Consider the following 56,854-nt stretch of genomic DNA (forward strand, 5'->3'; position numbering starts at 1 on the left):
GGCAAAGTCTGCGACTCTAAGCAGAAGGGGCAACCATCGTGAAACGACTTATCATTGGAATTTCTGGCGCCAGCGGTGCCGTTTACGGCGTGCGGCTGCTCCAGATATTGCGCGATGTCGCGGATGTTGAAACCCATCTGATCATGAGCCAGGCTGCGCGGCAGACTTTGGCGCTGGAGACCGACTACTCGCTGCGTGAAGTTCAGGGGCTGGCTGACGTCGTCCACGATGCCCGCGACATCGCCGCCAGCATCTCTTCCGGCTCGTTTAAAACGGCCGGGATGGTGATACTACCCTGCTCGATGAAAACGCTTTCAGGCATTGTTCATAGCTACACCGATGGTCTGCTGACCCGGGCGGCGGACGTGGTGCTGAAAGAGCGTCGTCCGCTGGTGCTCTGCGTGCGCGAAACGCCGTTCCACCTCGGACACCTGCGTCTGCTGGTCCAGGCGGCGGAAATGGGCGCGGTAATCATGCCCCCGGTTCCGGCCTTCTATCACCGCCCGCAAACCCTGGATGACGTGATCAATCAGACGGTCAATCGCGTTATCGATCAGTTCGATATCACGCTGCCGCAGGACCTGTTTGCCCGCTGGCAGGGGGCCTGATCGCGCGCTAAAATAGTGCGCTTTATGATTCTTTGCGCCCAGATGGTGCAATTTTGTCGCCCCGATCAAATCCTCAACATTTAATTTGTTTTTTTGCGTTTCGACGCTGCGGTTTCTCCGTTAATACTGGTATCTTCCCTTTCAAGACAATCCTGCAACTTTATATTAACAAATTTAACGCTGTTTCCAGCACGCACTGAGAAAATGGCACAAAAACTGCAGGATACGTCGGCACTACACATAACTAAACAACGCACCGCATAACAACATCACGACACTTAAGGGTATTGTATGAAGAAGACGATCCTGGCCCTCTCTTTAATTATGGGAATTAGCAGTGCTTCCAGCGTCTTTGCAGCTCTGCCGCAAAGCATCCGCATCGGTACCGATGCCACCTACGCGCCATTCTCCTCTAAGGATGCCAAAGGTGATTTCGTCGGCTTTGACATCGATTTGGGTAACGAACTCTGTTCGCGTATCAAGGTAAAATGTACCTGGGTAGGGAGTGATTTTGATTCACTGATACCGTCGCTGAAGGCGAAGAAAATTGACGCCATCATCTCTTCATTATCGATTACCGAAAAACGTCAGCAGGAAATTGCCTTCTCTGACAAGCTTTATGCCGCAGACTCCCGTCTGATTGCGCCGAAAGGCTCCTCCATCCAGCCGACCCTGGAGTCGCTGAAGGGCAAACACGTCGGCGTGCTGCAGGGCTCTACTCAGGAGTCTTACGGTAACGAACGCTGGCGCAGTAAAGGCGTTGACGTGGTGGCCTATCAGAACCAGGACCTGATCTACTCTGACCTCGCCGCCGGCCGCCTTGACGCCGCGCTGCAGGATGAAGTGGCCGCCAGCGAAGGGTTCCTCAAACAGCCTGCCGGCAAAGATTTCGCCTTCGCCGGTCCCTCAGTCAAAGACAAACAGTTCTTCGGTGATGGCACCGGTATTGGCCTGCGCAAGGCGGATGGCGAGCTGAAAGCTGCCTTCGACAAAGCGTTGGGTGAAATGCGTAAAGACGGCACCTACGACAAGATGGCGAAGAAGTACTTCGACTTTAACGTTTACGGTGACTAAGCATGCCTGCCGCGGGCCCGGTATACCGGGCCCTTTAGCGTAGCGATAGCTATCAATGCCCCTTATTGGTGCATTCGTCGTATCGGCGTCTCATTTTGGTGCAAAAAATGCATAGTTAAGCGTTTATGATGCGAAAAAATTTGCTCCCCGGCGCAGAATGTTTTGCCATATCGGGGAGAAAAGTGGCACGATAACTGGCTTAAGTACTTCTAATAAACCCATTAGAATGACAGTTTGTTGAGGATAGTTATGAAAAAACTGGCGTTGTCTCTTTCTTTAGCGCTGGCCCTTTCCAGCGTTTCCACGGTATTCGCAGCAATTCCGCAAAAGGTTCGTATCGGTACAGATCCCACTTATGCCCCATTTGAATCGAAAAATGCGCAGGGTGAGTTGATTGGTTTTGACATCGATCTGGCCAAAGAGCTGTGTAAGCGCATCAATACGCAATGTACCTTCGTTGAAAACCCGCTGGACGCGCTGATCCCCTCTTTAAAAGCGAAGAAAATCGATGCGATTATGTCTTCGCTTTCTATTACTGAAAAACGCCAGCAGGAAATTGCCTTCACCGACAAACTTTATGCCGCCGATTCCCGCCTGGTGGTGAAAAAGGGCAGCGATATCACGCCGGATCTGACTCGTCTGAAGGGCAAGCGTATCGGCGTGCTGCAGGGCACAACCCAGGAAACTTACGGCAACGAGCACTGGGCGCCAAAAGGGATTGAGATTGTCTCCTATCAGGGCCAGGACAATATCTATTCCGACCTGACCGCTGGCCGCATTGACGCAGCGTTCCAGGATGAAGTGGCCGCCAGCGAAGGCTTCCTCAAGCAGCCGGTAGGTAAAGACTATCAGTTCGGCGGCCCGTCCATTAAGGACGAGAAGCTGTTTGGCGTCGGTACCGGCATGGGCCTGCGTAAAGACGACAACGAGCTGCGTGAAGCGCTGAACAAAGCCTTCGCTGAAATGCGCAAAGATGGCACCTACGACAAGCTGGCGAAAAAATATTTCGATTTTAACGTGTACGGCGACTAACCATCACGCGTACGCCACCGCGCGTCTCTTTGCGCGCGGTGGTCGATGATAGACAGGGCAGACAGCATGCTGTACGGGTTTTCACAGGTAATATTGCAGGGCGCTCTTGTCACGCTGGAGCTGGCCCTTAGTTCGGTTGTGCTGGCGGTCCTGATTGGTCTGGCCGGCGCCGGCGCGAAGCTATCGAGCAATCGACCGCTGGCGCTGGTATTTGAAGGCTACACCACCTTAATTCGCGGCGTGCCGGATCTGGTGCTGATGCTGCTGATTTTCTACGGGCTGCAGATCGCGCTGAACACGCTCACCGATGCGCTGGGAATGTCGCAGTTTGATATCGACCCGATGATTGCGGGCATCATCACGCTGGGCTTTATCTACGGCGCGTACTTTACGGAAACCTTCCGTGGCGCTTTCCTCGCGGTACCGAAAGGACATATCGAAGCGGCGACCGCCTTTGGTTTCAGCGGCGGGCAGACGTTCCGGCGCATTCTGTTCCCGGCGATGATGCGCTATGCGCTGCCGGGGATCGGCAACAACTGGCAGGTTATCCTGAAAGCCACGGCGCTGGTTTCGCTGCTGGGGCTGGAGGATGTGGTGAAAGCGACGCAGCTGGCGGGGAAAAGCACCTGGCAGCCGTTCTATTTTGCCATCGTCTGTGGCCTGATTTATCTCGTATTTACAACGATTTCCAATGGTGTGCTGCTGCTGCTTGAACGCCGTTATACCGTGGGCGTGAAGAGGGCTGACCTGTGATTGAGATTATTCAGGAGTACTGGAAATCCCTGCTATGGACCGACGGCTACCGTTTTACCGGCGTCGCCATCACGCTGTGGCTATTAATCTCCTCGGTGGTGATGGGCGGCGTGCTGGCGATTTTTCTCGCCATCGGACGCGTCTCCAGCAATAAGTACATTCAGTTTCCGATCTGGCTTTTTACCTATATTTTCCGCGGCACGCCGCTCTACGTGCAGCTGCTGGTGTTTTACTCCGGTATGTATACGCTGGAAATTGTCAAAGGTACCGAGCTGCTGAACGCCTTCTTCCGCAGCGGCCTGAACTGCACGGTGCTGGCGCTGACGTTGAATACCTGTGCCTATACGACGGAGATTTTTGCCGGGGCAATTCGTTCGGTTCCCGCCGGTGAAATTGAGGCGGCGCGGGCGTATGGTTTTTCATCGGCCAAACTGTATCGCTGCATTATTCTCCCCTCCGCGCTGCGCATCGCGCTGCCGGCGTACAGTAATGAAGTGATTCTGATGCTGCACTCCACCGCGCTGGCCTTTACCGCCACGGTGCCGGATCTGCTGAAAATTGCCCGTGATATTAACTCGGCGACCTATCAGCCGTTTACCGCCTTCGGCATTGCCGCGGTGCTGTACTTAATTATCTCGTATGTGCTGATTAGCCTGTTCCGCAAGGCGGAAAAGCGCTGGTTGCAGCATATAAAACCTTCTTCGACGCACTGAGAACGCCATGTCCGACAATAAATTAAACGTTATCGATCTTCATAAACGTTACGGCGAGCATGAGGTACTGAAAGGTGTCTCGATGCGGGCAGAAGCCGGGGACGTTATCAGCATCATCGGCTCATCGGGTTCCGGTAAAAGTACCTTTTTGCGCTGTATTAACTTCCTTGAGAAACCGAGCGAAGGCACGATTGTGGTGAGCGGGCAGAATATTGGCCTGGTGCGCGACAAGGATGGTCAGCTTAAGGTTGCAGATAAAAACCAGCTGCGCCTGCTGCGCACCCGTCTGACGATGGTATTCCAGCATTTCAACCTGTGGAGCCATATGACGGTGCTGGAAAACGTCATGGAAGCGCCCATTCAGGTACTGGGGCTGAGCAAGCAGGAAGCGCGAGTGCGGGCAGAGAAGTACCTGGCGAAAGTCGGCATTGACGAGCGTCAGCAGATCAAATATCCGGTGCATCTCTCCGGCGGTCAGCAGCAGCGCGTTTCCATTGCGCGCGCGCTGGCGATGGAGCCTGAAGTCCTTCTGTTCGACGAACCGACCTCCGCGCTCGACCCTGAGCTGGTGGGAGAAGTGCTGCGCATTATGCAGCAGCTGGCGGAAGAGGGGAAAACGATGGTGGTGGTGACGCACGAAATGGGCTTTGCCCGCCACGTTTCTTCGCACGTTATTTTCCTCCATCAGGGCAAAATTGAAGAGGAAGGCCATCCTGATGAGCTTTTCGGTAATCCGAAAAGCCCGCGTCTGCAGCAGTTCCTCAAGGGTTCGTTGAAGTAAATTTCGCGCTCTCCCCGGCGGGGTTAACCCTGCCGGGACAGGATCAGCGCTCCAGGCGATAGATCCAGTCATCGTAGTCAACGCCGTCCAGATGCCAGGCCTTTTCGAGGATCTGGATCCGCCGGAAACCCTGCTTTTCCAGCAGCCGCGAAGAACCTGAATTATCCCCGATGACCCACGCATTAATCGCGTTAACGCCGAGCCGGGCAAATCCATAGCGGCAAACCGCCTCCAGCGCTTCGCTGGCATAGCCATTCCCCTGAGCCTCAGGCAACAGGGCGTAGCCGACGTCGGCTTCGTGCGGATTTTTACTGCTGATGCGCAGGCCGATGTCGCCAAGAGCCTCGCCGCGGCTATCGCGTAGCACGAATACTCCGGATGCCTCACGCCGCGCATCGAAGACGTTTCGCAGCGCTTTCTCGTCAAGGATCGGCCCCATAAAGCGCATCACCTGAGGGTTACTGCGCAGGCGCAGGAAAAAGGGCCAGTCGGATTCGGTGAACGGGGAGAGCAGCAGGCGCGAGGTGGTTAGCGTAATCATAAGCGGGCCATGACGGAGGATCGTCCGTTAACCTTAACACCAGAAAGTCCCGGATAACACGATCCTGTCCCGATCGTTGCGACGGTTACCCGGCGGCCGGTGAGGCTGGCTGCAGCTTGTCGAGCCCGCGAAAATAGTGCATCACGGTTTCGCTCTGCTGAGAGGCCCGCAGCTGCAGGGCCAGATTCAGGCTGTCGAGGACTTCCGCGTGTACCACCAGCGGTGAGTCTGCTGCAATTCTTGCTTCCGCGACCAGCCAGCTGACAATAGTTTTCCAGCGCCACAGCGGCGAGTTGCCTTTTACGCGCTGTACGGGGCCGGGGAATTTGCCGGAGCCGCGCGCCCCGTCTTTCAGCAGGGCAACGGCCTGTCGTGAAAGACCGGTGAGTTCGGCGATATCGCTTAGGCCCACCAGCGTGGCATCAACGGACTCGACCCGGGCGTTCAGATTCGATGCGGATTCGATGTTATCGATGGCAGACAGAATCGCCCGTTCGAGGGATTCGCTTTCGCGATCGAACTCCAGATACACCGCCGTTCCGTAAAAACAAACCAGCGCGTCGGCACAGCCGGCGCGATACAGCGCGTCCTCGAGATCTGGCGTGTGGGCGCTAACGCCTGAAAGCGTCAGGGTAAAGTTATAGAGGGTCATAGTTTGCGCTCCTTATGATTAAACCAGGCCGTCGACGTTGAACGACAGCGGTCGACCATCCTGATAATTTGCCTCGCGTGGTTCTCGGGAACGGCAGGAGTAGACCAGATGCTCATCATGTGTTCGCGATGATTGGCCGTACCGCACCTGAGCCGTCCGAAGCAGTGCGCGCTTTTCCCGCCAGCAATAAAAATCCACCCCCGGGCGCGAGCATAGTCGATGGCTGCCCTAATGTGCTTATCCGGATGTTCCTTCATCAATGTGTCCTCAGATATTGAGCGTTATGTTGACGGTTGTCAACAGTGTTGTGTCGAAAAAACAAACACCGGGACGTTATGACAGAGAGCGGGAAAGAACGCTGGAACGAGCTTCACGGCAATAAGTGAACGGCGGTGGGAGATTGGATTACTGCGAGATAGCTTCCACGGGCGGCAGGCGAGCAGGAGAGCCCGGGAGAGCATTAATAAATCTCCCGGGATTAAATTGGGTTAGCCAAGGACGTCTTTTAGCGCTTCTTCTAAATCGTACCAGCGAAAGCCAAAGCCCGCGGCTTCCAGGCGTTTTGGCAACGCGCGCTGGCCGCCGAGCACCAGTACCGATGATTCACCCATAAGCAGGCGTATCGCCGCCGCCGGGACGCGAAAAATAGCCGGGCGATTTAGCGCCTGGCCAAGCGCGTGGGCGAACTGTTCGTTGCGTACCGGATAAGGCGAAACCATGTTGAAGGGGCCGCGCAGGTCGTTATCCAACAGCCACAGAATAGCGTTAACCATATCGTCGATATGGATCCACGCCAGATACTGCCTGCCGCTGCCGATAGGGCCACCAAGGCCGAGCTTAAAGGCAGGGGTCATTTTGGCAAGGATGCCGCCTCTGGATGCCAGCACAACGCCGGTTCGCAGCAGGCAGACGCGGGTGCGGTCGCTTTGCGCTTCGCAGGCCAGCTGTTCCCAGCGGGCGCAGAGTTTGTGGGTGAACTCATTGTGCGGCGGCTCTTCTTCGGTGACAACAACCTCCCCCAGGTCGCCATAATAACCTGCCGCAGAGCCGCTAATCAGCACTGCAGGCGGGGTGTCGCTGGCGTTGATGAGCGCGACCAGCTTTTGCGTGATGTCCCAGCGGCTGTGGCACAGGCGCTGCTTTTGCTCCGCCGTCCAGCGTTTGTCGGCGATAGGCTCGCCCGCCAGATTGATAACGGCGTCAATGTCGTTGAGGTGCTGGTGATTGTCAAAGCCGCGCCACAGCGTGACGCGGGGATCGAGCCGGGCGCGGGCTTTTTCCGGGCTGCGCGTGGATACCGTTACGTTATGCCCCAGCTCAAGCAGCCGGGGGATGAGATGTCGACCAATCAGGCCGGTACCGCCGGTAAGCAGAATCTTCATAGCGCCTCCCTAAGAAGCCTACCGCCGCCAGCTCATGGTCATTGATACCGAGTCGGCGTAGCGTAGTGCATAAAGTTTATCGATCTCAACTTCAGCATAAGTGACCCAGTGATGTTCGCATGCGATATCGAGCACATCCTGAGTTAATTTTTCCAGTAAGGAGAAGCGGTTATTCTCTATATGGCTGATGATACGCTTGGTGATGGTGCGGTAATTCAGCGCATCGTTGATATCTTCGCTGTTGCGTGATTGATCCGCTGGGTAGTGAATGGCGACATTGACCACCACATCCTGACGGTTAGCAATCTCTTCCTCTTTAATACCAATAAAAGTACGCAAGCGTAGGTTCTTTATACGAATAATGGCGTCTGGCTGAGACATTGCAGGCTTCCTCCGTGTTGTAATTTCCGCAATCATACATGAAAGCAGGTCGTGCGAGCAGGGGGTTAAGATTGCTGAATTTTCAGCAACGCCTCGGCGGTTGCAGGGCGCTGGCGAATACGCTCAAACCAGTTATGTACCGCCGGGAAGTTTGCCAGATCGATACGCTGGCGCTGATGCGCGTTAATCCACGGCCAGCAGGCGATATCGGCAATGCTGTAGCGCTCGCCGCCGAGCCACGGGCTGACCTCCAGACGCCGGTTGAGCACGCTATATAGCCGCTGCGTTTCCACCTGATAACGCTCAATGGCATAGGGAACCGTCTGCGGCGCTGAATGGTTAAAGTGCTGATTTTGCCCCAGCATCGGCCCCAATCCGCCCACCTGCCAGAACAGCCACTGCAACGTAACGTGGCGCTCGCGCAGCTCTCCGCTCAGCAGCTTTGCCGATTTCTCGGCGAGATAGAGCAGAATGGCCCCGGATTCGAACAGGCTTAGCGGCGCTCCGCCGTCAACGGGAACGTGGTCGACTATCGCCGGGATTTTATTGTTGGGTGAGAGGATGAGAAACTGCGGGCGGAACTGTTCGCCCTTATTGATATCGACCCGAATCAGCCGATAGGCCAGCTCAGCCTCTTCGAGGAACAGAACGATTTTTTGGCCGTTTGGGGTGGGTGCGTAGTAAAGATCGATCATGATGTCTCCCGCCGTCGTGGGTCGCCAGTTTTCGAGTATAGGTGACCTGGCGTATTACGGGAGCGCAGGGGGCGGAAATTCAGCGCGCCGCGGTGGCCGGAGCCCTCATTTCGCGCACCAGAGCGATAAACGCCTGCAGCCCCGGTGGGATATGGCGGCGGCCCGGGTAGTAGAGAGAGAGGCCGCCAAAAGATGGGCACCAGTCGTCCATCACGCTGATAAGCCTGCCGCCGGCAAGATCGTCCTGGATGAACCAGTCAGAAATAAACGCCAGCCCGATCCCCGCCAGCGCCGCGCGGTGAATGGCCTGCATCTCGCTAAGAATAATGCGCGGCGGGACGTTAAGCGCCATTTTTTGCCCATCCCGCTCGAGCTCCCAGCGATAAATTCCGCCGTGAGACATACGCATGCCAATCCCCTGATGATGCATAAGATCGTCCGGACCGAATGGAACGCCATGCCGGGCAAAATAGTCCGGGGTGCCGACGATCAGCATCCGCGCGTTGGGCGTCAGGGCGACGGCAATCATGTCCTGCGGCAGCGACTCCGCCAGGCGGATCCCCGCGTCGTAGCCTTCGGCAACGATATCCACCAGCCGGGATTCGGTGGTGATATCCAGGCGCATGGATGGATAGCGCTTGAGGAAGGTCTCGAAAATATCAAACAGCAGGGCAACGCTTTCGCGCGGCGCGTTGATCCGCAGCGTCCCGCTCGGCATTTCAGGCCGGGTGGCGACCTCCTCCGAGGCGCGCTGGATTTCGGCTACGGCGGGCGCTATCCGCTCAACGTAACGCTGTCCGGCTTCGGTCAACGCGACGCTGCGGGTCGTACGATTGAACAGGCGCACGTTCAGGCGGGCCTCCAGTCCGGCCACGGCGTTGCTGACGGCGGTCGCCGACATACCCAGCTCCCGGGCCGCTGCCCGAAAGCTTTGCCGGTGCGCGACGGCGAGGAGGACTTCGAGTTCGGTAATACCGCTACGCTGCATAATTATCCCGATTTTCGTAACAGACTGTGTTGATTATACCTGCTTATCGCGGCAATACGACGACCCTATACTGCCGGGTATCCAACAAGGTGGGGAGAGCGTTATGCAGAACATCAACCAAATTTATATCAACGGCCAGTTTGTCACGCCGCACGGTAGCGAAGAGTTTGCGCTGTTTAATCCGACGACCGAAGCGACGATTGGCCGGGTCCGCCTGGCTGATGAACGGGACGCAGAGCAGGCGATTGCTGCGGCAAAAGCGGCATTTCCGGCGTGGTCGCGGACGACGAAAGAGGAGCGTTTGGCGGTGCTGGAACGCATGTATCTTGCCGTTCAGGCGCGGGAGGCCGACCTGCTGGAAGCGATTGTCACGGAATACGGCGCACCGGCTTCCCGCTCGCAATGGATGGCGACGTGGCCGGCGCAAACCATCAGGCAGGCGATGGTCACGCTGGAGCACTTTGAGTTCGTCGAGCAGGCCGGGCGTGCCCGGGTGGTGATGACGCCGCTCGGCGTCGCGGGATTGATTACGCCGTGGAACAGCGATGCCGGTTTTATTTGCAGCAAGCTGGCGACGGCGATGGCTGCGGGCTGTACGGCAGTGATTAAGCCGAGCGAGATGAGCGCCTGGCAGACGCAAATTATTAGCGAAGCGCTGCACGCGGCCGGGATCCCGGCGGGGGTATTTAATATCGTCACCGGGCGCGGTGAGATCGTGGGGGATGTGATTAACCATCACCCCGATATCGCAAAAATTTCGTTTACCGGCTCAACCGCCGTCGGCAAACATATCATAGAAAGCGGGGCGCAAACGCTCAAGCGCGTGACGCTGGAGCTTGGGGGCAAGTCGCCCACCGTGATTCTTGATGATGCGGATATCGAGCAGGCGGTTCCGCTGGCGCTGGCGGCCGGGTTTATGAACAGCGGGCAGGCGTGCGTTGCCGGCACGCGTATTTTGGTCCCCGCCCGGCGCCAGGCCGAGTTTGAGCAGGCCATCGTGCAGGCCGTGGAAGCCGACTATACGTCTGGCGACCCGCGCGATCCGCGGACCGTGATTGGCCCGATGGTCAGCCATAAGCAGTGGCAGCGGGTGCAGGATTATATCCGCCTTGGCCAGCAGGAGGGCGCCCGGGTGCTGACGGGAGGCGTTGGCCGGCCGCAGGGCATGGAAAAAGGCTGGTGCGTTAAACCGACCGTGTTCAGCGATGCGCATAATCAGATGCGTATCGCGCGGGAAGAGATTTTTGGCCCGGTGCTGGTCATTATCCCTTATCAGGACGAGGCTGAAGCGATTGCGATCGCTAACGACACCGCGTACGGGCTGAGCGCGCTGGTACTATGCGGCGATCGCCTGCGCGGGACGGAGGTGGCGCTGGCGATTGAGTCCGGGCGCGTGCTGGTTAATACCCTCGAACATGAGCCGCAGGCGCCGTTTGGCGGGTTCAAGCAATCCGGGGTGGGGCGTGAAATGGGGAGATGGGGAATGCAGGCCTATCTGGAGCCGAAAACGCTGCTCGTTGGCTAGTGCAAAATCCTCATGGTGCGGTAAGTGACATCCCTCAGAAGACAGGATATGTTGCTTTATCGCCCCATTATTAATTGAGGATGCCATGAGCCAGCCGGTCATTACCCTGTGGTCCGATTCCGATTTTTTCTCTCCGTACGTGATGTCAGTCTACGTTTCCCTGCAGGAGAAGAGCCTGCCTTTTACGCTTAAAACCGTCAATCTGGACAGCGGCGAACACCTGCAGGCGGGCTGGAAGGGATACTCCTGCACCCGGCGCGTGCCGCTGCTGGAAGTTGACGATTTTGCCCTCAGCGAATCGTCCGCGATTAGCGAATATCTCGACGAGCGCTTTGCGCCGCCGGAGTGGGAGCGGCTCTATCCCCACGATCTGCAAAAGAGGGCCCGCGCCCGCCAGGTTCAGGCCTGGCTGCGCAGCGATCTGCTGCCCATTCGCGAAGAGCGCTCTACCGACGTTATCTTCGCCGGACAAAAGAAACCGTCCCTTAGCGCGGCGGGGCGCAGGAGCGCGGAAAAACTATTCGAGACCGCTTCCGAACTGCTGGCCCACGGCGGCACCAATCTGTTCGGCGAATGGTCAATTGCCGATACTGACCTCGCACTGATGCTCAACCGGCTGGTGCTTAACGGCGATGAGGTGCCGGAGCGGCTGGCAGATTACGCCGCCTTCCAGTGGCAGCGGGCGTCCGTTCAGCGCTATGCCGCACTGTCGGCCAAACGAGCCGGCTGATTCGCGTTCGCGGTTCCGCTATCATGGGGCATCGTAATGCGTGGAGATGAAAAAATGCGGCTGATGTTTGCATCGGATATTCATGGCTCTTTGCCCGCCGCCGAGCGCGTGCTGGAACGGTTCGCGCAGAGCGGGGCGCAGTGGTTGATTATTCTGGGTGACGTGCTCAACCACGGGCCGCGTAACGCTCTCCCTGAGGGCTACGCGCCGGCTGAAGTTGCCGGGAAGCTCAATGGCGCTGCGGCGCGCATTATTGCCGTACGCGGCAACTGCGACAGCGAGGTCGATCAGATGCTGCTGGACTTTCCCATCACCGCGCCCTGGCAGCAGGTTCTGACTGAACGGTGTCGGCTGTTTCTGACTCACGGGCATCTGTACAGCCCCGAAAAATTGCCGTCGCTCTGCGCTGGCGATGTCCTGGTTTATGGTCATACTCATATTCCGGTAGCCGAGAAGCGCGGCGATATTTTTCTCTTTAACCCCGGTTCCGTGAGCATCCCCAAAGGGGGATTTCCCGCCAGCTATGGCCTCCTTGACGGGGATCGGCTGCAGGTTTTAGCACTCGATGATCATCAGGTTATTGCAGAGGTGGCAATTAACCCGTAATTTACCCCCAACCGTAAAGACGCGCCGCAAGAGCGCTTTAAAAAGTAAGGTTTCCTGATGGCGGAACAGAACGATTTGGCAAGCACAGAATGGGTAGATATCGTTAATGAAAACAATGAGGTGATAGCGCAATCGAGCCGCGAGCAAATGCGCGCGCAGTGCCTGCGCCATCGTGCAACCTACATTGTCGTTCATGATGGGATGGGCAAAATTCTGGTGCAGCGTCGTACCGAGATAAAAGATTTTCAGCCGGGCATGCTGGATGCCACCGCCGGTGGCGTGGTGCAGGCCGACGAGCAGCTGCTGGATTCAGCGCGTCGCGAGGCCGAAGAGGAGCTGGGCATTGCTGGCGTCCCCTTTGCCGACCACGGCCAGTTCTACTACGAAGATAAGCACTGCCGCGTCTGGGGAAGCCTGTTTAGCTGCGTGTCGCACGGTCCCTTTGCTTTGCAGGAAGAAGAGGTCAGCGAAGTGTGCTGGCTGACGCCGGAAGAGATCACCGCCCGCTGCGATGAGTTCACCCCGGATTCGTTAAAAGCGCTGGCGCTGTGGATGACCCGCAATGCCAACAACGAGTCGGCAAAACCAGAAAAGCAGGAAAAGCAGGAAGAGGCCGAGTAGCCGCCTAGCAGCTATCCCGCAGGCATAAACTGGAGACGATGGGTTTTCTGCCGCTCCAGTTTCCTTCATTAAGGCGCTCCAGAAGGGCGCGTCCAGCTTCAATACCAATCTTGTGATGCGGTACCGCCATCGTGGTTAGCGGCGGCTGGCAGACCCGGCTGACATCGCTATCGCCGAAGCCGACGACTGCCAAATCGTCGGGGACTTTAATGCGTCGACGCTGGCACTCATACAGCGCGCCGCACGCCAGCTCGTCAGAAACGCAGACCAGCGCATCCAGCTCCGGCCACGCCAGCAGAAATTCCGGTAGCTGCGAAGCGCCGGTGGAAAAACTGGGAGGAAGCGCGGCGTTAATTACCCGATTCGGCGACATATGGTGGCGCAGCATCGCTTTGTACCACCCCTGCAGATGCTGCTGAAAAATCCACTGCTCCTGGTTGGCGCACAGCAGGCCGATATTCTGATAGCCGCGATGGATGAGCATTTCGGTGAGCTCGAACATGGCGGCAACGTTATCAATGCCGATATTCATGTCAATCGGGTCGGCGCGCATGGCGCCCATCTCCATCACTGGAATCGACGCGTTATTCAGCCAGTGGCGTACGGTGTCGCTATGTTCAACGCTGAGCAGAATGGCGGCCGCAATGTTCGACGCCAGCAGCGTTTCCAGCAGCTTCTCTTCCTGTTCAAGGCGATGCTGCGACTCCGCCAGCATAATCTGATAACCCGCCGGCTGCAGCACCTGCTGTAGCCCGGCAAACATCGCGGAGCAGCCCGCTTCGGCAAGATTTGGCACCACCATGGCTATCGTTCTTGAGGAGGCGGAAGCCAGCGCGCTGGCGGCCAGATTGGGCATATATCCCAGCTCCTGCACCGCGGCTTCTATTTTTTCACGAAGCTTGTCGGAAACCTGCTCCGGCGTGCGCAGCGCACGCGAGACGGTCATCGTGCCCACGCCAGCAAGCTGGGCAACATCGGCGATCGTCACCTTACCGGTACTACGCCGTTTTCGGGTTAGAGACATACACATTCCTGCTGAACAGACGCTTTTCATTAGCATCCATCACTTTACGTTTCAGGGAGTATACGCCTTAAATCCACATTTTTGCTGCGTTTTCATATGATGATTGCGAATTGATAGCGCTATCACAATTTTGAATGTTATCTGTTGGTAGCGCTATCTTTGTGATCGCCGTCGCAGCTAACTGCTGTGCGCTTGAATAAAGTTTGCCCATCTTTTGCTAAAAGACGGGGGAGATAAAATGCTCAGTAAATGGATCTTTGATGCCACTATCACGCTCCGGCAGAGCGTAGAAGAGTGGCCTCAGGCTCTTGAGGTTTGTGCCAGGCCGCTGCTCGAGGCTGGCGTTATTGCGCCCGAGTACGTGACCGCGATTGTGGAACAACATGCGAAGCTGGGGCCCTACTATGTGCTGGCGCCGGGGCTGGCAATGCCGCATGCGCGGCCGGAAGAGGGGGCCAGAGGCCTCGGCCTTTCGCTGCTGAAGCTGGAGCAGGGCGTGTCGTTTGGTTCAGAAGAGTTCGACCCGGTCGATATTATTATTATGCTGGCGGCGCCCGACAAGCACAGTCATATCGAGATGATTTCCGCGCTGGCTGAATTATTTTCCAGTGACGAAGATATGGAACAATTACATCAGGCGAAAACCCTGGAGGAAATTAAAACGATAATCGCGCGATTCTGATCTTATTCATAACCTGATTTATAACCCATTACGCCCGGCGTGATGCGGACCAACTGTACCCAAAAAAGGTGATAACAATGAAAATTATGGCGATTTGCGGTTCTGGCCTGGGCAGTAGTTTTATGGTTGAAATGAATATTAAAAAAGTGCTTAAAAAGCTCGAAATTGAAGCGGAAGTTGAACACTCCGATCTCTCATCGGCAACGCCGGGAGCGGCAGATTTATTCGTGATGGCTAAAGATATCGCCGCCAGCGCCAGCGTGCCGGAAAGCCAGCTGGTGGTGATTACCAACATCATCGACATCAATGAACTCGAAGCGCAGCTGCGCGCGTGGTTCGCCAAACAATAACTATTTGTAGCGAGGCGGATATGTTTATCCTTGAAACGCTGAATTTTGTTGTTGATATTCTGAAAGTGCCCTCGGTGCTGGTGGGGTTAATTGCGCTGATCGGCCTGGTGGCACAAAAAAAATCATTTTCTGACGTCGTCAAAGGAACGATTAAAACCATTCTTGGCTTTATTGTTTTAGGCGGTGGGGCGACGGTATTAGTTGGCTCGTTGAATCCGCTGGGAGGCATGTTTGAACACGCCTTTAATATTCAGGGAATTATTCCAAATAATGAGGCGATTGTTTCTATTGCCCTCGAAAAATACGGCGCGTCAACCGCGCTGATTATGGCCTTTGGGATGGTTGCGAATATCATCGTCGCCCGCTTTACGCGGCTGAAGTATATCTTCCTGACCGGGCATCATACCTTCTATATGGCCTGTATGATCGGCGTGATCCTCACCGTGGCTGGCTTCGAAGGCGTCGGGCTGGTGTTTACCGGCTCGCTGATCTTAGGCCTGGTGATGGCGTTCTTCCCGGCGCTGGCGCAGCGCTATATGAAGCGAATTACCGGAACCGATGATATCGCCTTCGGCCACTTCGGTACCCTGGGCTACGTGCTTTCGGGCTGGATTGGCAGCGTCTGTGGGAAAGGCTCCCGCTCCACCGAAGAGATGAATCTGCCGAAGAACCTCAGCTTCCTGCGCGACAGCTCCATCTCTATCTCCCTGACGATGATGATTATATACCTGATCATGGCCGTAAGCGCCGGGCGCGAGTATGTAGAAAGCACCTTCAGCGGCGGCCAGAACTATCTGGTCTACGCCATCATCATGGCGATTACCTTCGCCGCCGGGGTGTTCATCATCCTGCAAGGGGTGCGCTGATCCTCGCGGAAATCGTGCCGGCATTTACCGGATTCTCAGAAAAGCTGGTGCCGAACGCGCGTCCTGCGCTGGACTGCCCGGTGGTCTACCCGTATGCGCCCAATGCGGTGCTGATCGGCTTCCTGTTCAGCTTCCTCGGTGGTCTGGTGGGGCTGTTCCTGCTCGGACAAATGAGTCTGGTGCTGATTCTACCGGGCGTCGTGCCGCACTTTTTCACCGGCGCGACGGCGGGAGTCTTCGGCAACGCCACCGGCGGTCGTCGGGGCGCAATGATTGGCGCGTTTGCCAACGGCCTGCTGATCACCTTCCTGCCGGTGCTGCTGCTGCCGGTTCTGGGGGCGATCGGTTTTGCCAATACCACCTTCTCTGACGCCGACTTCGGCGCAATCGGCATCGTGCTCGGCAACCTGGCGCGCTACCTGTCGCCGTTTGCGATTACGGGTCTTGTTGTGGCGCTGTTCGCTCTGCTGGTTGCGTACAACGTCTTTGCGAAGAAGAAACCTGCGGGCAATGGCGCGCAGGAGAATACCGGAGCGAAATCATGAATGTGCAAGAAGTGACCCAACTGGCGCGCGACATTCGCGTCGCCACGCTTAAATCGCTGACCAATCTGGGTTTTGGCCACTATGGCGGCAGCATGTCGGTCGTCGAAACGCTGGCGGTGCTGTACGGCGCGGTGATGAAAATCGACCCCGCCGACCCGGACTGGCCGGAGCGCGACTACTTTGTGCTGTCAAAAGGGCATGCCGGTCCGGCGCTCTACAGCACCTTAGCCATCAAGGGCTATTTCCCGATGGAAGAGCTCAGCACGCTGAACCATAACGGCACCCGTCTGCCGAGCCACCCGGACCGTCTGAAAACGCGGGGAGTCGATGCGACCACCGGTTCGCTGGGGCAGGGGATTTCCATCGCCGGCGGCATGGCGCTCTCACATAAGCTGGCCGGGCGCCCGAATCGGGTATTCTGCATTGTCGGCGACGGCGAGCTCAACGAGGGGCAGTGCTGGGAGGCGTTTCAGTTTATTGCCCACCATCGCCTGAATAACCTGACGGTGTTTGTTGACTGGAACAAACTGCAGCTCGACGGCGCGCTCGACGAAATTATCCGCGCCTTTAACCTGGAGGAGAAGTTCCGCGCCTTTGGTTTTGACGCCATCACCGTGAAGGGGGACGACATTGTCGGGCTGCTGGAGGCGGTACAGCCCGTGCCGGCCGCCGATGCCCGTCCGCGGGTGGTGATCCTCGACAGCATTAAAGGGCAGGGCGTGCCGTATCTCGAGCAGCTCAGCAACTCCCATCACCTGCGCCTGACGGATGAGATGACTGTGGCGCTGAATGAGACGATTCGTCAACTGGAGGCCGCACATGATTAACGTCGCACCCGCAGGACAAAAAGACGCCGTGGAAATGCGCAAAGTGTACGCCGGCTTTGTCGCCCGGCAGATTGAGGCCGGGAGCGACATTATCGCCCTCGAGGCCGATCTGATGAGTTCGATGGCAATGGACGGCGTGGCGCGGGATTATCCGCAGCACGTGATCAACTGCGGCATCATGGAGGCCAACGTTATCGGGACCGCCGCCGGCCTGTCGCTGACCGGACGCCAGCCGTTTGTTCATACCTTTACCGCGTTTGCCAGCCGCCGCTGCTTCGACCAGCTGTTTATGGCGCTGGATTATCAGCGTAACAACGTCAAGGTGATTGCCTCCGACGCCGGCGTTACCGCCTGCCATAACGGCGGCACCCATATGTCGTTTGAAGATATGGGGATTGTTCGCGGCCTGGCGCACTCGGTGGTGCTGGAGGTCACCGATGCGGTGATGTTCGACGATATCCTGCGCCAGCTGATGAAGCTTCACGGTTTCTACTGGGTGCGTACCATCCGCAAGCAGGCGCCGAGCGTCTACGCCCCGGGCTCAACGTTTACCATCGGCAAGGGCAACGTGCTGCGGGAAGGCGAAGATATTACCCTGATCGCCAACGGCATTATGGTGGCCGAGGCGCTGGAGGCGGCGCGACAGCTCGAACAGGAAGGCGTCAGCGCGGCGGTGATTGACATGTTTACCCTCAAGCCTATCGACCGCATGCTGGTGAAAAATTATGCCGAGAAAACCGGGCGTATCGTGACCTGCGAAAACCACAGTATTCACAACGGGCTGGGCTCAGCCGTCGCCGAGGTGCTGGTGGAAACCTGTCCGGTGCCGATGCGCCGCGTGGGGGTGAAGGAGCGCTATGGTCAGGTCGGTACCCAGGATTTCCTGCAGAAGGAGTATGGCCTGACGGCCCATGATATTGTGTCGGCGGCGAGAGAGCTGCTGTAAATAAAAAAGGCGACCACAGGGTCGCCTTTGTTGTTACCGACCGGCGCAGGCGCCGGCGGAGAGTATTACTGCTGCTGCTGAGACGACTGAATCGCGGTCAGCGCGATGGTGTAGACGATATCGTCTACCAGCGCGCCGCGGGACAGGTCGTTCACCGGCTTACGCATACCCTGCAGCATCGGCCCGATGGAGATCAGGTCAGCAGAACGCTGTACGGCTTTGTAAGTGGTGTTACCGGTGTTCAGATCCGGGAAGATGAACACGGTCGCGCGGCCGGCAACCGGAGAGTTCGGTGCCTTGGATTTTGCCACGTCAGCCATAACGGCGGCATCGTACTGCAGCGGGCCGTCGATCATCAGGTCAGGACGTTTTTCCTGCGCCAGACGCGTTGCTTCACGCACTTTTTCGACGTCGCTACCGGCGCCGGAGGTGCCGGTGGAGTAGGAGAGCATCGCCACGCGCGGTTCAATGCCAAAGGCAATTGCGGAGTCCGCGGACTGAATTGCGATCTCTGCCAGCTGTTCTGCGGTTGGGTCCGGGTTAATCGCGCAGTCGCCGTACACGTAAACCTGTTCAGGCAGCAGCATGAAGAACACGGAGGAGACCAGAGAGCTGCCCGGCGCCGTTTTGATCAGCTGCAGCGGCGGACGGATGGTGTTGGCGGTGGTGTGTACCGCGCCGGACACCAGGCCGTCGACTTCGTCCTGTTCCAGCATCAGGGTGCCGAGAACGACGTTGTCTTCCAGCTGCTCGCGAGCAACCGCTTCGGTCATACCTTTGCTCTTACGCAGTTCGACCAGGCGAGCCACGTAGCTTTCGCGAACCACTTCCGGATCGACGATTTCGATACCCGAACCCAGCTCTACGCCCTGAGCGGCGGCAACGCGGTTGATCTCATCCGGGTTACCCAGCAGCACGCAGGTTGCGATACCGCGTTCTGCACAGATTGCCGCAGCTTTAACGGTACGCGGCTCGTCGCCTTCCGGCAGAACGACGCGTTTGCCCGCTTTGCGCGCCAGCTCGGTGAGCTGGTAGCGGAAGGCCGGCGGAGAGAGGCGACGGCTGCGCTCGGAGGTCGCAGTCAGGGACTCGATCCAGTCGGCGTTGATGTAGCTTGCCACGTATTCCTGAACTTTCTCGATGCGCTCGTGATCGTCAACCGGAACTTCCAGGTTGAAGCTCTGCAGGCTCAGAGAGGTCTGCCAGGTGTTGGTGTTCACCATGAATACCGGCAGGCCGGTGGCAAACGCGCGTTCGCACAGCTTGCTCACGCGGGCGTCCATTTCGTAGGCGCCGGTCAGCAGCAGCGCGCCGATTTCTACGCCGTTCATCGCCGCCAGGCAGGCTGCAACCAGGACGTCAGGACGATCGGCGGAGGTCACCAGCAGGGAACCTGCGCGGAAGTGTTCCAGCATGTGCGGAATGCTGCGCGCACAGAAGGTAACGGATTTCACGCGGCGGGTGTTAATATCGCCTTCATTGATGATGGTGGCATTCAGGTGGTGCGCCATATCGATTGCGCGGGTGGCAATCAGATCGAAGCTCCACGGCACCGCGCCGAGGATCGGCAGCGCGCTGCCGTTCTGCAGCTGAGCCGGATCGATCTTGACCACTTTCGCTTTCGATGAGTCATCGAAAATTTCAGACAGGTCAGGACGGGTACGTCCCTGCTCGTCAACCGGCGCGTTCAGCTTGTTGACGATAACACCGGTAATGTTGGTGTTCTTCGTGCCGCCGAAGCTGTTGCGGGTCAGTTCGATACGCTCGTTCAGCTGTTCCTGGGTATCGGTGCCCTGGGACATCACGAAGACGATTTCAGCGTTCAGGGTTTTGGCGATTTCGAAGTTCAGCGACTGGGCAAACTGGTGTTTACGCGTCGGGACCAGGCCTTCTACCAGCACGACTTCAGCATCCTGAGTGCTTGTGTGGTAGTTAGCGATGATCTCTTCCATCAGCACGTCTTTCTGGTTGCTGGACAGCAGCGACTCGACGTGGCTCATCTTCAGCGGCTCTGCGGCCGGAAGGTTGGAATTCGCGCGCACGATGGCGGTCGTCTGGTCAGGCGCATCGCCGCCAGCACGCGGTTGCGCGATAGGTTTAAAGACGCTCAGACGAACGCCCTTACGTTCCATAGCACGGATAACGCCGAGGCTGACGCTGGTCAGGCCTACGCTGGTTCCGGTAGGGATTAGCATGATTATACGGGACACGATATATCCTCTTTCGTTACCGCCAGTATCAGGCGGGATACAAAAACAGCACCCCCAGCTTCCCGTCATACTTCAAGCTGCATACTTGTTGGCTTTTGCCCTTGCGGGCCGCCGCGACGACGGATTTGTCGCTCACCCCGGTCACGTACTTCTCTTACGCTCCCGGGGATTTGCTGCGTCGCCGCTTTCCTGCAACTCGAATTATTGAGGGTTATCGCTGGCGGTGTGCAATCAGGCGGTCAGACGGTTGGCGTCTTGCGCGATAACCAGCTCTTCGTTGGTCGGGATGACCAGTGCAGGGCGGGTACCTTCTTTGTTGATGAAGCCGGACTTGCCGAAACGAGCTGCCAGGTTGCGTTCATGGTCAACATCGAAGCCCAGTACGCCCAGTTTGCCCAGAGACAGTTCACGCACCATCGCCGCGTTTTCACCGATGCCGCCGGTGAAGATAACCGCGTCCAGACGACCGTCCATCAGCGCGGTGTAGGAGCCGATGTATTTTGCCAGGCGGTGGCAGTAAACGTCCATCGCGCGCTTAGCGTCTGCTTTATCCGCGTAGTTGTCTTCAACATAACGACAGTCGCTGGTGACTTCAGTCAGGCCGAGCAGGCCGGACTCTTTGGTCAGCATTTTGTTGATAGCATCAACGCTCATGCCCAGGGAGTCGTGCAGATGGAAGATGATTGCCGGGTCGATATCGCCTGAGCGGGTACCCATGACCAGGCCTTCCAGCGGAGTCAGACCCATAGAGGTATCAACGCACTGGCCGTTACGGATAGCGGAAACAGAACCACCGTTGCCCAGATGGCAGGTGATGATGTTCAGCTCTTCAACCGGTTTGTTCAGGACTTTTGCTGCTTCCTGAGTCACGTAGAAGTGGCTGGTGCCGTGGGCGCCATAGCGACGGACGCCGTGCTCTTTGTAGAGGCTGTACGGCAGGGCGTAGAGGTAAGACTCTTCCGGCATGGTCTGATGGAACGCGGTGTCGAACACGGCAACGTTCTTGTTTTTCAGGTGCGGGAAGGATTTCAGCGCTTCAGCAATACCGATCAGATGCGCCGGGTTGTGCAGCGGTGCGAAAGAGGCGGAATCTTTGATGCCCTGAATGACGGAATCGTCAATGACCACGGAACTGGTGTATTTCTCACCACCGTGAACGATACGATGGCCAATTGCGGTCAGCTGAGCAGACAGTTCTGGTTTTTGTGCCAGAATAGTGTTAACGATAAAGTTAAGCGCTTCACTGTGAGCGGCGCCAGCGCCTAAATCTGCTTCTTGTTTGCTGCCATCCATTTTCCATTTGATACGCGCTTCAGGAAGATGGAAACATTCGGCTAAACCGGACAGATATTCGTCACCGTTGAGAGCATCAATGATAGCAAATTTCAGTGAGGAACTACCGCAGTTCAGAACCAGTACTAGCTTACTCGACATGGAAGTACCTTTTATGATACGTGGCTAAAAAAACGTCATTGTGTCACAAAGCGTAGCGCAGGATGACATCGACATTTATGATTAACATCATGCCTTGTTCTGTTTCCGGGCACGATGAGATAAGTACATTTGATTTTATGCCATTTTGGATAATTTTCAGACAATGGCAGAATATGCGATAATTTGACTAACCTGGTAAAAGGGTCTATCGCCCTTTCAGGTGGGCACAGGATACCTGATTGCCGCACCCATTGCCAAAATGTTTTGAACGTTGTCATGCACAGTTGGTGTTTTGCACGAATATTTTAAGATTTATATGTAAAGTTGAGGTACAGCCATGTCGACACCCGAGAATCGTCCCGTTAGCTTTTTCAGCTTGTTTCGCCGCGGGCAGCATTACACAAAGACCTGGCCTTTAGATAAACGCCTCGCCCCGGTGTTTATTGAAAACCGCATTATTCGCGCCACCCGCTACGCGATTCGTATCATGCCGCCGGTCGCTGTTTTTACGCTGTGCTGGCAAATTGCCCTCGGCGGCCAGCTGGGTCCCGCGGTCGCCACGGCGCTGTTTGCGTTGAGTCTGCCTATGCAGGGACTGTGGTGGCTGGGTAAACGGTCGGTGACGCCGCTGCCGCCGTCAGTATTGAACTGGTTTTATGAAGTTCGCGGCAAGCTGCAGGAGGCGGGACAGGCGCTGGCGCCGGTTGACGGTAAGCCGGATTACCAGGCTTTAGCTGACACGCTTAAGCGCGCCTTCAAACAACTGGATAAAACTTTCCTTGATGATTTGTAATTCCCTAAGGAAAACGCATATAAAAGAAGGCGCATAATTAATGCGCCTTCTTTTTTCACGCCGTAAAGTGCCACAGGAGTCAAAAAATGGAAATGACCAATGCGCAGCGCCTGATTTTGTCAAATCAGTACAAGATGATGACGATGCTCGACCCGGACAACGCGGAGCGCTATCGCCGTCTGCAGACCATCATTGAGCGTGGCTACGGGCTGCAGATGCGTGAACTGGACCGCGAATTCGGCGAGCTGACCGAGGAAACCTGCCGTACCGTCATCGATATCATGGAAATGTATCATGCGATGCACGTCTCCTGGACTAACCTCAAGGACGGCAGCGAAATCGACGAGCGTCGGGTGACCTTCCTGGGGTTCGACGTGGCCACCGAAGCGCGGCTTCTCGGCTATGTGCGCTTTATCGTCAACGTTGAGGGGCGCTACAGCCACTTTGACGCCGGCACTCACGGCTTCAATTCGCAAACGCCGATGTGGGAAAAATATCAGCGTATGCTGGCCGCCTGGCACTCATGCCCGCGCCAGTACCATTTGAGCAGCAACGAAATTAATCAAATTATCAACGCCTGATGGAGGTTTCCGTGCAGTGTAAAGGTTTCCTGTTCGATCTTGACGGGACGTTAGTCGATTCTTTGCCGGTGGTGGAACGCTCGTGGTGTAAGTGGGCGGATCGTTTCGGCATCCCGCATGATGAAGTGCTGAACTTTATCCACGGCAAGCAGGCGATAACCTCTTTACGCCATTTTTTACCCGGGCGTAGCGAAGAGGAGATTCAGGCGGAATTCCGCTACCTCGAAGCGGTAGAGGCGCAGGATACCGACGGCATTACGGCGCTGCCGGGGGCGGTTGCGCTGCTGACTCAGCTGGATAGCGCAGGCATCCCGTGGGCTATCGTCACCTCCGGTTCGGTGCCCGTCGCCCATGCGCGCCATCGCGCTGGGGGCCTGCCCGACGCTAAAATTTTCGTCACGGCGGAGCGGGTGAAGCACGGCAAGCCGGCGCCCGATGCCTATCTGCTCGGGGCCGAGCTGCTGGGGCTGGCGCCGCAGGCGTGTGCGGTGGTTGAGGACGCGCCGGCGGGATTACTGTCCGGCCTGAGCGCCGGATGCCGTACGATTGCCGTTAACGTGCCTGCCGACGCGCCGCGTCTCGATGAAGCAGACTTTGTGCTGACCAGCCTCGAAGAGCTGGAGATTGTTCGGCAGCCAGACGGCAACGTTAGCGTTACGCTTAAAGCATAATCTCATGATTTAGCCCCGCGCTGGCGGGGCTTTTTTGTGCCACAATTTCGACTCCATCTTCAGACAAGGATAAGTTGTGAACGGTGAACTGATTTGGGTGCTGTCTCTTCTTGCCGTTGCGGTCGTGCTTTTTGCCACCGGAAAAGTGCGCATGGATGCTATCGCGCTGCTGGTGATCGTCGCCTTCGTTCTCAGCGATACGCTGACTCTCAGCGAAGCGTTTTCCGGTTTTAGCGATCCGAACGTTATTCTTATCGCCGCGCTGTTTATCATCGGTGACGGCCTCGTGCGCACCGGCGTCGCAAGCAAAGTCGGCAGCTGGCTGGTGAAGGTAGCGGGCAGCAGCGAAACAAAAATGCTGATCTACCTGATGCTGACCGTCGCCGGGCTGGGCGCGTTTATGAGCTCCACCGGGGTGGTGGCTATCTTTATTCCGGTGGTGCTGAGCGTTTCTGCACGCATGAATACCTCCCCGTCGCGCCTGATGATGCCGCTGAGTTTTGCCGGGCTTATCAGCGGGATGATGACCCTGGTGGCAACGCCGCCTAACCTCGTCGTCAACAGCGAGCTGATACGCGAAGGGCTGCAGGGCTTTAGCTTCTTTAGCGTGACGCCCATTGGCCTGGTGGTTTTGCTGCTGGGCGTTTTCTACATGCTGGCGGTTCGCTTTATGCTGAAAGGCGACGAGGGCGAGCTGTCGCGCGACGGGCGTAAGAGAAGCACCTTTCGCGATTTAATCAAAGAGTACCATCTAACCGGCAGGGCGCGTCGCCTGGCGATCCGCCCCGGTTCGCCGATGATTGGCCTGCGCCTCGACGATCTTAAGCTGCGCGAACGCTACTGCGCTAACGTTATCGGCGTGGAGCGCTGGCGTCGTTTTCGGCGGGTGATTGTGAACGTTAACGGGGTATCCGAGTTCCGCGCCCGCGACGTTCTGCTGATTGATATGTCGGCTTCGGACGTCGATTTGCGCCAGTTCTGCGGGGAGCAAATGCTTGAGCCGATGGTGCTGCGCGGGGAGTATTTCTCCGACCAGGCGCTGGATGTCGGTATGGCGGAGGTGACGCTGATCCCCGACTCGGAGCTTATCGGCAAAACGGTACGTGAAATCGCCTTCCGCACCCGCTTTGGTCTCAATATTGTCGGCCTGAAGCGGGACGGTAAAGCCCTCGATGGCGCGGTGGTCGATGAGTCCCTGCAGCTTGGGGATATCATGCTGGTGGTCGGCAACTGGCGGCAGATAGCCCTGCTGGCGAAGCGCGGGCGTGATTTTGTGGTGCTAAATATGCCTATCGAGGTGAACGATGCCTCACCGGCCCACAGCCAGGCGCCGCACGCTATTTTCTGCCTGGTACTGATGGTGGCCCTGATGCTCACCGATGAAATTCCCAACCCCATTGCCGCTATTATCTCCTGTCTGTTGATGGGGAAATTTCGCTGCATCAACGCCGAGAGCGCCTATAAGGCGATTCACTGGCCGAGCATTATTCTGATCGTCGGGATGATGCCTTTTGCGCTGGCGCTGCAAAAAACCGGCGGTGTGGATTTAGTGGTTCAGGGGCTGATGGACGTTGCCGGCAGCAAAGGACCCTATTTAATGCTGGGCTGCCTGTTTGTGATGTGCGCGGCCATTGGCCTGTTTATTTCAAATACCGCAACGGCGGTGCTGATGGCGCCGATTGCGCTGGCGGCGGCGAACTCAATGGGCGTGTCGCCTTACCCCTTTGCGATGGTGGTGGCGATGGCGGCTTCGGCGGCGTTTATGACCCCGGTATCTTCACCGGTTAACACCCTGGTACTGGGGCCCGGTAAATACTCGTTCAGCGATTTTGTGAAGATCGGCGTGCCTTTTACCGTGCTGGTGATGGTGGTTTGCGTGCTGCTGATCCCGGTCCTGTTCCCGTTCTGAGCCCCGTTTTTTCCTCATGGCCCGGCCGCAGGCCGGGCTAGCGTCGATTTTACAGCGGGGAGTCCTGGCTGATTTCATCCAGAGAGAGATGAAAGCTCGGGACAAACACCTGCATAAAATAATCCATTTCATCGCTGCGGCGGGATTCCAGCGTTTTCTCGAGCCGGCCTTTGGCCAGTAAAAATTCGTTATTTCCGGCCGACAGCTCTTCGAGGCATTTCAGATAGGCGCAGAGCGCATCGGCCTGCTTGACGATTGATTTTTCCTCTTCGCTGTAGCTGTGTTCATCAATCAGCGGCGCAAAAATATCGCGCAGCTCGTCGGGGACCATATCGATAAGCTTCTGCTGAGCAATTTTCTCAATGGCCTTATATTCCTGGGCGATCTGCGAGTTGAAATATTTTACCGGTGTCGGCAGATCGCCGGTTAAAACTTCCGAAGCATCATGGTACATCGCCAGCAGCGCGATCCGCTCGGCGTTAACGTTGCCCGCAAACTTACGATTCTTAATTGCCGCCAGCGCATGGGCGACCATGGCGACCTGCAGACTATGCTCGGACACGTTTTCGGTGCGCACGTTGCGCATCAGCGGCCAGCGGTTAATCAGCTTCAGGCGGGAGAGGTGGGCAAAGAAATGACTCTGACTCATAAGGACCCTTAATCAGTGACGACATCGGGTTCCATTGTGCGCAGGGATTGCCGCCGGATGCAAATACCGGCGGCGGGTTCGACTTATCAGAGCTGGTGATAGCCGGAGAGGAAGCGGCCGAAACGTGAAATGGCCATTTCCAGATCGTCTTCGCGAGGCAGGGTCACGATACGCACGTGATCTGGCCACGGCCAGTTAAAGGCGGTACCCTGTACCAGCAGCACTTTCTCCTGCAGCAGGAAGTCGAGCACCATCTTCTGATCGTCGTGAATGTTAAAGCGCTTAGCGTCAATTTTCGGGAACATATAGAGCGCGCCTTTCGGCTTCACGCAGGAGACGCCCGGGATCTCGTTAATCAGCTCCCAGGCGCGGTTACGCTGCTCGTACAGGCGCCCGCCGGGAACAATAAACTCGCTGATGCTTTGATAACCGCCAAGGGCCGTTTGGATGGCATGCTGCGCCGGAACGTTGGCACACAGGCGCATGGAGGCCAGCATTTCCAGGCCTTCGATATAGCCCTTAGCGTGTTTTTTCGGTCCGTTCAACACCATCCAGCCCTGGCGGAAGCCGGCGACGCGGTAGGTTTTTGACAGGCCGTTAAAGGTAATCGTCAGCAGGTCGGGAGCCAGCGCGGCGATCGAGTGGTGCTGGGCTTCGTCGTACAGGATCTTGTCGTAGATTTCATCAGCAAAGATGATCAGATTATGCTGGCGAGCAATTTCGACGATCTCCAGCAGCAGCTCTTTTGAATAGACCGCGCCGGTCGGGTTGTTCGGGTTAATAATCACGATCCCGCGGGTGCGTGGGGTGATTTTTGCGCGAATATCGTCGAGATCCGGGAACCAGTCGGCGGACTCATCGCAAAGATAGTGCACTGCTTTACCGCTGGAGAGCGATACCGCCGCCGTCCACAGGGGATAATCCGGCGCCGGGACCAGCATTTCGTCACCGCTGTTCAGCAGCGCCTGCATGGCCTGGACAATCAGTTCCGATACGCCGTTGCCGATATAAATATCTTCAACCGTCACGTCGCGCATGCCGCGGGCCTGATAGTGCTGCATGATAGCTTTGCGCGCCGAGTAGAGGCCTTTAGAGTCGCAGTAGCCCTGGGCGGTCGGTAAATTACGAATGACGTCAACGAGGATTTCATCCGGGGCATCGAAGCCAAACGGCGCCGGGTTGCCGATGTTCAGCTTGAGGACTTTATTGCCTTCTTCTTCAAGACGCTTCGCTTCTTTGAGAACCGGGCCGCGGATGTCGTAACAGACGTTGTCTAACTTGCTGGATTTTTCGATAGGGGACATGAATCTTTGCCTTTTTAGCTGTTATCGCCACTCCCTGCCGTGGAAGTCAGCTCGGAACAATGTACTCTTCATCCCCGCTGTTTTGAAGGGTTAGCAGGAGAAGATTTTGCTAATTTTCTTTTTTTAGGGTAATCGATTTATCTGTTGATTGGCTTTGGTGTTTATAGAATATGCCTTTAAGTCGTATTTTATTGGTCAGATCTTGTGGTTTTATCGCCATATGATGAGCGTTTATCTGGTTTGAGGTGACGGGGAGGTCCTGCGCTGATACTTTTTTGCTCACAAAAAAGCACTATGCTTTTAACTGACGGGGGACGACTGTAGCGGTAATGTTAAATATACTTAATAAAAACATCTAAGAGATTAATGAGTCTTATTTTTTGGCAATGAATAATCCTGGTTTTGTTAATTTAATTAAAGTCCTGAAAAAATGTTTAAAATTATCTTTAATAATACTGATTTGCCCTTATAAATAAGGCGGTTTTCGGTTAGGATGTCGTTGTTAATATCAAATAAACCTCGTAAATAATGCGGTTTTTCTTATTAATATATTGTTATTGCAGGCTTTTTGTTTGTCGTTCAGCAAGCTTTTGCGCAGGCAGACTGCGTATTGACGTGCAGGGCTGCGCTGTAGATGGCTTTTTTGAATCAGGTCACATAAAGCGGCTCGCCGTAATTAGAAAAGGCTTAGGCGTACGAACAAAATATGACTCAGAGGTTCCGCACAATTGACGCGGACGAGCACTTTCAAATGCAATAACGTTCTTCCAGCTGTCGCCCGTTTCCTTTTTGCGGATGACACGAGGCTCAAGGAATAGCCGGAAACCTGGAGCACAGCATCAACAAGGCAGGTCAGCGATAGCTACCTGTGAGTGAAGCAACATGATAAATGCAAATCGTCCAATACTAAATCTCGACCTCGATCTGCTGAGAACGTTTGTTGCCGTTGCCGATTTGAGTACGTTTGCTGCCGCCGCTACGGCGGTGCGCCGTACTCAGTCTGCGGTGAGCCAGCAGATGCAGCGGCTGGAGCAGCTGGTCGGAAAAGAGCTCTTTGCCCGCCACGGGCGCAATAAGCTATTAACTGAGCAGGGCATTCAGCTGCTCGGCTATGCGCGTAAAATTCTGCGCTTTAACGACGAAGCCTGCATGTCGTTGATGTTTAGCAGCCTGCAGGGGACGTTGACTATCGGCGCCACCGACGAAACGGCGGATACCATTTTACCGTTTTTGCTTAATCGGATCGGCAGCTTCTACCCGAGGCTGACCCTCGAAATTAAGGTTCTCAATCATGCCGAGGCGGTGGAGAGGCTGGCAAACGGCGCGATAGATCTCGCGTTGACCACCCATCAGTCTGACAGCTTTGAAATGCTGACGCTGCGCACGTCGCCAACCCTGTGGTACTGCGCGGCGGACTACGTGCTGCCTCACGAGGCGTCGGTACCGCTGATCCTGCTTGAGGGGCCCGGGCCCTTCCGGGATGATATTACCTCGGCGCTCAATAGCGCGCAGACGCCGTGGCATTTGGCCCATTCGGCATCCTCACTGGCGGGCGTTAAAGCGGCGGTGAAAGCCGGGCTTGGCGTAACGGCGCGGCCGGTTGAAATGATGAGTCCCGAGCTGCGGGTGGTTGGCAAGAGCGACGGCCTGCCGGGGTTACCGGATACTCGCTACGTTTTGAGCTGCGATCCGCAGAGCGTGAGCGAACTGGCGCAGGCCATCTTTCAGTCGCTGAGCCAGGACCATAATCCCTGGTCGTCGGACCCGCTCTTTACCCCCGAAGGGGGAGGCCATACCCTCATCTCCTGAGGGGGATTTAAGCTACATTGGTCACAAAAAGCTGGTAACAAAATGTAAATGCAAAAAGGAGCCGCTGAGGTGAGAATTAGACCCTGCGGCTCTTTTTTTTCTTATTTTACAGTGATTTTTAATATATTGTTGTTTTATTGTTATGTATATCAGTCGGTTAGCGACAATCCGACCGACACTTCTCTACTTTTCCCTGCACTTTCAATAGTTCATGCTAATGTTAAAAAACCGGCCAGTTTGTTGCTGTTTTTTTGGTTTAATTAACAAAAGCGTGTCACAGATCAAGAAAATACCCCTCCTTAGGGGGAGGAATCGAGGCTAAATCCTGTCAAAATAGACGGGTAATTATGATTTACAATGGAAACGGACACGATTCAACAACACTAAATCCAATTGGTATGCAAGGTTATTTCGCATAAAAGGGCATTTAATGTTAATGAAAAAAACCTAATGTAAATTAATGTTGTTAAAACTTTTGTTGAAGTTGACAAAAGGTTAAAGAAAGGGGTAAAAAGCCAGCGCATATGGCCTTCTACGATAAGTAGGGACGCTTTTTTGCAAGGTTATTTTTTTATTCCTCCCCGTGAAACGCTGTGGCGTTCATCTGCCAGTAAGAGCAGAGGGTTTAGCGCTACACTTTTTTGGTTAAGCAATGCGTATGTCAACATCCACTGAAGTCATCGCTCATCATTGGGCATTCGCTATATTTCTCATCATTGCCATCGGCCTGTGCTGCCTGATGCTTGTCGGGGGCTGGTACCTCGGCGGTCGCGCGCGCGCGCGAAGCAAAAACACGCCGTTTGAATCGGGGATCGACTCCGTTGGTTCGGCTCGCTTACGTCTTTCTGCGAAGTTTTATCTGGTTGCCATGTTCTTCGTTATCTTCGACGTGGAAGCCCTGTATCTCTACGCATGGTCGACCTCTATCCGTGAAAGCGGTTGGGTTGGCTTTGTGGAAGCCGCAATTTTCATTTTAGTGCTACTGGCTGGTCTGGTTTATCTCGTACGTATCGGTGCACTGGACTGGACGCCTGCGCGTTCCCGTCGCACGCTGGTTAACTCAGAAACAGACAGTCCCACTAACCGTCATATGCAGTAAAAGCGAGGCAATAAGATGGATTATACGCTCACCCGCATAGATCCTAACGGTGAGAACGACCGTTACCCCCTGCAAAAACAGGAGATCGTAACTGACCCCCTGGAGCAAGAAGTCAACAAAAGCGTGTATATGGGGAAACTCGAACACGCGCTGCATGACATGGTGAACTGGGGCCGTAAGAACTCAATCTGGCCCTATAACTTCGGCCTTTCTTGCTGCTACGTAGAAATGGTGACGTCATTCACCGCGGTGCATGACGTCGCGCGTTTTGGCGCGGAAGTTCTGCGTGCCTCTCCTCGTCAGGCTGACCTGATGGTGGTCGCGGGCACCTGCTTCACCAAGATGGCACCGGTTATTCAGCGTCTTTACGATCAGATGCTGGAGCCGAAATGGGTTATCTCCATGGGGGCGTGTGCCAACTCCGGCGGTATGTACGATATTTATTCTGTCGTGCAGGGCGTAGATAAATTTATTCCGGTTGATGTTTACATCCCGGGCTGTCCGCCGCGTCCGGAAGCTTATATGCAGGCGCTGATGCTGCTGCAGGAATCTATTGGTAAAGAGCGCCGTCCTCTCTCGTGGGTGGTTGGCGATCAGGGCGTTTATCGCGCCAACATGCAGTCGGAACGTGAGCGTAAACGCGGCGAACGCATTGCAGTGACCAATCTGCGGACTCCGGACGAGATTTAATTTGCGCCTGCGGGCGGCGGCAAAATACTTCGCAAATCAATCTACAACAGCGCGAAGCGTCGCCCGGCAGTCACCACGGACCTTTTGCAATGGTGAACAATATGACCGATTTAAACGCGCATGACGCCGCACCAGCCTGGCAAACCCGCGATCACCTTGATGACCCGGTGATCGGCGAACTGCGCAATCGTTTTGGCCCGGATGCCTTTACCGTTCAGCCAACCCGTACCGGCGTACCGGTAGTTTGGGTGAAGCGCGAGCAGCTGCTTGAGGTGGCCGATTTCCTGAAGAGATTGCCAAAACCTTACATCATGCTGTTCGATCTGCACGGCATGGACGAACGTCTGCGCACCCACCGTGACGGGCTACCCGCCGCGGATTTTTCCGTTTTCTATCACCTGATTTCTATTGAACGCAATCGCGATATCATGCTCAAGGTAGCATTATCCGAAAACGATCTGCGCGTTCCGACATTGACCAAACTGTTCCCTAACGCCAACTGGTATGAGCGTGAAACGTGGGAAATGTTTGGCATTGATATCGAAGGCCACCCGCACCTGACGCGCATCATGATGCCGCCGACCTGGGAAGGCCACCCGCTGCGTAAAGACTATCCGGCACGCGCCACCGAATTCGACCCGTTTGAGCTGACGAAAGCGAAACAGGATCTGGAAATGGAAGCGCTGACCTTCAAGCCGGAAGAGTGGGGCATGAAGCGCGGGACCGAAAATGAGGACTTTATGTTCCTTAACCTCGGCCCGAACCACCCCTCCGCGCACGGTGCTTTCCGTATCGTTCTGCAGCTGGATGGCGAAGAGATCGTCGACTGCGTTCCGGATATCGGCTACCACCACCGCGGTGCTGAAAAAATGGGCGAGCGCCAGTCGTGGCACAGCTACATTCCTTACACCGACCGTATCGAATATCTCGGCGGCTGCGTCAATGAGATGCCGTACGTGCTGGCGGTAGAAAAGCTGGCGGGTATTACCGTGCCGGATCGCGTCAACGTGATTCGCGTGATGCTCTCCGAGCTGTTCCGCATCAACAGCCACCTGCTGTACATCTCCACCTTTATTCAGGACGTTGGCGCCATGACGCCGGTGTTCTTTGCCTTTACCGATCGCCAGAAAATCTACGATCTGGTAGAAGCCATCACCGGTTTCCGTATGCACCCTGCGTGGTTCCGCATCGGCGGCGTCGCGCATGACCTGCCGCGCGGCTGGGATCGCCTGCTGCGTGAATTCCTTGAGTGGATGCCAAAGCGTCTGGATTCCTACGAAAAGGCCGCGCTGCGTAACAGCATTCTGATTGGCCGTTCGAAAGGGGTGGCCGCTTACAATGCGAAAGAAGCGCTGGAGTGGGGCACCACCGGTGCTGGCCTGCGCGCGACCGGCATTGGCTTCGACGTGCGTAAATGGCGTCCGTATTCAGGCTATGAAAACTTCGACTTTGAAATCCCGACCGGCGGCGGCATCTCCGACTGCTACACCCGCGTGATGTTAAAAGTCGAAGAGCTGCGCCAGAGCCTGCGCATCCTTCAGCAGTGTCTCGATAATATGCCGGAAGGGCCGTTCAAGGCGGATCATCCGCTGACCACGCCGCCGCCGAAAGAGCGCACGCTGCAGCATATCGAAACCCTGATCACCCACTTCCTGCAGGTTTCCTGGGGCCCGGTTATGCCGGCCAACGAATCCTTCCAGATGGTTGAAGCGACGAAGGGTATTAACAGTTACTACCTGACCAGCGACGGCAGCACCATGAGCTATCGCACCCGCATCCGCACGCCGAGCTATGCGCACCTGCAGCAGATTCCGGCGGCGATTCGCGGCAGCCTGGTATCCGATCTTATCGTATATCTGGGTAGTATCGATTTTGTTATGTCAGACGTGGACCGCTAATTATGCACGAGAATCAACAACCACAAACCGAGGCTTTTGAGCTGAGTGCGGCAGAGCGTGAGGCAATTGAGCACGAGAAGCACCACTACGAAGACCCGCGTGCGGCGTCCATCGAAGCGCTGAAGATCGTTCAGAAACAGCGTGGCTGGGTGCCGGATGGCGCGATCTATGCGATCGCCGACGTACTGGAGATCCCGGCAAGCGATGTCGAAGGCGTTGCGACCTTCTACAGCCAGATCTTCCGTCAGCCGGTTGGCCGTCACGTCATTCGCTACTGCGACAGCGTGGTGTGTCACATCACCGGCTATCAGGGGATTCAGGCAGCACTTGAGCAAAAGCTGAATATCAAGCCGGGTCAGACAACGTTTGATGGCCGTTTTACCCTGTTACCGACCTGCTGTCTGGGTAACTGTGATAAAGGCCCAAGCATGATGATTGATGAAGACACCCACAGTCATCTGACGCCGGAAGGAATTCCTGATTTGCTGGAGCGGTATAAATGAAAAACGTTATCCGAACTCCCGAAACGCATCCGCTAACCTGGCGCCTGCGCGATGACAAACAGCCGGTATGGCTGGATGAGTATCAGAGCAAAAACGGCTACGAGGGCGCCCGTAAGGCGCTGCTGGGCCTGGCGCCGGATGAGATCGTCAACCAGGTAAAAGACGCCGGCCTGAAAGGGCGCGGCGGCGCGGGCTTCTCCACCGGTCTGAAGTGGAGCCTGATGCCGAAAGACGAATCCATGAACATCCGTTACCTGCTGTGTAATGCCGATGAGATGGAGCCGGGCACCTATAAAGACCGCCTGCTGATGGAGCAGCTGCCGCACCTGCTGGTGGAAGGCATGCTGATCTCCGCGTTTGCGCTGAAAGCGTACCGCGGCTACATCTTCCTGCGCGGCGAATATATTGAAGCGGCGGTCCATTTGCGCCGCGCCATTGCCGAAGCGACCGAAGCCGGCCTGCTGGGCAAAAACATTCTCGGCACCGGTTTCGATTTCGAACTGTTCGTGCACACCGGGGCAGGGCGTTACATCTGCGGCGAAGAGACCGCGCTGATTAACTCCCTCGAAGGTCGTCGCGCCAACCCGCGCTCCAAGCCGCCGTTCCCGGCGAGCTCCGGCGTGTGGGGTAAGCCGACCTGCGTCAACAACGTCGAAACCCTGTGTAACGTCCCGGCCATTCTGGCCAACGGCGTCGAATGGTACCAGAACATCTCTAAGAGCAAAGATGCGGGTACCAAGCTGATGGGCTTCTCCGGTCGGGTGAAGAACCCGGGCCTGTGGGAGCTGCCGTTCGGTACCACCGCGCGTGAAATCCTCGAAGACTATGCCGGCGGTATGCGTGATGGCCTGAAGTTTAAAGCCTGGCAGCCGGGTGGCGCAGGGACTGACTTCCTGACCGAAGCGCATCTCGACCTGCCGATGGAGTTCGAAAGTATTGGCAAGGCGGGCAGCCGTCTGGGTACCGCGCTGGCGATGGCCGTCGACCACGAGATCGGCATGGTTTCGCTGGTGCGTAACCTTGAAGAGTTCTTCGCCCGCGAGTCCTGCGGCTGGTGTACGCCCTGTCGCGATGGCCTGCCGTGGAGCGTGAAGATCCTGCGCGCCATTGAGCGCGGCGAAGGCCAGCCGGGTGATATCGAGACACTTGAGCAACTGTGTCGATTCCTTGGGCCGGGTAAAACCTTTTGCGCGCATGCGCCAGGCGCGGTCGAACCGCTGCAAAGCGCCATTAAATATTTCCGCGACGAATTCGAAGCAGGCATTAAGCAGCAGTTCAGTAATACCCATGCAATCAGCGGGATTCAGCCGAACCTGCTTAAGACGCGCTGGTGATTCCCACCGACTCGTTCAGCCGGCGCCAGGGCGACAGCTGAGTGAGGAAGTGGTAACGATTTTTTTAATTTGGAAGCATGCTAATGGCTACGATTCATGTAGACGGCAAAGAATACGAGGTCAACGGAGCGGACAACCTGCTAGAGGCTTGTCTCTCTCTCGGTCTTGATATTCCATACTTTTGCTGGCACCCGGCGCTCGGCAGCGTCGGCGCTTGCCGCCAGTGTGCGGTGAAGCAATATCAAAACGCGGAAGACACGCGTGGTCGCCTGGTGATGTCCTGTATGACACCGGCATCCGATGGTTCCTTTATTTCTATCGACGACGCTGAAGCGAAACAGTTCCGCGAAAGCGTGGTTGAGTGGCTGATGACCAACCACCCGCACGACTGTCCGGTCTGCGAAGAGGGCGGTAACTGCCACCTGCAGGATATGACCGTGATGACCGGTCATAGCTTCCGTCGCTACCGCTTTACCAAGCGCACCCACCGCAATCAGGATCTGGGGCCGTTCATCTCGCACGAAATGAACCGCTGCATCGCCTGCTACCGCTGCGTACGCTACTACAAAGACTACGCTGACGGCACCGATCTGGGCGTTTATGGCGCTCACGACAACGTCTACTTCGGTCGCCCGGAAGACGGCGTACTGGAGAGCGAATTCTCCGGCAACCTGGTTGAAGTCTGCCCGACCGGCGTATTCACCGATAAAACGCACTCCGAGCGCTATAACCGTAAATGGGATATGCAGTTTGCGCCAAGCATCTGCCAGCAGTGTTCCATCGGTTGCAACATCAGCCCGGGTGAGCGTTACGGCGAGCTGCGTCGTATCGAAAACCGCTATAACGGCACCGTCAACCGCTACTTCCTCTGCGACCGCGGTCGTTTCGGCTATGGCTACGTGAACCTGAAAGACCGTCCGCGTCAGCCGGTTCAGCGCCGCGGCGACGATCTGATCGCCCTCAACGCCGAGCAGGCCATGCAGGGTGCGGCGGATATTCTGCGTCAGTCGAAAAAAGCGATCGGCATCGGATCCCCGCGCGCCAGCCTCGAAAGCAACTTTGCGCTGCGCGAGCTGGTCGGCGCCGAGAACTTCTATACCGGCATCGCTAAAGCCGAGCAGGAACGTCTGCAGATGATGCTGACGGTGCTGCGCGACGGCGGTATTCATACCCCGGCGCTGCGCGACATTGAATCCTACGATGCGGTACTGGTGCTGGGTGAAGATATTACCCAAACCGGCGCCCGCATTGCGCTGGCCGTACGCCAGGCGGTGAAAGGTAAAGCGCGTGAAATGGCCGCGGCGCAGAAAGTCGCCGACTGGCAGATTGCCGCGATCCTTAATATCGGCCAGCGTGCGAAGCATCCGCTGTTTGTCACCAATATCGACGACACCCGTCTGGACGACGTCGCCGCGTGGACCTACCGCGCGCCGGTTGAAGATCAGGCGCGGCTGGGCTTTGCCATTGCGCACGCGCTGGATGAAACCTCGCCGGCGGTGGAAGGCCTGAGCAAAGATCTGCAGGGCAAAATTGACGTGATCGTCCAGGCGCTGGCCGGGGCGAAGAAACCGCTGATCGTTTCCGGAACCAACGCCGGCAGCATCGAGATTATTCAGGCCGCGGCGAACGTCGCTAAGGCGCTGAAAGGTCGCGGCGCAGACGTCGGCGTGACCATGGTTGCCCGCGCGGTGAACAGCGTCGGTCTGGGTATGATCGGCGGCGGTTCACTGGAAGAGGCGTTGAGCGAGCTGGAAACCGGCGCTGCCGATGCGGTTATCGTGCTGGAAAACGATCTGCATCGCCACGCTTCCGCCGCGCGCGTAGACGCTGCGCTGGCCAAAGCGCCGCTGGTGATGGTCGTTGACCATCAGCGCACCGCGATCATGGAAAAAGCACATCTGGTGCTCTCTGCGGCAAGCTTTGCAGAAAGTGACGGCACGGTGGTCAACAACGAAGGCCGCGCCCAGCGTTTCTTCCAGGTTTATGACCCGGCCTACTACGATGCGAATACCGTGATGCTGGAGAGCTGGCGCTGGCTGCATTCGCTGCACAGCACCGTCGACAACCGTCAGGTTGACTGGACGCAGCTGGACCACGTCATTGACGCGGTAGTGGCTAAGCTGCCGCAGCTGGCAGGCATTAAAGATGCCGCGCCGGACGCGAGCTTCCGCATTCGCGGTCAGAAGCTGGCCCGTGAACCGCATCGTTACAGCGGCCGCACGGCGATGCGCGCCAATATCAGCGTGCATGAACCGCGCCAGCCGCAGGACAAAGACACCATGTTTGCCTTCTCGATGGAAGGGAACAACCAGCCGTCCGCGCCGCGTTCGCAAATTCCGTTTGCGTGGGCACCGGGCTGGAACTCCCCGCAGGCGTGGAATAAATTCCAGGATGAAGTGGGCGGTAAGCTGCGCCACGGCGATCCGGGCGTGCGCCTGATTGAGGCTTCCGCCGAGGGTCTGGATTACTTCACCGCGGTGCCGACAAGCTTCCAGGCCGAAGAAGGGAAATGGCGGATTGCGCCGTACTACCATCTGTTCGGCAGCGATGAGCTGTCGCAGCGCTCGCCGGTGTTCCAGAGCCGCATGCCGCAGCCGTATCTCAAGCTTAACCCGGAAGATGCGGCGAAGCTTGGCGTCAACGCGGGGGCGATGGTCTCCTTCAGCGTTGAGGGTCATCTGCTTAGCCTGCCGCTGATTATCTCTGCGGGCCTGACGGCAGGGCAGGTTGGCCTACCGATGGGCATGCCTGGCATTGCGCCGGTTCTGACCGGAGCGCGTATTGATACTCTGCAGGAGGCAAAAGCATGAGTTGGTTAACTCCGGATCTCATCGACATTCTGTTAAGCATCCTGAAGGCGGTGGTCATTCTGCTGGTGGTTGTCACCTGTGGCGCATTCATGAGCTTCGGCGAACGTCGTCTGCTCGGGCTGTTCCAGAACCGCTACGGACCTAACCGCGTCGGCTGGGGCGGTTCGCTGCAGCTGGTTGCCGACATGATCAAAATGTTCTTTAAAGAGGACTGGGTTCCGCGCTTTACCGATCGCGTGATCTTTACTCTGGCACCGGTTATTGCCTTTACCTCGCTGCTGCTGGCCTTTGCTATTGTGCCGGTCAGCCCGTCGTGGGTGGTGGCCGACCTGAACATCGGCATCCTGTTCTTCCTGATGATGGCAGGCCTGGCGGTCTACGCGGTGCTGTTTGCCGGCTGGTCGAGTAATAACAAATACTCGCTGCTGGGCGCGATGCGCGCCTCCGCGCAGACGCTGAGCTACGAAGTGTTCCTCGGCCTCTCGCTGATGGGCGTGGTGGCGCAGGCGGGATCGTTCAATATGGGCGATATCGTCAACAACCAGGCGCATCTGTGGAACGTTATCCCGCAGTTCTTTGGCTTTGTTACCTTTGCGATTGCGGGCGTGGCCGTGTGTCACCGTCACCCCTTCGACCAACCGGAAGCCGAGCAGGAACTGGCCGATGGCTACCACATTGAATATTCCGGCATGAAGTTCGGTCTGTTCTTCGTCGGTGAATATATCGGGATTGTCACCGTATCGGCGCTGATCGTGACGCTGTTCTTCGGTGGCTGGAATGGCCCATTCTTACCTCCGTTCATCTGGTTCGCACTGAAAACCGCGTTCTTCATGATGATGTTCATTTTGATCCGCGCATCATTACCGCGTCCACGTTATGACCAGGTAATGTCCTTTGGCTGGAAGGTATGCCTGCCATTAACGCTGATCAACTTGTTGGTAACGGCGGCTGTCATTCTCTGGCAGGCGCAATAAGGGGTGAATTGACCATGACCTTAAAAGAATTATTGGTGGGGTTCGGCACCCAGGTCCGCAGTATCTGTATGATCGGGATGCACGCCTTCGCCAAACGTGAAACCCAGATGTATCCGGAAGAGCCGGTATATCTGCCGCCGCGCTATCGTGGCCGCATCGTGCTGACGCGCGATCCGGACGGCGAAGAGCGCTGCGTTGCCTGTAACCTGTGTGCGGTAGCGTGTCCGGTAGGCTGTATCTCTTTGCAAAAAGCAGAGACCAAAGACGGCCGCTGGTACCCGGAGTTTTTCCGCATCAACTTCTCACGCTGCATTTTCTGCGGTCTGTGTGAAGAAGCGTGCCCAACCACGGCGATTCAGTTGACCCCGGACTTCGAACTGGGTGAATACAAGCGTCAGGATCTGGTGTACGAAAAAGAGGATCTGCTGATTTCCGGTCCGGGTAAATACCCGGAATATAACTTCTACCGGATGGCGGGTATGGCAATCGACGGCAAAGATAAGGGCGAAGCAGAGAACGAAGCTAAGCCTATCGACGTCAAGAGCCTGTTACCGTAAGGAGAGGGCAATGGAATTCGCTTTTTATATCTGTGGCCTTGTCGCCATCCTCGCAACCCTGCGGGTGATCACCCACACCAATCCGGTGCACGCGCTGCTGTACCTGATTATTTCGCTGTTAGCGATTGCTGGCGTGTTCTTCTCGCTGGGCGCGTACTTCGCCGGGGCGCTGGAGATCATCGTTTACGCCGGTGCCATCATGGTGCTGTTCGTCTTCGTGGTGATGATGCTTAACCTTGGCGGCAGCGAAATTGAGCAGGAACGTAAGTGGCTGCAGCCGGGGATCTGGATCGGCCCGGCCATCCTCTCCGCGGTGCTGCTGGTGGTTATCGTTTATGCCATCCTCGGTCTTAACGATCAGGGCATTGAAGGCACCGCGATAAGCGCGAAAGAAGTTGGTATTGCGCTGTTTGGCCCGTACGTACTGGCGGTGGAGCTGGCCTCCATGCTGCTGCTGGCCGGTCTGGTTGTTGCCTTCCATATCGGCCGCGAAGAGCGCGTCGGTGAAGTGCTGAGCAACCGCCAGAACGATAGCGACAAAAGAAAAACGGAGGAGCACGCATGATCCCCTTAACACATGGACTGATCCTCGCCGCGATCCTGTTTGTTCTCGGTCTGACGGGTCTGGTGATTCGCCGCAATCTGCTGTTTATGCTGATTAGCCTGGAGATCATGATCAACGCCGCGGCGTTGGCCTTCGTGGTTGCCGGAAGCTACTGGGGTCAGGCCGATGGTCAGATAATGTATATTCTCGCGATCAGCCTTGCGGCTGCGGAAGCGAGTATCGGTCTGGCGCTGCTGCTGCAGCTCCATCGTCGCCGCCAGAACCTGAACATCGATTCAGTAAGTGAGTTGCGTGGATGAACATGCTTTCCTTAACCATTCTTTTGCCATTGATTGGCTTTGTGCTGCTGGCCTTTTCCCGCGGGCGCTGGTCGGAAAACCTCTCCGCCACCGTGGGAATGGGGTCGGTAGGCCTGGCCGCGCTGGTTACGGCCTTCGTTGGGATGGACTTCTTTGCTAACGGCAGGCAGGCGATCAGCGTTCCGCTGTGGACGTGGATGTCGGTGGGCGATTTCAACATCGGCTTTAACCTGGTGCTGGACGGTCTCTCCCTGACCATGCTCTCTGTAGTTACCGGCGTCGGTTTCCTGATCCACATGTTCGCCTCCTGGTACATGCGCGGGGAAGAGGGCTACTCCCGCTTCTTCGCCTACACTAACCTGTTTATCGCCAGCATGGTGGTTCTGGTGCTCGCCGATAACCTGCTGCTGATGTACCTCGGCTGGGAAGGCGTGGGCCTGTGCTCCTATCTGCTGATCGGTTTCTACTATACCGATCCGAAGAACGGCGCTGCGGCGATGAAAGCGTTTGTGGTGACCCGCGTCGGCGACGTGTTCCTCGCCTTTGCGCTGTTCATTCTCTACAACGAGCTGGGAACCCTGAACTTCCGCGAAATGGTCGAGCTGGCGCCTCAGCACTTCGAAGCCGGCAACAACATGCTGACGTGGGCGACCCTGATGCTGCTTGGCGGCGCGGTGGGTAAATCTGCACAGCTGCCGCTGCAGACCTGGCTTGCGGACGCGATGGCGGGCCCGACCCCGGTCTCCGCGCTGATCCACGCAGCAACCATGGTTACCGCGGGCGTGTATCTGATTGCGCGTACGCACGGCCTGTTCCTGATGACGCCGGAAATTCTGCATCTGGTGGGTATCGTCGGTGCGGTGACGCTGGTGCTGGCAGGTTTTGCTGCGCTGGTACAAACCGACATCAAGCGCGTGCTGGCCTACTCGACGATGAGTCAGATTGGCTACATGTTCCTGGCGCTGGGCGTTCAGGCATGGGACGCGGCGATTTTCCATCTGATGACCCACGCGTTCTTCAAAGCGCTGCTGTTCCTCTCCTCTGGTTCGGTGATCCTTGCCTGCCATCACGAGCAGAACATCTTCAAAATGGGCGGCCTGCGTAAATCGATTCCTCTGGTGTACGTCTGCTTCCTGGTGGGGGGCGCGGCGCTGTCCGCACTGCCGCTCATCACCGCAGGCTTCTTCAGTAAGGATGAGATCCTTGCCGGCGCGATGGCTAACGGTCATCTCAATCTGATGGTTGCCGGCCTGGTCGGCGCGTTTATGACCTCGCTGTATACCTTCCGCATGATCTTCATCGTGTTCCACGGCAAAGAGCAGATTCACGCTCACGCAGGCAAAGGGATTACCCATCACCTGCCGCTGATTATTCTGCTGGTTCTCTCCACCTTCGTTGGCGCCATGATTGTGCCACCGCTGCAGGGCGTACTGCCGCAGACTACCGAGCTTGAGCACGGCCGCGTAATGACGCTGGAAATCGTCTCCGGGATTGTGGCTATTGCCGGTATCCTCATCGCCGCATGGCTGTGGCTGGGTAAACGCACGCTGGTGACCTCCATCGCCAACAGCGCACCTGGCCGCCTGCTCGGCACCTGGTGGTACAACGCCTGGGGCTTCGACTGGCTGTACGACAAGGTGTTCGTGAAACCGTTCCTCGGCGTGGCGTGGCTGCTGAAAAGCGATCCGCTGAACTCGATGATGAACATTCCGGCTATCCTCTCCCGCTTTGCAGGTAAAGGCCTGCTGTTAAGCGAGAACGGCTATTTACGCTGGTATGTCGCGTCAATGAGCATCGGTGCGGTTGTCGTGCTGGCGCTGCTGATGGTACTGCGTTGAGTTTGTTGGCTGGGTGAGCGATTGCCGGATGGCGCTGCGCTTATCTGGCCGACAAACCCTAAAAGAATTTTAGAATTCGTTGAAAATCTGTTCCTGAGGTACAGGCGTCATCGGCGAAGTCAGACCGGAGACCGCCAGCGCAGAGCAACCGCAGCGTACGAAAGTGCGCGAGGAGTGCGAGCACTGCCGGAATTCGGGCTGACGAGCGAGATAGCCTGAGCAGGAGTAAATATAAGGGACATACTCAGCTATGTTATTACCCTGGTTAATACTAATCCCCTTTATCGGCGGGTTCCTGTGCTGGCAGACCGAACGCTTTGGCGTGAAGATGCCGCGCTGGATTGCGCTGATTACCATGGGACTGACGCTGGTTCTCTCACTGCAGCTGTGGCTGCAGGGCGGCTATTCTCTGACACAGGCTGCGGGTATTCCCCAATGGCAGTCCGAATTTGTCATGCCGTGGATCCCTCGCTTCGGTATTAGCATTCATCTGGCTATCGACGGTCTGTCGCTGCTGATGGTGGTGCTGACCGGCCTGCTCGGCGTACTGGCCGTACTCTGTTCATGGCGCGAGATCGAAAAGTATCAGGGCTTCTTCCACCTCAACCTGATGTGGATCCTGGGCGGCGTTATCGGCGTGTTCCTTGCCATCGACATGTTCCTGTTCTTCTTCTTCTGGGAGATGATGCTGGTGCCGATGTACTTCCTGATCGCGCTGTGGGGCCACAAGGCTTCCGACGGTAAAACGCGTATCACGGCGGCCACCAAGTTCTTCATCTATACCCAGGCGAGCGGGCTGGTGATGCTGATTGCCATCCTGGCGCTGGCGTTCGTGCACTTCAACGCCACCGGCGTGTGGACCTTCAACTATGAAGATCTGCTGAAGACGCCGATGTCCCACGGCGTGGAATACGTGCTGATGCTGGGCTTCTTCATCGCCTTCGCGGTGAAAATGCCGGTGGTACCGCTGCACGGCTGGCTGCCGGACGCGCACTCCCAGGCGCCGACCGCCGGTTCCGTTGACCTCGCGGGGATCCTGCTGAAAACCGCGGCCTACGGTCTGCTGCGTTTTGCGCTGCCGCTGTTCCCGAACGCCTCTGCCGAATTTGCGCCCATCGCTATGTGGCTGGGCATCATCGGTATTTTCTACGGCGCGTGGATGGCCTTCTGCCAGTACGATATCAAACGCCTGATTGCCTACACCTCGGTTTCTCATATGGGCTTCGTGCTGATTGCCATCTATACCGGCAGCCAGCTGGCCTATCAGGGTGCGGTGATTCAGATGATTGCGCACGGCCTCTCCGCTGCCGGTCTGTTTATCCTTTGCGGCCAGCTCTACGAGCGCCTGCACACGCGTGATATGCGTCAGATGGGCGGCCTGTGGAGCAAAATTAAGTGGCTGCCGGCGCTGTCGATGTTCTTCGCCGTGGCGACCCTCGGGATGCCGGGTACCGGTAACTTTGTCGGTGAGTTCATGATCCTGTTCGGCAGCTATAAAGTGGTGCCGCTGATTACCGTGATCTCCACCTTTGGTCTGGTGTTCGCTTCCGTCTACTCGCTGGCGATGCTGCATCGTGCCTACTTCGGTAAAGCGAAGAGCGAGATTGCGGCGAAAGAGCTGCCGGGAATGTCGCTGCGCGAGCTGTCGATTGTTCTGCTGCTGGTGGTTCTGCTGGTGCTGCTGGGCTTCTTCCCGCAGCCGATTCTGGACACCTCACATGCTGCGATGAGCAACATTCAGCAGTGGTTTGTTAATTCTGTTTCTACTACAAGGCCGTAATTCGCCATGACAATAACTCCACAACAACTGATCGCACTGCTACCGCTGCTGATCGTCGGCTTGACGGTGGTGGTTGTGATGCTCTCCATTGCGTGGCGACGCAATCATTTCCTTAATGCCACGCTGTCGGTTCTCGGGCTTAACGCCGCGCTGATATCGCTTTGGTTTGTCGGTCAGAACGGCGCGATGGACGTCACGCCGATGATCCGCGTTGACGGCTACGCCATGCTCTACACCGGACTGGTGCTGCTGGCGAGCCTGGCGACCTGTACTTTTGCCTATCCGTGGCTTGAGGGTTACAAGGACAACAAAGAAGAGTTCTACCTGCTGGTGCTCATCGCCGCGCTGGGTGGCATTCTGCTGGCGGGTGCAAACCATCTGGCGGCGCTGTTCCTCGGTATCGAATTGATTTCGCTGCCGCTGTTCGGCCTCATCGGCTACGCTTTCCGCCAGAAACGGTCTCTGGAAGCCAGTATCAAATACACCATCCTCTCCGCCGCAGCCTCTTCTTTCCTGCTGTTCGGTATGGCGCTGGTGTACGCGAACTCCGGCAATCTCTCCTTCCTGGCCCTCGGTAAGAGCCTGGCGGATAACACCCTGCACGAGCCGCTGCTGCTGGCGGGTCTGGGTCTGATGATTGTGGGGCTGGGCTTTAAGCTGTCGCTGGTGCCGTTCCACCTGTGGACGCCGGACGTTTATCAGGGCGCGCCGGCGCCGGTATCAACCTTCCTGGCCACCGCCAGCAAGATTGCTATCTTCGGCGTGGTGATGCGTCTGTTCCTGTACATGCCGGTAGGCAACAGCGAAGCAGTGCGCATCGTGCTGGGTCTGATAGCCTTTGCGTCCATCATCTTCGGTAACCTGATGGCGCTAAGCCAGACCAACATCAAGCGTCTGCTCGGCTACTCTTCGATCTCGCATCTCGGCTATCTGCTGGTGGCGCTGATCGCCCTGCAGAGCGGCGAAATGTCGATGGAAGCCGTCGGCGTCTATCTGGCCGGCTACCTGTTCAGCAGCCTCGGCGCCTTCGGCGTGGTGAGCCTGATGTCCAGCCCGTACCGCGGCCCGGATGCCGACTCGCTGTACTCCTATCGCGGCCTGTTCTGGCACCGTCCGATTCTGTCTGCGGTGATGACGGTGATGATGCTGTCGCTGGCCGGTATTCCGATGACGCTGGGCTTCATCGGTAAGTTCTACGTGCTGGCGGTCGGCGTGCACGCGCACCTGTGGTGGCTGGTTGGCGCCGTGGTGGTGGGTTCGGCGATTGGTCTTTACTACTACCTGCGCGTCGCGGTGAGTCTCTATCTGAGCGCGCCGGAGAAACTGAACCGCGATGCACCGTCTAACTGGCAGTACAGCGCCGGCGGTATCGTGGTACTGATCTCGGCTCTGCTGGTACTGGTACTCGGCGTCTGGCCGCAGCCGCTGATTAGCATCGTACAGCTGGCAACGCCGCTGATGTAAAGCGGCTACGGCTGCAAAAAAACCGCCGGTCTACGATCGGCGGTTTTTTTATGCGCGTCGTTAAGCCGGGCTAGCCCGTTTAGCGGATGGGATAGACCATAAAATCCTCCGCCAGCAGGGTCTGCGGGAAGATCTCCCGGCACTCCGCCAGCAGGCGCTGACAGCCCTGCAGGTCGTAGCGCGAGCTGAAGTGGGTGGCGATAAAGGTGCCGACCCCGGCATCGCGCGCCAGCGCCGCCGCCTGCTGGCTGGCGGAGTGTCCGCGAGCGTTCGCCTTCTCGGCCATCGCCTGTTCGAGGGTGGTTTCATGAATCATGACGTCCACGCCCTGCGCCAGCTCAAGCGCCGCCGCACAGGGCGCCGTATCGCCAAAGATGGCCAGCTTTTTCCCCGGCGTCGTCGGGCCAAGATAGCGGCGGCCGTCAACGATGCGCCCGTCGGCAAGCTCGACGCTCAGCCCCTGTTTGAGCTGCTGAAACAGCGGCCCGGAGGGAACGCCGTCGGCGATAAGGCGGGCCGCGTCCAGGGTGCCGGGCTTGTCGTGCTCTTCAATGCGGTAGCCGTAGCACTCCACCGGATGGTTTAGCGGCCAGGCCGTGACTCGATATCCGGCGTCGTCCAGGATAAGGCCGGGGCCAATTTCGACAATATCCAGCGGATAATCGGTCCACGAGCCGCTGAGGCGCAGCGCCACTTCGACAAACTCCCGCAGCCCTTTTGGCCCGTAGAGGGTCAGCGGCAGCGAGTTGCCCTGCATCGAGCGGCTGCACAGCAGGCCGGGGAGGCCAAACAGATGGTCGCCGTGAAGATGGGTAATAAAAATTTTATTCAGCTTGCCGGGGTGCAGGGCGGTATGCAGAAACTGATGCTGGGTGCCTTCTCCGCAGTCGAACAGCCAGACCTCTGCCGCCGTTGGCTGTTGCAAATTCAGCACGATAGACGTCATATTACGCGTACGGGTCGGCACGCCAGCGGATGTCCCCAAAAAAGTTAATTCCATCGTCCTGTGTCCTTAGGGCGTGAGTCAAAAACAGAGTATACCCGTCATCCTTCAGGTTGCGCGCGCTGGTTGAGCCTGTTGCCTTCAGCCGCTCGCCTGCCGCCGGAATGATGCAGGGCCCACTTCAATAAAGGAATAATAGATGATGATATGGCAGGATCTCCACCATAGCGAGCTGACCGTCCCGCAGCTCTATGCGCTGCTAAAGCTGCGCTGTGAAGTCTTTGTCGTCGAGCAAAACTGCCCCTATCAGGACGTTGACGGCGACGATCTGATCGGTGAAAACCGTCATCTTCTCGGCTGGCGCGGCGATGAGCTGGTAGCCTATGCGCGGATCCTGAAAAGCGCAGAGGATTTCGAACCGGTGGTTATTGGCCGGGTTATCGTCAGCCCGACGGTGCGAGGGGAGAAGCTCGGCTATCAGCTGATGGAGAAGGCGCTCGCCAGCTGCACCCGCCTGTGGCCGCAGAAGGCTATCTATCTCGGCGCTCAGGCGCATCTACAGTCCTTCTACGCCAGCTTCGGCTTCCAGGCGGTGACCGACGTTTACGACGAAGACGGGATCGCCCATATCGGCATGGCCCGCGAGGCCGCTGCGGACCCGCTCCTGCCCAGGTAGCTGCCGACTATCACGACTTCCTGAAATGACGGACGGGCAGGCAGCTAAAAGCCGCTCCCTCATCGTGGGTACTGCTATTTCTTGCCTGGACCCCGTATAATGTGGGGTTTTTATCCTCTGGAGGTTTGCGTGCTGTCTGTTTCCGCTGCGCTGGAAAGCTTACGCGGCTGTCTGAACGATGAGTTTCCCGCATCGTCCGGCACGCGAATTTTCGATGTTTCGTTTCCTCTCCACGACGCGTTTGATCCCCTGCTGTGGTGCGGGCATCAGCCTCAGTGGCCGCAGTTTTACTGGCAGCAGCGCAGCGGCGACGAAGAGCTTGCCGCGCTCGGTGCGGTGAAAACGTTCTCTTCGCTGGCCGAAGCGCAGCGTTTTTTACAGCATCAGCAGCATCAGGACCTGCGTATTTGCGGCCTGAATGCGTTCAGTCCGCAGGTCGGGGCGCTGGTGCTGCCGCGGCTGGAGTGGCGTCGGGTGGGGGGCACGGCGTCGCTGCGGCTGGTGCTGTGCAGCGACGCTTCGCTGCGCGAAGATGCTCATGCGGCGCGTGAGTTTCTGCACTCCTTGACGGCGGAGCAGGCGCGGCCCGCGGCGATACCTGAGCTACTCAGCGAACGGCACGTCCCGGAATATCCGCGCTGGCGTGAGCTTATCCTGCAGGCTACCCGGGCCATTGCGGCCGCAGAGATGGAAAAGGTCGTCCTGGCACGCGCCACGGACCTGCGCTTTGCCGCGCCCTTAGATGCCTGGTCGATTATGGCCGCCAGCCGCCGCAGCAACTTTAACTGCTTCCATTTCCTGATGGCCTTTAACCCGCAGCAGGCGTTTTTCGGCTCAACGCCGGAGCGGCTGTGGCGTCGGCGCGGCACGCTGTTGCGCACCGAGGCGCTGGCGGGGACCGTCGCCGGCCATGCTGACGATCGCCAGGCGCAGGCGCTGGCCGACTGGCTAATGCACGACGATAAAAACCAGCGGGAAAACATGCTGGTGGTGGAGGATATTTGCCAGCGTATGCAGGATGAAGTGCAGATGCTGGAGGTGCTGCCGCCGCAGGTGGTACGCCTGCGTAACGTACAGCATCTGCGGCGCTGCATCTGGACGGCGCTAAACGCACCCGACGATACCCGCTGCCTGCACCAGCTGCAGCCTACGGCGGCGGTCGCCGGGCTACCCAGGCGGGCGGCGCTGGACTTTATCACTCAGAATGAACCCTTTATCCGCGAATGGTACGCCGGTTCCGCCGGCTATCTGTCGCTGGCACAAAGCGAATTCTGCGTAGCGCTACGCTCGGCGAAGGTGGAGAACGACACCCTCAGGCTTTACGCCGGCGCCGGGATTGTCAGCGGTTCCGATCCTGAGCAAGAGTGGCAGGAAATTGAAAATAAAGCGGCGGGGCTGAGTTCGTTGCTGCTGAGAAAAATGTAGATAAACGACGCATATCAATACTCCATCACTTTGTATTACCTATACTTAGCCTCAATATTTGATATCGGACAATTTCATGTCAGTAAGCGCATTTAACCGACGCTGGGCGGCGGTGATCCTTGAAGCATTAACCCGCCACGGCGTGCAGCATATTTGCATTGCGCCGGGGTCGCGCTCGACGCCCTTAACGCTGGCAGCCGCGGAAAACCGCGCATTGATTCCCCATACTCATTTTGACGAACGCGGGCTTGGCCACCTGGCGCTGGGGCTGGCTAAGGCCAGCCGGCAGCCGGTGGCGGTCATCGTCACCTCCGGTACCGCCACGGCCAATCTCTATCCGGCGCTGATTGAAGCCGGACTGACCGGCGAAAAGCTGATTCTGCTTACCGCCGACCGGCCGCCGGAGCTTATCGACTGCGGCGCCAATCAAGCTATCCGTCAGCCGGGCATGTTCGCATCGCACCCGTCCGAAACCCTCTCTTTGCCGCGTCCTTCGCAGGATATTCCCGCGCGCTGGCTGGTCTCAACCATCGACCAGGCGCTGGGTGCGCTGCATTCTGGCGGCGTGCATATTAACTGTCCGTTTGCCGAGCCGCTGTATGGCGATATGGACGATACTGGCGTGAGCTGGCAGCAGCAGCTCGGGGAGTGGTGGCAGAGCGATACGCCCTGGCTGCGTCAGTCGCTGCATCTCGGTAGCGAAAAGCAGCGCGACTGGTTTTTCTGGCGACAAAAGCGCGGCGTGGTGATTGCCGGGCGCATGAGCGCCGCCGAAGGAGTACAGGCCGCCGCGTGGGCGAAAATGCTCGGCTGGCCGCTGATTGGCGACGTGCTTTCGCAAACCGGGCAGCCGCTGCCCTGCGCCGATTTATGGCTGGGTAACGGTAAAGCGGTCAGCGAGCTGGAGCAGGCGCAAATCGTTGTCCAGCTGGGCAGCAGCCTGACCGGAAAACGTCTTCTGCAGTGGCAGGCGACCTGCGAGCCCGAGGAGTACTGGCTGGTCGATAATTTACCCGGCCGTTTAGATCCGGCCCAGCACCGTGGCCGCCGTCTGGTCTGCCCGGTGGGGGAGTGGCTTGAGCTGCATCCGGCGGAAAAACGTCAGCCCTGGGCGACGACGCTGCCGGTTCTTGCCGAGCAGGCCTGGCAGGCGACGGTCGAATGCAGCGAGCGTTTTGGCGAGGCCCAGCTCGCCCACCGCATTCATCGCTATCTGCCGGATCAGGGACAGCTGTTCGTCGGCAATAGCCTGGTGGTTCGCTTAATTGACGCGCTCTCGCAGCTGCCGGCGGGATATCCGGTCTACAGCAACCGGGGCGCCAGCGGCATTGACGGCCTGCTGGCAACCGCCGCCGGCGTGCAGCGGGCCAGCGCCCGCCCTCTGCTGGCGATCGTTGGCGATCTTTCTGCGCTCTACGATCTGAATTCGCTGGCGCTGCTGCGCCATGCCTCGGCGCCGCTGGTGCTGATTATTGTCAACAACAACGGCGGGCAGATCTTCTCTCTGCTGCCGACGCCGCAGGAAGAAAGGCGCCAGTTTTATTTAATGCCGCAGGATGTCAGCTTCGGGCATGCCGCGGCGATGTTCGATCTCGGCTACCACCGCCCGGGCAGCTGGGACGAGCTGGAGACGGCGCTGTCCGGCGCGTGGCGGACGCCTGGCGCGACCGTGATTGAGCTGGCGGTGAACGAAACCGACGGCACCCATACTTTGCAGCAGCTGCTGGCGCAGGTGAGTCGTCTATGAGTTTGCACGCCGAGTGCGAGCGCGGCCAGGCCCATCAACCCTGGCTGATTTTTTTACACGGTTTTTCGGGCGACAGTCGCGAATGGCAGCCGGTCGGGGAGGCGTTTAGCTCCCGTTCGCGGCTCTATATCGACCTGCCAGGCCACGGCGGTTCCCGCGATATTCAGGTCGGTGATTTTGCCGATGTCTGCCGGCTGCTGCAGGAGACGCTGGATAGTTACAGCATCCTTAACTACTGGCTGATTGGCTACTCCCTCGGCGGCCGCATCGCGATGGCCTTTGCCAGCCAGCCGCGCGACGGTTTGTGCGGGCTGGTCGTGGAGGGCGGTCATCCGGGACTTGTTGACGATAGCGAGCGCCTGCAGCGTCGGCGCAGCGATGCGGCCTGGGCCGAACGCTTTCGTCACGAACCGCTGCCCCAGGTCTTTGCAGACTGGTACCAGCAGCCGGTTTTCGCCTCACTGGATGCGCAGCAGCGGGCGGACTTAATCGCGCTACGCAGCCGCAACCATGGCGCCAATCTGGCCGCCATGCTGGAGGCGACGTCGCTGGCGGTCCAGCCCGATCTGCGCCCGGCGCTGCGTGCCTGCCGCATTCCTTTTCACTATCTTTGCGGCGCGCGCGATGACAAATTCCGCGCGATAGCCAGCGATCTCGCCGCGACGATACACGTTATTCATCATGCCGGGCACAACGCGCATCGGGAAAATCCCGCCGCGGTAACTGCCTGCCTGGCGCAGTTTTTAGCAAGTTAACTAAAGGACATTCTATGATCTCTCTTGATGAAGCCATGCTCTACGCCCCCGTTGAATGGCACGATTGTTCCGAAGGCTATACCGATATTCGTTACCAAAAATCGACGGACGGTATTGCTAAAATCACCATTAACCGCCCACAGGTGCGTAATGCATTCCGTCCGCTGACCGTAAAAGAGATGATTCAGGCGCTGGCGGATGCCCGCTATGACGACAATATTGGCGTCATTATCCTGACCGGCGAAGGGGACCTGGCGTTCTGCGCCGGCGGTGACCAGAAGGTGCGCGGCGACTACGGCGGCTATCAGGACGATTCCGGCGTGCATCACCTGAACGTGCTCGATTTCCAGCGTCAGATCCGCACCTGTCCGAAACCGATCGTCGCGATGGTCGCCGGCTACTCCATCGGCGGCGGCCACGTGCTGCATATGATGTGCGATCTGACAATCGCGGCAGAAAACGCCATCTTTGGTCAGACGGGGCCGAAAGTTGGCTCCTTCGACGGCGGCTGGGGCGCAGCCTATATGGCCCGCATCGTTGGCCAGAAAAAAGCGCGCGAAATTTGGTTCCTGTGCCGCCAGTACGACGCGCAGCAGGCGCTGGATATGGGGCTGGTCAACACAGTCGTCCCGCTGGCCGATCTGGAAAAAGAGACCGTTCGCTGGTGTCGTGAAATGCTGCAAAACAGCCCAATGGCTCTGCGCTGCCTGAAGGCGGCACTGAATGCCGACTGCGATGGTCAGGCGGGTCTGCAGGAGCTGGCGGGTAATGCCACCATGCTGTTCTACATGACCGAAGAGGGTCAGGAAGGGCGCAACGCATTTAATCAGAAGCGTCAGCCGGACTTCAGCAAATTTAAACGGAATCCGTAATGCGCCGGGCGCAGGTTTACCGCTGGCAGATACCGATGGACGCGGGCGTGGTTCTGCGCGAACGGCGGTTAAAAACCCGTGACGGGCTGTTCGTCCATCTCCAGGAGGGCGAGCGCGAAGGCTGGGGAGAGGTTTCTCCTCTGCCGGGATTTAGCGAAGAAACCCTGGAAGAGGCGCAGGCTGCGCTGCTGGCGTGGGCGACGGCCTGGCGTCAGGGGCAGGATCTTCCTTTTCCTCCGCAGCCCTGTGCGGCGTTCGGGGTCAGCTGTGCGCTGGCCGAGCTGAATGAGCAGCTGCCGCAGGCGGCAGATTATCGCGCCGCGCCGCTGTGCACCGGCGATCCGGACGAGCTGTTTGCCAGGCTCGCAGCGATGCCGGGCGAGAAGGTCGCTAAGGTCAAAGTGGGCCTGTATGAGGCCGTACGTGACGGCATGGTTGTGAATCTGCTGCTGGAGGCTATCCCCGAGCTGCGGCTGCGTCTGGACGCTAACCGTGCCTGGACGCCGCTGAAAGCGCAGCAGTTCGCAAAATACGTGGATCCGCAGTATCGCGATCGCATTGCTTTCCTCGAGGAACCGTGCAAAACCCGGGCTGATTCCCGCGCTTTTGCGCAAGAAACCGGCATTACCATTGCCTGGGATGAGAGCCTGCGTGAAGCCGATTTTTGCCTGCAGGCCGAGGCGGGAGTTGGGGCGGTGGTGATTAAGCCAACCCTTACCGGTAGCCTGCAAAAAGTACAGGAGCAGGTTGCCGCCGCCCACGCTCTGGGGCTGACGGCGGTCATCAGCTCCTCGATTGAGTCGAGCCTTGGGCTGACACAGCTGGCGCGTATTGCGGCCTGGCTGACGCCGCAGACCATTCCGGGCCTCGATACGCTGGCGCTGATGCAGTCCCAGCTGGTGCGCCCGTGGCCTGAAAGCACGCTGCCGTGCCTGTCAACGGATGCGCTGGAGCCGCTGCTGTGATCTTTCGCGACTGGCCGTGGCACCACTGGCGTCAGCGGCGGGGCGAGGCGTTTGCTCTGCGGCTGAACGACGATAGCCTGACCTGGCAGCAGCTGTGCGACCGGGTTGACGCGCTGACGGCAGGGTTTGTCGCTCAGGGCGTAGGTGAGGGCGATGGCGTTATTCTGCGGGCCCACAACCAGCCGGCGGCGCTGCTGGCCTGGCTGGCGCTGCTGCAGTGCGGTGCCAGGGTGCTGCCGCTTAATCCGCAGCTGCCATCGGCAATGCTGGCGCAGCTGCTGCCGTCTCTCGATGTGCACCATCTGCTGGCGCTTAGCGGCGAGGATAATGACGCCCTCGGCTATTCGCCGCTGACTATGCGCGCCGATGCCGGAGAACGCAGCCTGGCCTGGAGCGAAGATCGTCTGGCGTCGATGACGCTGACCTCAGGATCTACCGGGCTGCCGAAGGCCGCAGTGCATACTTTCCGCGCTCATCTTGCCAGCGCGCAAGGGGTGCTGGCGATGATCCCGCTGGCCGCCGACGACGACTGGCTGCTTTCCCTGCCGCTGTTTCACGTCTCGGGACAGGGAATTCTCTGGCGCTGGCTGCTGGCCGGATCGCGTCTGACGGTGCGGGAAAAGCGGCCGTTAGAACAGGCTCTGCAGGGCTGCAGCCACGCCTCGCTGGTGCCAACGCAGCTGTGGCGGCTGCTCAACGGCGATGCGCAGGTATCGCTGAAGGCCGTTCTTCTGGGCGGGGCGGCGATCCCCGTCGAACTGACCGAGCAGGCCCGGGAGAAAGGTATTCGCAGCTGGTGCGGATATGGCCTGACCGAATTTGCCTCGACGGTGTGTGCCAAAGAGGCCGACGGTGAGGCGGATGTTGGACAGCCGTTGCCCCAGCGGGAGCTGAAAATTGTCGACGGCGAGGTTTGGCTGCGCGGGGCCAGCATGGCGGCGGGCTACTGGCGCGACGGCGGGCTGGTGCCGCTGGTTAACGAGCAGGGCTGGTTTGCCACGCGCGATCGCGGCGAGCTGCGTAACGGCAGGCTGACCATCCTTGGGCGTCTGGATAATCTCTTTTTCAGCGGCGGTGAGGGGATCCAGCCGGAAGAGGTTGAACGGGTGATTATGGCTCATCCGCAGGTTCGCCAGGCGTTCATCGTGCCGTTGGACGATGCCGAGTTTGGCCAGCGTCCGGTGGCGGTGGTCGAAGGCGATGAACGGTGCGACATGGCCGCTTTAGCGGCCTGGGTCGAGAATAAGCTAGCGCGCTTTCAGCAGCCGGTACGTTGGCTGGCGCTGCCCGAGGCGCTGAAAACCGGCGGCATAAAGATTTCGCGTCGGGCGTTACGCGAGTGGGTCAACGCGCATCGGGACGATTGCGCTTAGAGCGGCGGATAGCTATCGCTAGTGAACCTTTGAATCATCTTTTGATGAAGAGATTGAATACGTTTTTATGATTATAGCGATGCCGCTAATACTCATCAGGGCGAACGTTAATCGGCAAAGTTCGCGGTAGCGCATTGCTCGGGCTAAGTCATCCTCAGCCCGGCGGTGCGGAATCCGCTATCTGACCGCGGGTTAAAAATCAGAGCAGCCCCTTCAGCGCCAGGGTCTTGCGCGTGGCGACGTTCAGATCGTAGCGCGGCAAATCCTCGACGCTGACCCACGCATAATCCTGAAACTCTTCGTTAATGGTGACTTCACGGTTGGCGCTGACGCAATCGAAAATCAGGTAGATCATGTAGATCTCCTCCTGCCGGCCGTCGCTATAGGTTTTGACCCGCACGTCGTCGCTGAAGGTCCAGGGCGTAATGCTCGTCAGCTGCAGGGCTTCACCCAGCTCTTCACGAATTTCACGCCTCAGGGCGTCCTCAATTCGCTCGCCAGGCTCCACGCCGCCGCCGGAAAGCGCCCACTGGCCGGGAAAAACGCCGCGATCGTCGGCCATCCTGCAGAGCAGATAGTGTCCATCATGTTGAATCAGCGGGCAGACAATAGTCCTTTGGCGCATGGTATCTCCTTTGAATGAACGGTTAGCAAAGCTTCTGGCTGCCAGTTTGCGAGCCGCCTCGGTAAACCGCAAGCGAAAACGCGCACCCGGCGTTGGCGGTGGTAGGGTGGGTTGAAATGACGGACAGGAGGTCAGCATGAGCCGGGCGACAGCGCACTTCCCGCATGATGCCGTGTTTAAGAGCCTGCTGTCGGACCGGGCGACGGCGGCGGATTTTTTACTGATTCATCTGCCGGAAAACTTACGCGAGCTGTGCGACCTGCAGACCCTGCATCTGGAATCCGGCAGCTTTATTGACGACGATTTACGCGCAAGCCACTCGGATATTCTCTATTCCGTGCAGACCCGGACTGGCGAAGGGTATATCTATCTGCTGATTGAGCATCAAAGCTCTGCGGATCGGCATATGGCCTTTCGTTTAATGCGCTACGCCGTGGCGGCGATGCAGCGTCATCTCGATAAAGGCCAGCAGCAGCTTCCGCTGGTGATCCCGCTGCTTTTCTATCACGGTAAGGCGAGCCCCTGGCCGCACTCGATGCGCTGGCTGGACGGCTTCTCACAGCCAGAGATAGCCGAAAAGCTCTATAGCCAGCCCTTCCCGCTGGTGGATGTGACGACTATCCCGGATAGCGAGCTGCTGCAGCATCGACGCGTGGCCATGCTGGAGCTGCTGCAAAAACACATTCGACAGCGGGATCTGATGGAGCTTCAGGCACAGGTGGTCAGCTTATTAGCGCTGGGATACACTAGCGAAAGACAGCTGCAGACGCTGTTGCACTATATACTCCAGGCGGGGAGTACCGCCGATCCCGTGGCATTTCTGCGTCAGCTGGCGCAAAGCGTGCCGCTACAGCCGCATAAGGAGGCGCTCATGAATATTGCTCAGTTCCTGGAAGACCGCGGTCGTCAGGAAGGGATGCAGCAGGGAAGGCAGCAAGGGCTTGAGGCAGGAATAGAAAAAGGCCGACAGGAAGGTGAACAAAAGGCCGCCGAGCGTATTGCGCTGGCGATGATCGACTGCGGACTTGAATTGCCTCTGGTCGCCGAGCTGACCGGCCTGTCCCTGCAGCGCCTGGCGCAGCTTAAGCACTAGCGCATAATTCTCACAACGCGGCGGCCGAACGGCTGCCGCTTTTTTTACGCCGATTTTTTTTGCCGATACCCGGCGCGGACGCCCGACGATGCGCCACCACGGTGCGCAAAACGCCTCTTTTTACCAGATATCTTCCCCTCGCCAGCGCTGATGGCGGCGCAGCGACCGGGCAAATCCTGCGTTCCGGTAGCAACTGCTTACAATCCCAACAATAAAGGTCATTTTAGGACATTGATTCCTCAGCATTCGGCAGTACAATTCTGCGGTTTTTGGGACTTCTTTGATTCTTGATTTCTGGATAGAGTAAAAAATGAAAAAATGCATATTAATCGGCTTTGCCGGCCTGGCGTTGGTCTCTACGGCGGCAAACGCTATCAGCGTCACCGGGCAGGCCGGTGAGCACTACACCAACCTTGGCGTGGGTTTTGGTACCGAATCAAGCGGACTGGCGGTAACCGGCAACTGGATGCACAGCGACAACGACGGCGACGCGGCAGGTTTAGGGCTGGGTTTAAACATTCCTCTGGGGCCATTCCTGGCAACGGTGGGTGGCAAAGGCGTATATACCAATCCGAAAAGCGGTGACGAAGGGTATGCGGCAGCGGTCGGCGGCGGCCTGCAGTGGAAAATTGGCGACAGCTTCCGCCTGTTCGGCGAATACTACTATTCACCGGACTCTCTCTCCAGCGGCATCCAGAGCTATCAGGAAGCTAACGCCGGCGCGAGCTGGACGGTTATGCGTCCTCTGAGCATTGAAGCCGGCTATCGCTATCTGAACCTGGCTGGTAAAGACGGTAACAAAGATAATACCATTGCCGATGGCCCGTACGTCGGCGTCAGCGCCAGCTTCTGATCCCCGGGCGCGGTATCATGCCGCGCCGATTTCC

The 56,854-nt window shown here is 57.6% G+C and carries 55 protein-coding genes and 1 pseudogene; 42 read left to right on the plus strand and 14 right to left on the minus strand.

Annotated features, from left to right (window positions below; translation table 11 throughout):
• The first annotated feature begins 38 nt into the window (after nt 1-38).
• Nucleotides 39-608 (plus strand): UbiX family flavin prenyltransferase, encoded by a 570-nt coding sequence (locus HCK03_RS07320; protein ID WP_041146593.1) that lies wholly within the window; start codon nt 39-41, stop codon nt 606-608.
• Nucleotides 609-688: 80 nt separating this feature from the next.
• Here the strand turns inward: HCK03_RS07320 and HCK03_RS07325 are convergent, their stop codons facing one another.
• Nucleotides 689-850, minus strand: a complete 162-nt coding sequence (locus HCK03_RS07325; protein ID WP_161795682.1) for a hypothetical protein — start codon at nt 848-850, stop codon at nt 689-691.
• Between the two features lie 49 nt (nt 851-899).
• On the opposite strand from HCK03_RS07325, the gene argT reads away from it, so the two are divergent.
• From argT to hisP, 5 genes are all read left to right on the plus strand, one after another.
• The gene (gene argT / locus HCK03_RS07330; protein WP_041146592.1) at nt 900-1,682 is read left to right on the plus strand and encodes a lysine/arginine/ornithine ABC transporter substrate-binding protein ArgT; all 783 of its coding nucleotides are present in this window, start codon (nt 900-902) and stop codon (nt 1,680-1,682) included.
• Between the two features lie 249 nt (nt 1,683-1,931).
• Nucleotides 1,932-2,714: a histidine ABC transporter substrate-binding protein HisJ gene (gene hisJ / locus HCK03_RS07335; RefSeq protein WP_041146591.1), complete on the plus strand. Its 783-nt coding sequence runs from the start codon at nt 1,932-1,934 to the stop codon at nt 2,712-2,714.
• A gap of 66 nt (nt 2,715-2,780) precedes the next feature.
• Nucleotides 2,781-3,467, plus strand: a complete 687-nt coding sequence (locus HCK03_RS07340; protein ID WP_041146590.1) for a histidine ABC transporter permease HisQ — start codon at nt 2,781-2,783, stop codon at nt 3,465-3,467.
• Nucleotides 3,464-4,180 (plus strand): ABC transporter permease, encoded by a 717-nt coding sequence (locus HCK03_RS07345; protein WP_041146589.1) that lies wholly within the window; start codon nt 3,464-3,466, stop codon nt 4,178-4,180. The genes HCK03_RS07340 and HCK03_RS07345 overlap by 4 nt, the downstream gene beginning before the upstream one ends.
• A gap of 7 nt (nt 4,181-4,187) precedes the next feature.
• Nucleotides 4,188-4,961 carry a histidine ABC transporter ATP-binding protein HisP gene (gene hisP / locus HCK03_RS07350; RefSeq protein ID WP_041146588.1) on the plus strand — a complete coding sequence of 258 codons (774 nt, stop codon included), beginning with the start codon at nt 4,188-4,190 and terminating at the stop codon, nt 4,959-4,961.
• A gap of 43 nt (nt 4,962-5,004) precedes the next feature.
• Here hisP and HCK03_RS07355 read toward each other — a convergent pair whose 3' ends face one another.
• The 6 genes from HCK03_RS07355 to HCK03_RS07385 all read right to left on the minus strand — a co-directional run bounded on the left by HCK03_RS07355 (nt 5,005) and on the right by HCK03_RS07385 (nt 9,600).
• Nucleotides 5,005-5,502 carry a GNAT family N-acetyltransferase gene (locus HCK03_RS07355; RefSeq protein ID WP_135184195.1) on the minus strand — a complete coding sequence of 166 codons (498 nt, stop codon included), beginning with the start codon at nt 5,500-5,502 and terminating at the stop codon, nt 5,005-5,007.
• An 85-nt stretch (nt 5,503-5,587) separates the two neighbouring features.
• Nucleotides 5,588-6,154 (minus strand): helix-turn-helix transcriptional regulator, encoded by a 567-nt coding sequence (locus HCK03_RS07360; RefSeq protein ID WP_167691340.1) that lies wholly within the window; start codon nt 6,152-6,154, stop codon nt 5,588-5,590.
• A 488-nt stretch (nt 6,155-6,642) separates the two neighbouring features.
• Nucleotides 6,643-7,536, minus strand: a complete 894-nt coding sequence (locus HCK03_RS07370) for a TIGR01777 family oxidoreductase (protein ID WP_076945802.1) — start codon at nt 7,534-7,536, stop codon at nt 6,643-6,645.
• Nucleotides 7,537-7,554: 18 nt separating this feature from the next.
• Nucleotides 7,555-7,917: a dihydroneopterin triphosphate 2'-epimerase gene (gene folX / locus HCK03_RS07375; protein ID WP_041146583.1), complete on the minus strand. Its 363-nt coding sequence runs from the start codon at nt 7,915-7,917 to the stop codon at nt 7,555-7,557.
• Nucleotides 7,918-7,982: 65 nt separating this feature from the next.
• Nucleotides 7,983-8,612, minus strand: coding sequence for a GSH-dependent disulfide bond oxidoreductase (yfcG, locus tag HCK03_RS07380; RefSeq protein WP_141334757.1), 630 nt, complete (start codon nt 8,610-8,612; stop codon nt 7,983-7,985).
• 79 nt (nt 8,613-8,691) lie between these two features.
• Entirely contained in the window at nt 8,692-9,600 is a 909-nt protein-coding gene (locus HCK03_RS07385; protein ID WP_115192177.1) for a LysR family transcriptional regulator, read from the minus strand.
• 103 nt (nt 9,601-9,703) lie between these two features.
• Here HCK03_RS07385 and HCK03_RS07390 point away from each other — a divergent pair, with 103 nt between their 5' ends.
• From HCK03_RS07390 to yfcD, 4 genes are all read left to right on the plus strand, one after another.
• Complete coding sequence (locus HCK03_RS07390) at nt 9,704-11,125, plus strand: aldehyde dehydrogenase family protein (RefSeq protein WP_167691341.1); 1,422 nt, start codon at nt 9,704-9,706, stop codon at nt 11,123-11,125.
• An 85-nt stretch (nt 11,126-11,210) separates the two neighbouring features.
• The gene (yfcF, locus tag HCK03_RS07395) at nt 11,211-11,855 is read left to right on the plus strand and encodes a glutathione transferase (protein ID WP_167691342.1); all 645 of its coding nucleotides are present in this window, start codon (nt 11,211-11,213) and stop codon (nt 11,853-11,855) included.
• Nucleotides 11,856-11,909: 54 nt separating this feature from the next.
• Nucleotides 11,910-12,461: a phosphodiesterase gene (gene yfcE, locus HCK03_RS07400; RefSeq protein ID WP_041147708.1), complete on the plus strand. Its 552-nt coding sequence runs from the start codon at nt 11,910-11,912 to the stop codon at nt 12,459-12,461.
• Between the two features lie 57 nt (nt 12,462-12,518).
• Nucleotides 12,519-13,082, plus strand: a complete 564-nt coding sequence (yfcD, locus tag HCK03_RS07405; protein WP_041146578.1) for an NUDIX hydrolase YfcD — start codon at nt 12,519-12,521, stop codon at nt 13,080-13,082.
• A 4-nt stretch (nt 13,083-13,086) separates the two neighbouring features.
• On the opposite strand, the gene HCK03_RS07410 is transcribed toward yfcD, so the two are convergent.
• Complete coding sequence (locus HCK03_RS07410; protein WP_041146577.1) at nt 13,087-14,106, minus strand: LacI family DNA-binding transcriptional regulator; 1,020 nt, start codon at nt 14,104-14,106, stop codon at nt 13,087-13,089.
• A gap of 238 nt (nt 14,107-14,344) precedes the next feature.
• Between HCK03_RS07410 and HCK03_RS07415 the strand changes: the two genes are divergently transcribed.
• From HCK03_RS07415 to HCK03_RS07435, 5 genes and pseudogenes are all read left to right on the plus strand, one after another.
• Entirely contained in the window at nt 14,345-14,788 is a 444-nt protein-coding gene (locus HCK03_RS07415; RefSeq protein ID WP_076945798.1) for a PTS sugar transporter subunit IIA, read from the plus strand.
• A 77-nt stretch (nt 14,789-14,865) separates the two neighbouring features.
• A complete protein-coding gene (locus tag HCK03_RS07420; RefSeq protein WP_041146575.1) occupies nt 14,866-15,138 on the plus strand; it encodes a PTS sugar transporter subunit IIB in 273 nt (90 codons plus the stop codon).
• Between the two features lie 20 nt (nt 15,139-15,158).
• Nucleotides 15,159-16,549 (plus strand): annotated as a pseudogene (locus HCK03_RS07425) (PTS ascorbate transporter subunit IIC).
• On the plus strand, nt 16,546-17,376 hold the full coding sequence (locus tag HCK03_RS07430) for a transketolase (protein ID WP_167691343.1): 831 nt from the start codon (nt 16,546-16,548) through the stop codon (nt 17,374-17,376). The pseudogene HCK03_RS07425 and the gene HCK03_RS07430 overlap by 4 nt, the downstream one beginning before the upstream one ends.
• On the plus strand, nt 17,369-18,322 hold the full coding sequence (locus HCK03_RS07435; RefSeq protein ID WP_123551766.1) for a transketolase family protein: 954 nt from the start codon (nt 17,369-17,371) through the stop codon (nt 18,320-18,322). Before HCK03_RS07430 ends, HCK03_RS07435 begins: the two co-directional genes overlap by 8 nt.
• A 65-nt stretch (nt 18,323-18,387) precedes the next feature.
• Here HCK03_RS07435 and pta read toward each other — a convergent pair whose 3' ends face one another.
• Both pta and ackA read right to left on the minus strand, forming a co-directional pair.
• Complete coding sequence (gene pta, locus HCK03_RS07440) at nt 18,388-20,532, minus strand: phosphate acetyltransferase (RefSeq protein WP_167691344.1); 2,145 nt, start codon at nt 20,530-20,532, stop codon at nt 18,388-18,390.
• A 231-nt stretch (nt 20,533-20,763) separates the two neighbouring features.
• Nucleotides 20,764-21,966, minus strand: coding sequence for an acetate kinase (ackA, locus tag HCK03_RS07445; protein WP_041146570.1), 1,203 nt, complete (start codon nt 21,964-21,966; stop codon nt 20,764-20,766).
• Between the two features lie 337 nt (nt 21,967-22,303).
• Here ackA and yfbV point away from each other — a divergent pair, with 337 nt between their 5' ends.
• From yfbV to HCK03_RS07465, 4 genes are all read left to right on the plus strand, one after another.
• A complete protein-coding gene (gene yfbV, locus HCK03_RS07450) occupies nt 22,304-22,759 on the plus strand; it encodes a terminus macrodomain insulation protein YfbV (protein WP_041146569.1) in 456 nt (151 codons plus the stop codon).
• A gap of 86 nt (nt 22,760-22,845) precedes the next feature.
• Nucleotides 22,846-23,340, plus strand: coding sequence for a YfbU family protein (locus tag HCK03_RS07455; protein ID WP_041146568.1), 495 nt, complete (start codon nt 22,846-22,848; stop codon nt 23,338-23,340).
• An 11-nt stretch (nt 23,341-23,351) separates the two neighbouring features.
• Nucleotides 23,352-24,011 carry a sugar phosphatase gene (locus HCK03_RS07460; RefSeq protein ID WP_115193908.1) on the plus strand — a complete coding sequence of 220 codons (660 nt, stop codon included), beginning with the start codon at nt 23,352-23,354 and terminating at the stop codon, nt 24,009-24,011.
• 76 nt (nt 24,012-24,087) lie between these two features.
• The gene (locus HCK03_RS07465) at nt 24,088-25,920 is read left to right on the plus strand and encodes an SLC13 family permease (protein WP_167691345.1); all 1,833 of its coding nucleotides are present in this window, start codon (nt 24,088-24,090) and stop codon (nt 25,918-25,920) included.
• Between the two features lie 49 nt (nt 25,921-25,969).
• Here HCK03_RS07465 and yfbR read toward each other — a convergent pair whose 3' ends face one another.
• Together yfbR and alaA are read right to left on the minus strand one after the other, a co-directional pair.
• On the minus strand, nt 25,970-26,569 hold the full coding sequence (gene yfbR, locus HCK03_RS07470; protein ID WP_041146566.1) for a 5'-deoxynucleotidase: 600 nt from the start codon (nt 26,567-26,569) through the stop codon (nt 25,970-25,972).
• 86 nt (nt 26,570-26,655) lie between these two features.
• A complete protein-coding gene (alaA, locus tag HCK03_RS07475; RefSeq protein ID WP_041146565.1) occupies nt 26,656-27,873 on the minus strand; it encodes an alanine transaminase AlaA in 1,218 nt (405 codons plus the stop codon).
• 882 nt (nt 27,874-28,755) lie between these two features.
• Here alaA and HCK03_RS07480 point away from each other — a divergent pair.
• From HCK03_RS07480 to nuoN, 14 genes are all read left to right on the plus strand, one after another.
• Nucleotides 28,756-29,682: a LysR family transcriptional regulator gene (locus tag HCK03_RS07480; protein WP_076945794.1), complete on the plus strand. Its 927-nt coding sequence runs from the start codon at nt 28,756-28,758 to the stop codon at nt 29,680-29,682.
• 652 nt (nt 29,683-30,334) lie between these two features.
• Complete coding sequence (gene nuoA, locus HCK03_RS07490; RefSeq protein ID WP_004865103.1) at nt 30,335-30,781, plus strand: NADH-quinone oxidoreductase subunit NuoA; 447 nt, start codon at nt 30,335-30,337, stop codon at nt 30,779-30,781.
• A gap of 15 nt (nt 30,782-30,796) precedes the next feature.
• Nucleotides 30,797-31,471, plus strand: a complete 675-nt coding sequence (nuoB, locus tag HCK03_RS07495) for an NADH-quinone oxidoreductase subunit NuoB (protein ID WP_002913178.1) — start codon at nt 30,797-30,799, stop codon at nt 31,469-31,471.
• An 89-nt stretch (nt 31,472-31,560) separates the two neighbouring features.
• On the plus strand, nt 31,561-33,369 hold the full coding sequence (nuoC, locus tag HCK03_RS07500; protein ID WP_041146563.1) for an NADH-quinone oxidoreductase subunit C/D: 1,809 nt from the start codon (nt 31,561-31,563) through the stop codon (nt 33,367-33,369).
• A gap of 2 nt (nt 33,370-33,371) precedes the next feature.
• Nucleotides 33,372-33,872, plus strand: a complete 501-nt coding sequence (nuoE, locus tag HCK03_RS07505) for an NADH-quinone oxidoreductase subunit NuoE (protein ID WP_041146562.1) — start codon at nt 33,372-33,374, stop codon at nt 33,870-33,872.
• Nucleotides 33,869-35,206, plus strand: coding sequence for an NADH-quinone oxidoreductase subunit NuoF (nuoF, locus tag HCK03_RS07510; protein ID WP_167691346.1), 1,338 nt, complete (start codon nt 33,869-33,871; stop codon nt 35,204-35,206). Before nuoE ends, nuoF begins: the two co-directional genes overlap by 4 nt.
• A gap of 83 nt (nt 35,207-35,289) precedes the next feature.
• On the plus strand, nt 35,290-38,016 hold the full coding sequence (gene nuoG / locus HCK03_RS07515; protein ID WP_167691347.1) for an NADH-quinone oxidoreductase subunit NuoG: 2,727 nt from the start codon (nt 35,290-35,292) through the stop codon (nt 38,014-38,016).
• Entirely contained in the window at nt 38,013-38,990 is a 978-nt protein-coding gene (nuoH, locus tag HCK03_RS07520; RefSeq protein WP_041146559.1) for an NADH-quinone oxidoreductase subunit NuoH, read from the plus strand. The genes nuoG and nuoH overlap by 4 nt, the downstream gene beginning before the upstream one ends.
• A gap of 14 nt (nt 38,991-39,004) precedes the next feature.
• On the plus strand, nt 39,005-39,547 hold the full coding sequence (nuoI, locus tag HCK03_RS07525) for an NADH-quinone oxidoreductase subunit NuoI (RefSeq protein WP_015365590.1): 543 nt from the start codon (nt 39,005-39,007) through the stop codon (nt 39,545-39,547).
• Nucleotides 39,548-39,557: 10 nt separating this feature from the next.
• Entirely contained in the window at nt 39,558-40,112 is a 555-nt protein-coding gene (nuoJ, locus tag HCK03_RS07530) for an NADH-quinone oxidoreductase subunit J (RefSeq protein ID WP_041146558.1), read from the plus strand.
• Nucleotides 40,109-40,411: an NADH-quinone oxidoreductase subunit NuoK gene (nuoK, locus tag HCK03_RS07535; RefSeq protein WP_002913148.1), complete on the plus strand. Its 303-nt coding sequence runs from the start codon at nt 40,109-40,111 to the stop codon at nt 40,409-40,411. Before nuoJ ends, nuoK begins: the two co-directional genes overlap by 4 nt.
• A complete protein-coding gene (nuoL, locus tag HCK03_RS07540) occupies nt 40,408-42,249 on the plus strand; it encodes an NADH-quinone oxidoreductase subunit L (protein WP_041146557.1) in 1,842 nt (613 codons plus the stop codon). Before nuoK ends, nuoL begins: the two co-directional genes overlap by 4 nt.
• A gap of 250 nt (nt 42,250-42,499) precedes the next feature.
• Nucleotides 42,500-44,029, plus strand: a complete 1,530-nt coding sequence (gene nuoM / locus HCK03_RS07545) for an NADH-quinone oxidoreductase subunit M (RefSeq protein ID WP_143966667.1) — start codon at nt 42,500-42,502, stop codon at nt 44,027-44,029.
• Nucleotides 44,030-44,035: 6 nt separating this feature from the next.
• A complete protein-coding gene (nuoN, locus tag HCK03_RS07550; protein ID WP_041146555.1) occupies nt 44,036-45,493 on the plus strand; it encodes an NADH-quinone oxidoreductase subunit NuoN in 1,458 nt (485 codons plus the stop codon).
• Nucleotides 45,494-45,572: 79 nt separating this feature from the next.
• Here nuoN and rnz read toward each other — a convergent pair whose 3' ends face one another.
• Nucleotides 45,573-46,493 (minus strand): ribonuclease Z, encoded by a 921-nt coding sequence (gene rnz, locus HCK03_RS07555; RefSeq protein WP_167691348.1) that lies wholly within the window; start codon nt 46,491-46,493, stop codon nt 45,573-45,575.
• 142 nt (nt 46,494-46,635) lie between these two features.
• Here rnz and HCK03_RS07560 point away from each other — a divergent pair, with 142 nt between their 5' ends.
• From HCK03_RS07560 to menE, 7 genes are all read left to right on the plus strand, one after another.
• Nucleotides 46,636-47,112, plus strand: a complete 477-nt coding sequence (locus HCK03_RS07560) for a GNAT family N-acetyltransferase (RefSeq protein WP_115192184.1) — start codon at nt 46,636-46,638, stop codon at nt 47,110-47,112.
• Nucleotides 47,113-47,241: 129 nt separating this feature from the next.
• Entirely contained in the window at nt 47,242-48,537 is a 1,296-nt protein-coding gene (gene menF, locus HCK03_RS07565; RefSeq protein ID WP_167691349.1) for an isochorismate synthase MenF, read from the plus strand.
• A 76-nt stretch (nt 48,538-48,613) separates the two neighbouring features.
• Entirely contained in the window at nt 48,614-50,284 is a 1,671-nt protein-coding gene (menD, locus tag HCK03_RS07570) for a 2-succinyl-5-enolpyruvyl-6-hydroxy-3-cyclohexene-1-carboxylic-acid synthase (protein ID WP_041146551.1), read from the plus strand.
• A complete protein-coding gene (gene menH, locus HCK03_RS07575) occupies nt 50,281-51,039 on the plus strand; it encodes a 2-succinyl-6-hydroxy-2,4-cyclohexadiene-1-carboxylate synthase (protein ID WP_115192187.1) in 759 nt (252 codons plus the stop codon). The genes menD and menH overlap by 4 nt, the downstream gene beginning before the upstream one ends.
• A gap of 14 nt (nt 51,040-51,053) precedes the next feature.
• On the plus strand, nt 51,054-51,911 hold the full coding sequence (gene menB / locus HCK03_RS07580) for a 1,4-dihydroxy-2-naphthoyl-CoA synthase (RefSeq protein WP_041146549.1): 858 nt from the start codon (nt 51,054-51,056) through the stop codon (nt 51,909-51,911).
• On the plus strand, nt 51,911-52,876 hold the full coding sequence (menC, locus tag HCK03_RS07585; RefSeq protein WP_041146548.1) for an o-succinylbenzoate synthase: 966 nt from the start codon (nt 51,911-51,913) through the stop codon (nt 52,874-52,876). The genes menB and menC overlap by 1 nt, the downstream gene beginning before the upstream one ends.
• Nucleotides 52,873-54,249 carry an o-succinylbenzoate--CoA ligase gene (menE, locus tag HCK03_RS07590; RefSeq protein ID WP_167691350.1) on the plus strand — a complete coding sequence of 459 codons (1,377 nt, stop codon included), beginning with the start codon at nt 52,873-52,875 and terminating at the stop codon, nt 54,247-54,249. The genes menC and menE overlap by 4 nt, the downstream gene beginning before the upstream one ends.
• 199 nt (nt 54,250-54,448) lie before the next feature.
• On the opposite strand, the gene nudI is transcribed toward menE, so the two are convergent.
• A complete protein-coding gene (nudI, locus tag HCK03_RS07595; protein ID WP_115192190.1) occupies nt 54,449-54,874 on the minus strand; it encodes a nucleoside triphosphatase NudI in 426 nt (141 codons plus the stop codon).
• A gap of 136 nt (nt 54,875-55,010) precedes the next feature.
• On the opposite strand from nudI, the gene HCK03_RS07600 reads away from it, so the two are divergent.
• Both HCK03_RS07600 and HCK03_RS07605 read left to right on the plus strand, forming a co-directional pair.
• On the plus strand, nt 55,011-55,967 hold the full coding sequence (locus tag HCK03_RS07600) for an Rpn family recombination-promoting nuclease/putative transposase (protein ID WP_123551760.1): 957 nt from the start codon (nt 55,011-55,013) through the stop codon (nt 55,965-55,967).
• A gap of 310 nt (nt 55,968-56,277) precedes the next feature.
• Nucleotides 56,278-56,820: a YfaZ family outer membrane protein gene (locus tag HCK03_RS07605; protein ID WP_041146544.1), complete on the plus strand. Its 543-nt coding sequence runs from the start codon at nt 56,278-56,280 to the stop codon at nt 56,818-56,820.
• Nucleotides 56,821-56,854: the final 34 nt, after the last annotated feature.

This window comes from Klebsiella terrigena (assembly GCF_012029655.1).
Taxonomy (GTDB): domain Bacteria; phylum Pseudomonadota; class Gammaproteobacteria; order Enterobacterales; family Enterobacteriaceae; genus Klebsiella; species Klebsiella terrigena.

Coding starts and splice junctions, on each gene's coding strand:
- nuoH (WP_041146559.1), top strand. CDS start 38,013: ATGAGTTGGTTAACTCCGGATCTCATCGACATTCTGTTAAGCATCCTG.
- HCK03_RS07420 (WP_041146575.1), top strand. CDS start 14,866: ATGAAAATTATGGCGATTTGCGGTTCTGGCCTGGGCAGTAGTTTTATG.
- ackA (WP_041146570.1), bottom strand. CDS start 21,966: ATGTCGAGTAAGCTAGTACTGGTTCTGAACTGCGGTAGTTCCTCACTG.
- HCK03_RS07560 (WP_115192184.1), top strand. CDS start 46,636: ATGATGATATGGCAGGATCTCCACCATAGCGAGCTGACCGTCCCGCAG.
- HCK03_RS07370 (WP_076945802.1), bottom strand. CDS start 7,536: ATGAAGATTCTGCTTACCGGCGGTACCGGCCTGATTGGTCGACATCTC.
- yfbV (WP_041146569.1), top strand. CDS start 22,304: ATGTCGACACCCGAGAATCGTCCCGTTAGCTTTTTCAGCTTGTTTCGC.
- HCK03_RS07340 (WP_041146590.1), top strand. CDS start 2,781: ATGCTGTACGGGTTTTCACAGGTAATATTGCAGGGCGCTCTTGTCACG.
- nuoM (WP_143966667.1), top strand. CDS start 42,500: ATGTTATTACCCTGGTTAATACTAATCCCCTTTATCGGCGGGTTCCTG.
- yfcF (WP_167691342.1), top strand. CDS start 11,211: ATGAGCCAGCCGGTCATTACCCTGTGGTCCGATTCCGATTTTTTCTCT.
- HCK03_RS07325 (WP_161795682.1), bottom strand. CDS start 850: ATGTGTAGTGCCGACGTATCCTGCAGTTTTTGTGCCATTTTCTCAGTG.
- menB (WP_041146549.1), top strand. CDS start 51,054: ATGATCTCTCTTGATGAAGCCATGCTCTACGCCCCCGTTGAATGGCAC.
- nuoC (WP_041146563.1), top strand. CDS start 31,561: ATGGTGAACAATATGACCGATTTAAACGCGCATGACGCCGCACCAGCC.
- nuoL (WP_041146557.1), top strand. CDS start 40,408: ATGAACATGCTTTCCTTAACCATTCTTTTGCCATTGATTGGCTTTGTG.
- nuoG (WP_167691347.1), top strand. CDS start 35,290: ATGGCTACGATTCATGTAGACGGCAAAGAATACGAGGTCAACGGAGCG.
- yfcG (WP_141334757.1), bottom strand. CDS start 8,612: ATGATCGATCTTTACTACGCACCCACCCCAAACGGCCAAAAAATCGTT.
- HCK03_RS07390 (WP_167691341.1), top strand. CDS start 9,704: ATGCAGAACATCAACCAAATTTATATCAACGGCCAGTTTGTCACGCCG.
- argT (WP_041146592.1), top strand. CDS start 900: ATGAAGAAGACGATCCTGGCCCTCTCTTTAATTATGGGAATTAGCAGT.
- yfcE (WP_041147708.1), top strand. CDS start 11,910: ATGCGGCTGATGTTTGCATCGGATATTCATGGCTCTTTGCCCGCCGCC.
- yfbR (WP_041146566.1), bottom strand. CDS start 26,569: ATGAGTCAGAGTCATTTCTTTGCCCACCTCTCCCGCCTGAAGCTGATT.
- nuoB (WP_002913178.1), top strand. CDS start 30,797: ATGGATTATACGCTCACCCGCATAGATCCTAACGGTGAGAACGACCGT.
- hisP (WP_041146588.1), top strand. CDS start 4,188: ATGTCCGACAATAAATTAAACGTTATCGATCTTCATAAACGTTACGGC.
- menC (WP_041146548.1), top strand. CDS start 51,911: ATGCGCCGGGCGCAGGTTTACCGCTGGCAGATACCGATGGACGCGGGC.
- HCK03_RS07410 (WP_041146577.1), bottom strand. CDS start 14,106: ATGTCTCTAACCCGAAAACGGCGTAGTACCGGTAAGGTGACGATCGCC.
- HCK03_RS07385 (WP_115192177.1), bottom strand. CDS start 9,600: ATGCAGCGTAGCGGTATTACCGAACTCGAAGTCCTCCTCGCCGTCGCG.
- HCK03_RS07455 (WP_041146568.1), top strand. CDS start 22,846: ATGGAAATGACCAATGCGCAGCGCCTGATTTTGTCAAATCAGTACAAG.
- nuoF (WP_167691346.1), top strand. CDS start 33,869: ATGAAAAACGTTATCCGAACTCCCGAAACGCATCCGCTAACCTGGCGC.
- nuoN (WP_041146555.1), top strand. CDS start 44,036: ATGACAATAACTCCACAACAACTGATCGCACTGCTACCGCTGCTGATC.
- nudI (WP_115192190.1), bottom strand. CDS start 54,874: ATGCGCCAAAGGACTATTGTCTGCCCGCTGATTCAACATGATGGACAC.
- HCK03_RS07355 (WP_135184195.1), bottom strand. CDS start 5,502: ATGATTACGCTAACCACCTCGCGCCTGCTGCTCTCCCCGTTCACCGAA.
- alaA (WP_041146565.1), bottom strand. CDS start 27,873: ATGTCCCCTATCGAAAAATCCAGCAAGTTAGACAACGTCTGTTACGAC.
- yfcD (WP_041146578.1), top strand. CDS start 12,519: ATGGCGGAACAGAACGATTTGGCAAGCACAGAATGGGTAGATATCGTT.
- HCK03_RS07605 (WP_041146544.1), top strand. CDS start 56,278: ATGAAAAAATGCATATTAATCGGCTTTGCCGGCCTGGCGTTGGTCTCT.
- menD (WP_041146551.1), top strand. CDS start 48,614: ATGTCAGTAAGCGCATTTAACCGACGCTGGGCGGCGGTGATCCTTGAA.
- HCK03_RS07480 (WP_076945794.1), top strand. CDS start 28,756: ATGATAAATGCAAATCGTCCAATACTAAATCTCGACCTCGATCTGCTG.
- nuoK (WP_002913148.1), top strand. CDS start 40,109: ATGATCCCCTTAACACATGGACTGATCCTCGCCGCGATCCTGTTTGTT.
- HCK03_RS07360 (WP_167691340.1), bottom strand. CDS start 6,154: ATGACCCTCTATAACTTTACCCTGACGCTTTCAGGCGTTAGCGCCCAC.
- HCK03_RS07600 (WP_123551760.1), top strand. CDS start 55,011: ATGAGCCGGGCGACAGCGCACTTCCCGCATGATGCCGTGTTTAAGAGC.
- nuoI (WP_015365590.1), top strand. CDS start 39,005: ATGACCTTAAAAGAATTATTGGTGGGGTTCGGCACCCAGGTCCGCAGT.
- rnz (WP_167691348.1), bottom strand. CDS start 46,493: ATGGAATTAACTTTTTTGGGGACATCCGCTGGCGTGCCGACCCGTACG.
- nuoJ (WP_041146558.1), top strand. CDS start 39,558: ATGGAATTCGCTTTTTATATCTGTGGCCTTGTCGCCATCCTCGCAACC.
- HCK03_RS07415 (WP_076945798.1), top strand. CDS start 14,345: ATGCTCAGTAAATGGATCTTTGATGCCACTATCACGCTCCGGCAGAGC.
- HCK03_RS07430 (WP_167691343.1), top strand. CDS start 16,546: ATGAATGTGCAAGAAGTGACCCAACTGGCGCGCGACATTCGCGTCGCC.
- menH (WP_115192187.1), top strand. CDS start 50,281: ATGAGTTTGCACGCCGAGTGCGAGCGCGGCCAGGCCCATCAACCCTGG.
- hisJ (WP_041146591.1), top strand. CDS start 1,932: ATGAAAAAACTGGCGTTGTCTCTTTCTTTAGCGCTGGCCCTTTCCAGC.
- nuoA (WP_004865103.1), top strand. CDS start 30,335: ATGCGTATGTCAACATCCACTGAAGTCATCGCTCATCATTGGGCATTC.
- nuoE (WP_041146562.1), top strand. CDS start 33,372: ATGCACGAGAATCAACAACCACAAACCGAGGCTTTTGAGCTGAGTGCG.
- HCK03_RS07435 (WP_123551766.1), top strand. CDS start 17,369: ATGATTAACGTCGCACCCGCAGGACAAAAAGACGCCGTGGAAATGCGC.
- folX (WP_041146583.1), bottom strand. CDS start 7,917: ATGTCTCAGCCAGACGCCATTATTCGTATAAAGAACCTACGCTTGCGT.